The sequence below is a fragment of the Mesorhizobium ciceri biovar biserrulae genome (assembly GCF_001618845.1).
In the GTDB taxonomy this organism is placed as follows: domain Bacteria; phylum Pseudomonadota; class Alphaproteobacteria; order Rhizobiales; family Rhizobiaceae; genus Mesorhizobium; species Mesorhizobium ciceri.
Window position 1 is genome coordinate 5,096,908 of record NZ_CP015064.1, and the last position, 57,671, is coordinate 5,154,578.

50 protein-coding genes, 1 tRNA gene and 1 pseudogene (2 of these 52 only partly in view) are annotated in these 57,671 nt (G+C 62.9%); 37 read left to right on the plus strand and 15 right to left on the minus strand.

The genetic code is table 11. The annotated features are described in order from the left end of the window. From A4R29_RS23975 to A4R29_RS24030, 12 genes are all read left to right on the plus strand, one after another. Positions 1-164 carry the end of a M3 family oligoendopeptidase gene (locus tag A4R29_RS23975; RefSeq protein WP_063173037.1) on the plus strand. 1,669 nt of this gene lie to the left of the window's left edge, so the window shows 164 of its 1,833 coding nt (coding positions 1,670-1,833); its start codon lies off the left edge, out of view; it ends in the stop codon at positions 162-164. Positions 165-525: 361 nt separating this feature from the next. Beyond that, on the plus strand, positions 526-1,266 hold the full coding sequence (locus A4R29_RS23980) for a hypothetical protein (protein ID WP_063173038.1): 741 nt from the start codon (positions 526-528) through the stop codon (positions 1,264-1,266). Between the two features lie 182 nt (positions 1,267-1,448). Beyond that, positions 1,449-2,594 carry an aminodeoxychorismate synthase component I gene (locus A4R29_RS23985; protein WP_063173039.1) on the plus strand — a complete coding sequence of 382 codons (1,146 nt, stop codon included), beginning with the start codon at positions 1,449-1,451 and terminating at the stop codon, positions 2,592-2,594. After that, positions 2,543-3,205, plus strand: coding sequence for an aminotransferase class IV family protein (locus A4R29_RS23990; RefSeq protein WP_013529733.1), 663 nt, complete (start codon positions 2,543-2,545; stop codon positions 3,203-3,205). Before A4R29_RS23985 ends, A4R29_RS23990 begins: the two co-directional genes overlap by 52 nt. 3 nt (positions 3,206-3,208) lie before the next feature. Further along, the gene (locus tag A4R29_RS23995; protein ID WP_063173040.1) at positions 3,209-4,162 is read left to right on the plus strand and encodes a heme-dependent oxidative N-demethylase family protein; all 954 of its coding nucleotides are present in this window, start codon (positions 3,209-3,211) and stop codon (positions 4,160-4,162) included. 130 nt (positions 4,163-4,292) lie between these two features. Continuing rightward, on the plus strand, positions 4,293-5,738 hold the full coding sequence (locus A4R29_RS24000) for a homospermidine synthase (protein ID WP_013529731.1): 1,446 nt from the start codon (positions 4,293-4,295) through the stop codon (positions 5,736-5,738). Between the two features lie 184 nt (positions 5,739-5,922). Beyond that, entirely contained in the window at positions 5,923-6,300 is a 378-nt protein-coding gene (gene omp10, locus A4R29_RS24005) for an outer membrane lipoprotein Omp10 (RefSeq protein WP_013529730.1), read from the plus strand. Between the two features lie 187 nt (positions 6,301-6,487). Beyond that, the gene (locus tag A4R29_RS24010) at positions 6,488-8,518 is read left to right on the plus strand and encodes a bifunctional metallophosphatase/5'-nucleotidase (RefSeq protein ID WP_063173041.1); all 2,031 of its coding nucleotides are present in this window, start codon (positions 6,488-6,490) and stop codon (positions 8,516-8,518) included. Between the two features lie 228 nt (positions 8,519-8,746). Then, positions 8,747-9,811 carry a ferrochelatase gene (gene hemH, locus A4R29_RS24015; protein WP_063173042.1) on the plus strand — a complete coding sequence of 355 codons (1,065 nt, stop codon included), beginning with the start codon at positions 8,747-8,749 and terminating at the stop codon, positions 9,809-9,811. Between the two features lie 155 nt (positions 9,812-9,966). Continuing rightward, positions 9,967-11,178: an NAD(P)/FAD-dependent oxidoreductase gene (locus A4R29_RS24020; protein ID WP_063173043.1), complete on the plus strand. Its 1,212-nt coding sequence runs from the start codon at positions 9,967-9,969 to the stop codon at positions 11,176-11,178. Between the two features lie 119 nt (positions 11,179-11,297). Further along, positions 11,298-12,248 (plus strand): SPFH domain-containing protein, encoded by a 951-nt coding sequence (locus A4R29_RS24025; RefSeq protein WP_013529726.1) that lies wholly within the window; start codon positions 11,298-11,300, stop codon positions 12,246-12,248. A gap of 11 nt (positions 12,249-12,259) precedes the next feature. Next, a complete protein-coding gene (locus A4R29_RS24030; protein WP_013529725.1) occupies positions 12,260-12,724 on the plus strand; it encodes an NfeD family protein in 465 nt (154 codons plus the stop codon). Positions 12,725-12,728: 4 nt separating this feature from the next. On the opposite strand, the gene A4R29_RS24035 is transcribed toward A4R29_RS24030, so the two are convergent. Next, positions 12,729-13,730, minus strand: coding sequence for a KpsF/GutQ family sugar-phosphate isomerase (locus A4R29_RS24035; protein WP_024502733.1), 1,002 nt, complete (start codon positions 13,728-13,730; stop codon positions 12,729-12,731). Positions 13,731-13,989: 259 nt separating this feature from the next. Between A4R29_RS24035 and A4R29_RS24040 the strand changes: the two genes are divergently transcribed. Next, complete coding sequence (locus A4R29_RS24040; protein ID WP_063173044.1) at positions 13,990-15,780, plus strand: outer membrane beta-barrel protein; 1,791 nt, start codon at positions 13,990-13,992, stop codon at positions 15,778-15,780. Between the two features lie 40 nt (positions 15,781-15,820). Here A4R29_RS24040 and galU read toward each other — a convergent pair whose 3' ends face one another. After that, a complete protein-coding gene (gene galU / locus A4R29_RS24045) occupies positions 15,821-16,726 on the minus strand; it encodes a UTP--glucose-1-phosphate uridylyltransferase GalU (protein WP_013529722.1) in 906 nt (301 codons plus the stop codon). Positions 16,727-16,935: 209 nt separating this feature from the next. On the opposite strand from galU, the gene A4R29_RS24050 reads away from it, so the two are divergent. Then, entirely contained in the window at positions 16,936-18,156 is a 1,221-nt protein-coding gene (locus A4R29_RS24050) for a lytic murein transglycosylase (protein ID WP_013529721.1), read from the plus strand. Positions 18,157-18,254: 98 nt separating this feature from the next. Further along, a complete protein-coding gene (locus A4R29_RS24055) occupies positions 18,255-19,469 on the plus strand; it encodes an SGNH/GDSL hydrolase family protein (RefSeq protein WP_063173045.1) in 1,215 nt (404 codons plus the stop codon). A 27-nt stretch (positions 19,470-19,496) separates the two neighbouring features. On the opposite strand, the gene A4R29_RS24060 is transcribed toward A4R29_RS24055, so the two are convergent. Continuing rightward, positions 19,497-20,951 carry a glutamate synthase subunit beta gene (locus A4R29_RS24060; protein ID WP_013529719.1) on the minus strand — a complete coding sequence of 485 codons (1,455 nt, stop codon included), beginning with the start codon at positions 20,949-20,951 and terminating at the stop codon, positions 19,497-19,499. A 141-nt stretch (positions 20,952-21,092) separates the two neighbouring features. Continuing rightward, the gene (gltB, locus tag A4R29_RS24065) at positions 21,093-25,829 is read right to left on the minus strand and encodes a glutamate synthase large subunit (RefSeq protein ID WP_063173792.1); all 4,737 of its coding nucleotides are present in this window, start codon (positions 25,827-25,829) and stop codon (positions 21,093-21,095) included. Between the two features lie 491 nt (positions 25,830-26,320). On the opposite strand from gltB, the gene A4R29_RS24070 reads away from it, so the two are divergent. After that, on the plus strand, positions 26,321-27,370 hold the full coding sequence (locus A4R29_RS24070; protein WP_013529717.1) for a threonine aldolase family protein: 1,050 nt from the start codon (positions 26,321-26,323) through the stop codon (positions 27,368-27,370). Between the two features lie 71 nt (positions 27,371-27,441). Here A4R29_RS24070 and A4R29_RS24075 read toward each other — a convergent pair whose 3' ends face one another. Further along, positions 27,442-27,909, minus strand: a complete 468-nt coding sequence (locus tag A4R29_RS24075) for an Hsp20 family protein (protein WP_013529716.1) — start codon at positions 27,907-27,909, stop codon at positions 27,442-27,444. Positions 27,910-28,390: 481 nt separating this feature from the next. Between A4R29_RS24075 and A4R29_RS24080 the strand changes: the two genes are divergently transcribed. Beyond that, entirely contained in the window at positions 28,391-29,368 is a 978-nt protein-coding gene (locus A4R29_RS24080) for an alpha/beta fold hydrolase (RefSeq protein ID WP_063173793.1), read from the plus strand. A gap of 17 nt (positions 29,369-29,385) precedes the next feature. On the opposite strand, the gene hisN is transcribed toward A4R29_RS24080, so the two are convergent. Together hisN and A4R29_RS24090 are read right to left on the minus strand one after the other, a co-directional pair. Next, on the minus strand, positions 29,386-30,159 hold the full coding sequence (hisN, locus tag A4R29_RS24085; protein WP_063173046.1) for a histidinol-phosphatase: 774 nt from the start codon (positions 30,157-30,159) through the stop codon (positions 29,386-29,388). A 301-nt stretch (positions 30,160-30,460) separates the two neighbouring features. After that, entirely contained in the window at positions 30,461-31,402 is a 942-nt protein-coding gene (locus A4R29_RS24090) for an N-formylglutamate amidohydrolase (RefSeq protein ID WP_013529713.1), read from the minus strand. A 163-nt stretch (positions 31,403-31,565) separates the two neighbouring features. On the opposite strand from A4R29_RS24090, the gene cpdR reads away from it, so the two are divergent. Both cpdR and A4R29_RS24100 read left to right on the plus strand, forming a co-directional pair. Then, positions 31,566-31,928, plus strand: a complete 363-nt coding sequence (gene cpdR, locus A4R29_RS24095) for a cell cycle two-component system response regulator CpdR (protein ID WP_006199474.1) — start codon at positions 31,566-31,568, stop codon at positions 31,926-31,928. Between the two features lie 116 nt (positions 31,929-32,044). Then, a tRNA-Val gene (locus A4R29_RS24100) sits at positions 32,045-32,119 on the plus strand. Positions 32,120-32,393: 274 nt separating this feature from the next. Here the strand turns inward: A4R29_RS24100 and A4R29_RS24105 are convergent. Beyond that, a complete protein-coding gene (locus A4R29_RS24105) occupies positions 32,394-32,600 on the minus strand; it encodes a hypothetical protein (RefSeq protein ID WP_013529712.1) in 207 nt (68 codons plus the stop codon). 403 nt (positions 32,601-33,003) lie between these two features. On the opposite strand from A4R29_RS24105, the gene A4R29_RS24110 reads away from it, so the two are divergent. Further along, positions 33,004-33,720 (plus strand): Stf0 family sulfotransferase, encoded by a 717-nt coding sequence (locus A4R29_RS24110; RefSeq protein ID WP_244506864.1) that lies wholly within the window; start codon positions 33,004-33,006, stop codon positions 33,718-33,720. 230 nt (positions 33,721-33,950) lie between these two features. Beyond that, a complete protein-coding gene (locus A4R29_RS34515) occupies positions 33,951-34,118 on the plus strand; it encodes a hypothetical protein (protein ID WP_161491087.1) in 168 nt (55 codons plus the stop codon). Here the strand turns inward: A4R29_RS34515 and A4R29_RS35650 are convergent. The 3 genes and pseudogenes from A4R29_RS35650 to A4R29_RS24125 form a co-directional block, all read right to left on the minus strand. Further along, positions 34,091-34,191 (minus strand): annotated as a pseudogene (locus tag A4R29_RS35650) (transposase); the annotation flags it as partial. The gene A4R29_RS34515 and the pseudogene A4R29_RS35650 overlap by 28 nt on opposite strands. Positions 34,192-34,200: 9 nt before the next feature. Further along, positions 34,201-34,596, minus strand: coding sequence for a hypothetical protein (locus tag A4R29_RS24120; protein ID WP_013529710.1), 396 nt, complete (start codon positions 34,594-34,596; stop codon positions 34,201-34,203). Positions 34,597-34,610: 14 nt separating this feature from the next. Continuing rightward, positions 34,611-34,970, minus strand: coding sequence for a lysozyme inhibitor LprI family protein (locus tag A4R29_RS24125; protein ID WP_024502741.1), 360 nt, complete (start codon positions 34,968-34,970; stop codon positions 34,611-34,613). 175 nt (positions 34,971-35,145) lie between these two features. On the opposite strand from A4R29_RS24125, the gene A4R29_RS34275 reads away from it, so the two are divergent. Both A4R29_RS34275 and A4R29_RS24135 read left to right on the plus strand, forming a co-directional pair. After that, positions 35,146-35,436, plus strand: a complete 291-nt coding sequence (locus A4R29_RS34275; RefSeq protein ID WP_145923782.1) for a hypothetical protein — start codon at positions 35,146-35,148, stop codon at positions 35,434-35,436. A 129-nt stretch (positions 35,437-35,565) separates the two neighbouring features. Continuing rightward, positions 35,566-37,833 carry an alginate lyase family protein gene (locus tag A4R29_RS24135; RefSeq protein ID WP_063173049.1) on the plus strand — a complete coding sequence of 756 codons (2,268 nt, stop codon included), beginning with the start codon at positions 35,566-35,568 and terminating at the stop codon, positions 37,831-37,833. A 55-nt stretch (positions 37,834-37,888) separates the two neighbouring features. On the opposite strand, the gene A4R29_RS24140 is transcribed toward A4R29_RS24135, so the two are convergent. Further along, on the minus strand, positions 37,889-39,043 hold the full coding sequence (locus A4R29_RS24140; RefSeq protein WP_063173050.1) for a dihydrodipicolinate synthase family protein: 1,155 nt from the start codon (positions 39,041-39,043) through the stop codon (positions 37,889-37,891). 239 nt (positions 39,044-39,282) lie between these two features. On the opposite strand from A4R29_RS24140, the gene A4R29_RS24145 reads away from it, so the two are divergent. From A4R29_RS24145 to A4R29_RS24210, 14 genes are all read left to right on the plus strand, one after another. After that, positions 39,283-40,341, plus strand: coding sequence for a LacI family DNA-binding transcriptional regulator (locus A4R29_RS24145; RefSeq protein ID WP_024502745.1), 1,059 nt, complete (start codon positions 39,283-39,285; stop codon positions 40,339-40,341). Then, positions 40,338-40,517 carry a hypothetical protein gene (locus A4R29_RS24150; protein WP_063173051.1) on the plus strand — a complete coding sequence of 60 codons (180 nt, stop codon included), beginning with the start codon at positions 40,338-40,340 and terminating at the stop codon, positions 40,515-40,517. Before A4R29_RS24145 ends, A4R29_RS24150 begins: the two co-directional genes overlap by 4 nt. After that, positions 40,514-42,115: an acyl CoA:acetate/3-ketoacid CoA transferase gene (locus tag A4R29_RS24155; RefSeq protein ID WP_063173052.1), complete on the plus strand. Its 1,602-nt coding sequence runs from the start codon at positions 40,514-40,516 to the stop codon at positions 42,113-42,115. Before A4R29_RS24150 ends, A4R29_RS24155 begins: the two co-directional genes overlap by 4 nt. After that, entirely contained in the window at positions 42,108-42,884 is a 777-nt protein-coding gene (locus tag A4R29_RS24160) for an enoyl-CoA hydratase/isomerase family protein (protein ID WP_063173794.1), read from the plus strand. Before A4R29_RS24155 ends, A4R29_RS24160 begins: the two co-directional genes overlap by 8 nt. Before the next feature lie 9 nt (positions 42,885-42,893). Further along, positions 42,894-44,405: an aldehyde dehydrogenase family protein gene (locus A4R29_RS24165; RefSeq protein WP_063173053.1), complete on the plus strand. Its 1,512-nt coding sequence runs from the start codon at positions 42,894-42,896 to the stop codon at positions 44,403-44,405. A 57-nt stretch (positions 44,406-44,462) separates the two neighbouring features. Further along, a complete protein-coding gene (locus A4R29_RS24170; RefSeq protein WP_063173054.1) occupies positions 44,463-45,716 on the plus strand; it encodes an ABC transporter substrate-binding protein in 1,254 nt (417 codons plus the stop codon). A gap of 104 nt (positions 45,717-45,820) precedes the next feature. Next, positions 45,821-46,777, plus strand: a complete 957-nt coding sequence (locus tag A4R29_RS24175) for a carbohydrate ABC transporter permease (RefSeq protein ID WP_024502750.1) — start codon at positions 45,821-45,823, stop codon at positions 46,775-46,777. Next, positions 46,774-47,718 (plus strand): carbohydrate ABC transporter permease, encoded by a 945-nt coding sequence (locus A4R29_RS24180; protein ID WP_063173055.1) that lies wholly within the window; start codon positions 46,774-46,776, stop codon positions 47,716-47,718. The genes A4R29_RS24175 and A4R29_RS24180 overlap by 4 nt, the downstream gene beginning before the upstream one ends. 4 nt (positions 47,719-47,722) lie before the next feature. After that, positions 47,723-48,838, plus strand: a complete 1,116-nt coding sequence (locus tag A4R29_RS24185) for an ABC transporter ATP-binding protein (protein ID WP_063173056.1) — start codon at positions 47,723-47,725, stop codon at positions 48,836-48,838. Between the two features lie 88 nt (positions 48,839-48,926). Then, positions 48,927-50,429, plus strand: a complete 1,503-nt coding sequence (locus A4R29_RS24190; RefSeq protein WP_063173057.1) for a GMC oxidoreductase — start codon at positions 48,927-48,929, stop codon at positions 50,427-50,429. Beyond that, complete coding sequence (locus A4R29_RS24195; protein ID WP_063173058.1) at positions 50,426-51,184, plus strand: 3-ketoacyl-ACP reductase; 759 nt, start codon at positions 50,426-50,428, stop codon at positions 51,182-51,184. Before A4R29_RS24190 ends, A4R29_RS24195 begins: the two co-directional genes overlap by 4 nt. Positions 51,185-51,196: 12 nt before the next feature. Continuing rightward, positions 51,197-52,825: a GMC family oxidoreductase gene (locus A4R29_RS24200; protein ID WP_063173795.1), complete on the plus strand. Its 1,629-nt coding sequence runs from the start codon at positions 51,197-51,199 to the stop codon at positions 52,823-52,825. Between the two features lie 17 nt (positions 52,826-52,842). Then, positions 52,843-53,151 (plus strand): Dabb family protein, encoded by a 309-nt coding sequence (locus A4R29_RS24205; RefSeq protein ID WP_013529693.1) that lies wholly within the window; start codon positions 52,843-52,845, stop codon positions 53,149-53,151. A gap of 146 nt (positions 53,152-53,297) precedes the next feature. After that, positions 53,298-54,533 (plus strand): MFS transporter, encoded by a 1,236-nt coding sequence (locus A4R29_RS24210; RefSeq protein ID WP_082827588.1) that lies wholly within the window; start codon positions 53,298-53,300, stop codon positions 54,531-54,533. Between the two features lie 8 nt (positions 54,534-54,541). Here the strand turns inward: A4R29_RS24210 and A4R29_RS24215 are convergent, their stop codons facing one another. The 3 genes from A4R29_RS24215 to A4R29_RS24225 form a co-directional block, all read right to left on the minus strand. Beyond that, complete coding sequence (locus A4R29_RS24215) at positions 54,542-55,387, minus strand: EamA family transporter (protein WP_013529691.1); 846 nt, start codon at positions 55,385-55,387, stop codon at positions 54,542-54,544. Beyond that, positions 55,384-56,286, minus strand: coding sequence for an endonuclease/exonuclease/phosphatase family protein (locus A4R29_RS24220; RefSeq protein ID WP_063173059.1), 903 nt, complete (start codon positions 56,284-56,286; stop codon positions 55,384-55,386). Before A4R29_RS24220 ends, A4R29_RS24215 begins: the two co-directional genes overlap by 4 nt. Before the next feature lie 166 nt (positions 56,287-56,452). After that, positions 56,453-57,671 carry the 3' portion of a cation:proton antiporter gene (locus A4R29_RS24225; RefSeq protein ID WP_027161381.1) on the minus strand. The gene runs 332 nt beyond the window's last position, so the window shows 1,219 of its 1,551 coding nt (coding positions 333-1,551); its start codon lies beyond the right edge, outside the window; the stop codon is at positions 56,453-56,455.

Sequence of the window (57,671 nt, forward strand, 5' to 3'; positions counted from 1 at the left end):
GCTTTCAGGACAAGTATTTCGAAATGCTGCGCGCCGGCGGCACCAAACATCATTCCGAGCTTCTGGCGCCCTTCGGGCTCGACGCCACCGATCCCGCCTTCTGGCAGATCGGACTTGGCGTCATCGGTGGCCTGATCGACGAGCTGGAAGCGCTTGACACTTGAAATGCGCCCCCAGGCGTCGCTCTAACAGTTTAGCCGGAATGCATGTTGGGACAGCTCTACTATCGCCCTAAATATCTGTTCTTGAAGTACTCTCCACCGAAGTTTTCCGATAGCTTTCCACAAGCTCTATGATAGCCTTCGCTCCAAGCTCAGCCGGAGCGCATGCGGATCGGCGAGGAGAAATCTCAGCCGGCCGTGGCGCTCAGGCGAACGCGACAACGGCCGTTGGCCATGGGCAAGCAAAGCCGATCGCCGACAGCTCGAACCGAAGCCGGCTGTTCTGCTTACCGCGGAACCACCAAGAGTAGTCCTTCGCCGAAGATCATGACCCACGGCAGACGGATCTGACTGGAGAGAGACAATGGGCACTTTTTTCTACGTGGTCCTGGCGTTCCTGATAGGCGTATTGGTCGGCTGGTTCCTTTGGGGGCGCCTGCGCGGTGAACTCGACAGCTTGCGCGGCGATCTCGACCGTACACGCAGCGAACGCGACAGGCTGCGCACCGACAGCGACCGCCTGACCGGCGAACTCGATGCATGCGGCAAGACCCGCGCCGACCTTGAGCGCCGGCTGCGCGAAGCGTCGGCCGCACCTGCCGCCGGAAGCAGCGCGGCAAAACCGGCAAGCCAGGCGCCGGCGGCCCTGATGTCGACCCCCGCGACGGCCAAATCCGCCACCACAAAGCCCGCGACGGCCAAACCGGCCGCTGCGAAAGCGGTCTCTGCCAAGGCGGTCCCTGCCAAGCCGGCGGCGAAACCCGTCGCCACCAAAACCTCGGCTCCAGCCAAATCCGCAACGAGCAAGCCTGCAACAGTCAAGCCTGCAACAGCCAAGCCAGCATCCGGAAAGCCCGACAATCTGCGTCGGCTGATCGGTATCGGTCCGGTCAATGAGAAACTGCTCAAGGCACAAGGCGTCACCAGCTTCGCCCAGATCGCGTCCTGGACAGCGGCCGATATCAAACGGATCGAAGACGTCATGAATTTCGATGGCCGCATCGCGCGCGAACGCTGGATCGAGCAGGCCAAGCTGCTCGCCGCCGGCAACGAGAAGGAATTCGCCAAGCAGTTTCCAACAGCCGGAACCTCCAGCAACAGCTAATCGCCAGGCACGACCTGAAGATTGCAAGCGGCGGCGCCATATCGGCGTCGCCGTTTGCTCTTGGTTCCTGAGTTGGCCCAAAGGTCGGCTTTAAGAGGCAGCGTGCCGTTCCCTCGATTGCGCACGGGCGGCACCCCATATAGAGCGGTTGATGGCTTCATTGACCGCAGCATTCGGTGCCCATGTCCCTGCCCGCCGCAATTTTTCGCAATGACAAAAGCGCGCGCCAGCTCGTTTTCGACCGGCCGGCCGATATCATCGTGGCGCACGACGCAGGCGATTTCGGGCCGGCTCTGGAAGCAGCACAAGCCGCGCATGATGCAGGCAAATGGCTTGCCGGCTATTTCTCGTATGAGGCGGGCTACTTGCTCGAACCCAAGCTCGTTCCCCTGCTGCCGAATGGACGCCGCGCCCCACTCGTGTGCCTTGGGGTTTTCGATGCCCCGGTCGAACAGGCGGTGCCGCCGCGCAATACGGCGGCGACCAATGGCCCGATCTTCGACGCCCGTGCGACGTGGTCGCCCGAGGATTATGAAAAACGCTTCTCGCGGCTGCACCAGCACATCCGGCAAGGTGATTGCTACCAGGGCAATCTGACCTTTCCCGTGCACGCGCAATGGTCAGGCGAGCCGCTGGCCGCCTTCGATGCGTTGACTGAACGTCAGCCGGTGAAATATGGCGCGCTGATCGCGCTCGGTGAACCCATCGTGCTGTCGCGCTCGCCTGAACTGTTCTTCGAGATCGACGCCGAGGGCATGATCGAGACGCATCCGATGAAGGGAACGGCGCCGCGCGGCGCCACCAAAGCCGAGGACGAACGGCAGAAGATCTTCCTGCGCAATGACGAGAAAACCCAGGCCGAAAACCGGATGATCGTCGATCTCCTGCGCAACGATATCTCGCTGATCAGCGAGGTGGGCACGCTGGACGTGCCGGCGCTGTTCCGCATCGAGACTTACCCGACCGTGCATCAGATGGTGAGCGACGTCAGGGCCAAACTGCTGCCGGGTCTCTCTATCCGCCAGATCTTTGCGGCGCTGTTTCCTTGCGGTTCGATCACCGGCGCGCCTAAGATCCGTGCCATGGAGATCCTGCGCGACCTGGAAGGCACGCCCCGCGACGCCTATTGCGGCGCCATAGGCTGGATCGCGCCCGGCGGCCCGATGCGCTTTTCCGTGGCGATCCGCACCATCTCGCTCTTTTCGGGCGGCGAGGCCGTCTACAATGTCGGAGGCGGCGTCGTCTTCGATTCGACGGCGCAGGAGGAGTATCAGGAGTGTCTGCTGAAAGCGCGCTTCGCGACGGGAACACCGCCGACTTTCAGTTGATCGAGACCATGCGCTGGGAACCCGGCTCGGGCTTCCTGCGCTTCGATCGTCATCTTGCGCGCCTCTATGGCTCGGCGGCGGAACTCGGCTTCCGCTGTGATCCAGGCACGGTCGGCGAGGCGCTGAGCAGCGCGGTCGGCGGTTCCGGCGTTGCCACGCGCACGCGCCTCGTCCTGTCGCACGATGGCGAGGTGACGGCCTCGGCGCAGCCTTATGAACCGCTCGCCGCCGACAAAGTCTGGATGCTGCGGCTGGCGCGGACGAGGCTCGATTCGAACGACACGCTGCTGCGCCACAAGACCAGCCGGCGACAGCTTTACACGCGTGCCCGTGCCGAACACCTCATCACGCAGGCCGACGAGGTGCTTATGGCCAACGAGCGTGGCGAGATCTGTGAAGGCACGATCACCAATGTCTTTGCCGATCTCGGCGACGGCGTGCTGGCGACGCCCCGGCTCGATTGCGGCCTGCTGCCTGGCGTATTGCGCGCGCAGCTTCTGGATGAAGGCCGCGCCCGCGAAGCGATCTACAGCTTGGACGATCTGAAATCCGCCAAGTCCCTGTTCGTCGGCAATTCGCTGCGCGGACTGATCCCCGCAAGACTGACCTGAGACATGACGTCCGTGCCCACTCACACACCCCCAAAACATACGCTGCCCACCCACACGCCCTATGACGGCTCGTCGAAACTGTTCAGCATCGGGCTGAAGCCGCTCGACCCGGCGGCCTGGATCGAGGTCGATTGCCATCTGCTGCCGTATCTCGCCGAAAAGCACCGGCTCTATGCCGAAATCCCAGAGCGCGTTTTCGTCGAGGAGGACGGCACGCGCGACGCCCAGCAGGAAGTGCTCGACTTGCTCGCCGCGCATCTCCCGGAGAGGTTCCCCGAAACCCATCGGCTCGGCGGATCAGGCGTCGAGGTGGCGGGCGCGGCGAGCCGTCTGCCTGCTTCCCTCGCCGATGCGCCGCTGGCCAAAGCCTCACTGCTCGTCCAGGAAGACCTGATCCTGATGCGCAGTAGTGACAGCGGCTGGCGGCTGGTCGCCGGCTCGCTCTGCTTTCCCTCCTCCTGGTCGCTCCTGGAAAAGTTCGGCAAGCCGCTGCAGGACATCCACGCGCCGGTGCCGGGTTTCGGCCCGGGCACGCGTCCGGCGGAACTCATCAACCGGATGTTCGATGGCCTTCAGGGGCAGGCCGTCGAGCGCTACAACTGGTCGATCCAGTCCGACAACGCGCTCTACCATCCGCTCTCCGACCTGCAGCGCATCGACCGCGCCACCAACCGGCCGTCGCGCTTTCCCGATGGCGACATCGACGCCCATGCCTTCATTCGCGTCGAGCGGCAAACCCTGCGCAAACTGCCTGTTTCACGCGATATCCTGTTCACCATCCGCATCCATCTCGATCCGCTCGCCGTGCTGGCCAGGCACCCTGATCGGGCGAAGCTCGCGGTGTCTTTCGCCGCCCAGCTCGAAGCACTCGATCTCGCCCAGCTCGACTACAAGGGCCTGACATCGGACCGTGATCGGCTGATGACGGTCCTTAACCACATGGCCAATGACGACTGATCGCTGGTTGGCGCTTTTCGCTGGTTTGTGACAATGATCTGTGATGTAGCGCATGGCCGCCGGGCAAAGATGCCCGGTTTTGTGTGCGCGTTTTCCCAGTTTCCTGGGTTTTGAAGGAGTACTCGATAAAATGGCGAATGAAAACTGGCCCGTTTACGGTGAGATCAGCGGCCCTGTCGTGATGATCGGCTTCGGCTCGATCGGCCGGGGAACGCTGCCGCTGATCGAACGCCATTTCAAGTTCGACAAGTCGCGCATGACGGTTATCGATCCGCGCGACACCGACCGCAAGCTGCTCGACGAGCGCGGCATCACCTTCGTCCAGGAAGCGGTGACCGAGAAGAACTACAAGAAGCTCCTGACCCCGCTTCTGACCAATGGCGGCGGCCAGGGCTTTTGCATCAACCTGTCGGTCGATACCGGCTCGGTGGACCTGATGCGGCTCTGCCGCAAGCTCGGCGTGCTCTACATCGACACCGTCGTCGAGCCGTGGCTCGGCTTCTATTTCGACGCCAAGGCCGATAACGCCAGCCGCACCAATTACGCGCTGCGCGAGTCGCTGCTCAAGGAAAAGCACGACAAGCCCGGCGGCGCCACGGCGGTCTCCACCTGCGGCGCCAATCCAGGCATGGTCTCGTGGTTCGTCAAGCAGGCGTTGGTCAATCTCGCCACCGATCTTGGCCTGGAGTTCTCGGAGCCCGCGCAGGACGACCGCGAGGGCTGGGCCAAGCTGATGAAGAAGGCAGGCGTCAAGGGCATCCACATCGCCGAACGCGACACCCAGCGCACCAAGAAGCCGAAACCGATGGATGTGTTCTGGAACACATGGTCGGTCGAAGGCTTCATCTCCGAGGGCCTGCAGCCCGCGGAACTTGGCTGGGGCACACACGAGACATGGATGCCGAAGAACGCCAAGAAGCACAAGCACGGCTCGAAGGCAGCCATCTACCTGGAGCAGCCGGGCGCCAACACGCGCGTGCGCTCGTGGTGCCCGACGCCCGGCGCGCAATACGGCCTGCTGGTGACGCATAACGAGGCGATCTCTATCGCCGATTTCTTCACCGTGCGTTCGAAGAAGGGCAAGGTGCATTACCGCCCGACCTGCCACTATGCCTATCATCCCTGCAACGACGCGATGCTGTCGCTTGACGAGATGTTCGGCGCCGCCGGCAAGCCTCAGCCGGTGCATCATGTGCTCGACGAGAACGAGTTGATCGACGGCGTCGACGAACTCGGCGTGCTGCTCTACGGCCACGACAAGAATGCCTACTGGTACGGCTCGCAGCTGTCGCTCGCCGAGGCGCGCAAGCTGGCCCCCTACCAGAACGCCACCGGCATGCAGGTCACCTCGGCGGTGCTCTCGGGCATGGTCTGGGCGCTGGAGAATCCCGAGGCCGGCATCGTCGAAGCCGACGAGATGGACTACAGGCGGTGCCTGGAAGTGCAGTCCCAGTATCTCGGACCGGTCAAGGGCTACTACACCGACTGGACGCCGCTCGATAACCGTCCCGGCCTGTTCCCGGAAGACCTCGACCGGAACGACCCGTGGCAGTTCCGCAACATCCTTGTGCGATAGCAGCACCGCCCACCTGCCTCACTGCCTTGCAATCGCCCGGAAATCGGGCGATTGAAGGGATGCGGACCATAGCGATACGTATTCATCTGGACGCACGTCGCTCTGGAAACTTGGATGCACGCCTCGTGCTTGTCGAAAATCGATTTCCGATTTTTGGGCCGATGCGAGAGGAGAGGATTTTCACATGATCATTGCGCGCAAAATTCTTTCGATGAGCGTGGCGGGTGCCATTGCGGCGATGCTCGCCGCCTGTGCGACCAGCGGCCCCGATCAACCGCCGATGGCAGCGGCGCCGAAAGGCGTCGAGGGCTCGTGGATCGACGCCAAGGGCACCGGCCTGTCGACCTTCACCGGCGGCACCTTCACGACGGTAGCCACCGACACCGGCCAGAAGCTTGCCGACGGCAGCTACACGATGACCGGCGCCACATCGGTGCAGATCAACGGCACCTCGCTGATCCGCCAGACCGCGGTCAGCTTCAACTGCCTGATGGTGTCGACAAGCCAGCTCAACTGCACGAGCTCCAGCGGTCAGAATTTCGTGCTGACAAGGCGCGTCTGAACCAACGACCATTCGTTTTCCAAGGACGGCGGCTGGTTGGCCGCCGTCCTTTTTTGTGCCGGCAAAGGGTCCCGAATTCCGCTTGCGTCATCCGGAACGCGATGGGAACATGGCCAAAGCGCCGGCTGTTATGTTCCAGTCAAGCAAGAGCGCTAATGGCCTCTGATCAGCTTTCCGGGAGACGAAGATGAAGAAGCTTGCCGCCATTGCAGCCCTGTCAGCCTCAGCCCTCGGCCTGTCGGCCGGCGCGTCCTTTGCCGACTACACGCTGAACATCCTGCATATCAACGACTGGCACAGCCGCATCGAAGGCAACAACAAATATGAATCGACCTGCTCGGCGGACGAGGAGACCAAGGGCGAGTGCATCGGCGGCGCGGGCCGGCTGATCACCGCGATTGCCCAGGAACGCAAGAAGCTGGAAGGCCAGAACGTGCTGCTGCTCAGCGCCGGCGACAATTTCCAGGGCTCGCTGTTCTACACGACCTATAAGGGCAAGGTCGAAGGCGAATTCCTCAACGACATGAAGTTCGATGCCATGGCCCTCGGCAACCATGAATTCGACGACGGCGAGGCCGCCTTGGCGCCGTTCCTCGACATGATCAGGTTCCCCGTGCTCGGCGCCAATGTGAAGGCCAACGCGCAATCCAAGCTCGGCGACCGCGTCAAGCCATCTGTTGTCGTCGAGGTCGGCAGCCAGAAGATCGGCATCATCGGCGCGATCACCAACGACACGCCGGACCTCGCTTCGCCGGGTCCCAACGTCGCCATCGAGGACGACGTCAAGTCGATCACTGCCGAAGTCGAGAAGCTCAAAGGCGAAGGCGTCAACAAGATCATCGCCGTGACCCATATCGGCTACAAGCGCGAACGTGACGTCATCGCCAAGATCCCGGGCGTCGATGTCGTCGTCGGCGGCCACAGCCATTCCCTGCTGTCGAACACCGATCCGAAGGCGGAAGGCCCCTACCCGACGATGGTCGACAATCCGGACGGCTACAAGGTGCCGGTGGTGCAGGCGGCCTCCTATTCGAAATATCTCGGCGAGTTCAAGGTGGTGTTCGACGACAATGGCGTCGTCAAATCGGCCAGCGGCGACCCGATCTATCTCGACAAGTCGATCACCCCCGACCCGGCCGTGCTCGCCCGCATCAAGGAGCTTGGGGCGCCGATCGAGGCGTTGAAGAACAAGGAAGTGGCCGAAACCACCGACGTCATCGACGGCAGTCGCGAGAGCTGCCGCACCCGCGAATGCGCGATGGGCAATCTCGTCTCCGACGCCATCCTCGACCGCGTCAAGGGACAGGGCGTCGAGATCGTCATCTCCAATGGCGGCGGCCTGCGCGCCTCGATCGACAAGGGCACCGTCACCATGGGCGAGGTGCTGACCGTGCTGCCCTTCCAGAACACGCTGGCGACCTTCCAGATTTCGGGCAAGGATCTGGTGGCCGGCCTCGAGGGCGGTCTCAGTCAGGTCGAGGACGGCGCCGGGCGCTTCCCCCAGGTCGCCGGCCTGAAATATTCCTTCGACAAATCCGTTGCGCCCAATGCCGGCCGGGTCAAATCGGTGGAGGTCATGGAAGGCGGTGCCTGGACGCCGATCAAGCCGGACAAGGACTATCTGGTCGCCACCAACAACTATGTTCGCCAGGGCGGCGACGGCTACAAGGTCTTTGCCGACAAGGCCAGGAATGCCTACGACTACGGCCCCGGCCTCGAACAGGTGGTTGCCGACTATCTCGGCGCCCACCGGCCCTACACGCCGAAGCTCGACGGCCGCATCACCGAAATAGCCGCGACCGTCGCCGCGGCGCCTGCGGCCCCGGCAACCGATCCGGCCAAGCCAGCCGAAGCGGCACCGGCCACCCCGGCGCCCGCACCGGCTGAAGCCGCCAAGCCTGCCGAAGCGGCACCGGCAATGCCTGAATTGCCGGCCAACTCGGGCGATATCGCCAACACACCACCGGCCATATCGACGGAAGGAGCACCTCCCCCGCCAGCGCAACCAGCCGCGCCGGCACCGGCCGAGCCGGCAAAGCCTGCTGAGGCCGCGCCAGCGGAAGCCAGCCATGTCATCGTTGCCGGCGACACCTATTGGGATCTGGCCAAGAAGGCCTATGGCGACGGCGCCAGGTGGAAGGTCATTTCGGGCGCCAACAAGGGCTACGAACCCCGCCGGCTTCCTGTCGGCGCAACGCTGACCATCCCGCCGAAATAGCTCGCTTATATGCCTGAATGACACCGCCCGTCCGAAAACCGGACGGGCGTCCTGTTTTCGGGCATGTCGCCCAAAAGTGACCTCGGTTTTGGGAGAACGACATGCATAAAACAAAGACTTAAAGCGGGTCGTCTGAATCCATTCGGACAATCCGCTTTAAGGTGCGGCCAGACGCTGCATTGAATGCGCGCGCAAGATGGTTAGGTTCGCGTCTCCCGGAGAACCCTTATGACGCTTCCCACCCCTGCCGATCCCAAGGTCGCAAACGCGCTCGGCCCGTTGCCCGCTGGGCATCCACCGGTCAAGGCGGGCAAGATCGGCGTCATGCTGGTCAATCTGGGCACGCCCGATGGCACCGATTTCAAGCCAATGTGGCGGTATCTGCGTGAATTCCTGTCCGATCCGCGCGTCATCGAGCTCAACAGGGCGATCTGGTATCCGATCCTCTATGGACTTGTGCTCACCACGCGCCCCAAGAAGTCGGGCGCCAATTACGCCCGGATCTGGAACCGGGAAAAGAACGAGTCGCCGCTGCGCACCTACACCCGTGCCCAGGCCGAAAAGCTGGCCGAAGCGCTGCGCGACCTGCCTGATGTCGTCGTCGACTGGGCGATGCGCTACGGCAACCCTTCGACCGCCAGCATTGCCCAGCGTCTGGCCGACCAGGGCTGCGACCGCATTCTTTCGTTTCCGCTCTATCCGCAATATTCGGCGACGACCACGGCAACAGCCAACGACCAGCTGTTTCGCGCGCTGATGAAGATGCGCCGCGCGCCGGCCGTCCGCAGCGTGCCGCCCTACTATGACGAGCCGGTCTATATCGAGGCGCTGGCGCGTTCGATCGAACGGCATCTGGCGACGCTGGATTTCGAGCCGGAGGTGGTCATCACCTCCTATCACGGCATTCCAAAACCCTATTTCGAGAAGGGCGATCCCTATCATTGCCACTGCCAGAAGACGACGCGGCTGTTGCGCGAACGGCTCGGCTGGGATGACAGGAAACTGATCATCACCTTCCAGTCGCGCTTCGGCGCGCAGGAATGGCTGCAACCCTATACCGACAAGACGGTGGAGAAACTCGCACAGGACGGCGTCAAGTCGATCGCCGTCGTCAATCCCGGCTTTTCCGTCGACTGCATCGAGACGCTGGATGAGATCGGCCGCGAGGCGGCCGAAACCTTCCACCATGCCGGCGGCAAGAATTTCGCCCATATCCCTTGCCTCAACGACAGCGCGGAGGGGATGGCGGTGATCGAGGCGATGGTGCGGCGCGAACTGTCTGGCTGGGTCTAGGAGAAATTCCAGGAAAAGTGTGAAACGGTTTTCCCGGGAAAAGCGAATAGCGCTTTCCCTTGGGAATTTCGTCAACCGGAGTTAGAGCGGCTCGCCGCTCTAACTCCGGAACAACACAAGCTCCGGGGCGTTAAGGCGCGCCGCCGGAGAATGCGATGCCCCGCAAACTCGACCTCAGAACTGGCCAGCCCGTCTGGTCAGCCTATCGCGCGCCTGCGGTGCCGACGGACGGCCTGATCCGGGACGTCAAGGCAGATGTGCTGGTCGTCGGCATGGGCATCAGCGGCGCCATGATGGCCGAGGCGCTGACGGCCGATGGCCATCGGGTGATCTGTATCGACCGGCGCGGTCCGCTGAAGGGCTCGACGGCCGCAACCACCGCACTGGTGGCATTCGAAATAGACCAGCCTCTCTCCACGCTTTCGAAGATGATCGGCAGAGCCTCGGCGCAGCAGGCCTGGCGGCGCTCGCGGCTCGCCGTCTCCAATCTCGCCGGACGCATCGCCGAACTCGGCATCAACTGTGACCTGAGCCGGACGCCGTCGCTCTATCTGTCTGGCACGATACTTGGTCCGTCGGAACTGCGCGACGAGGCCAAGGCACGGCGGCTGGCCGGCATCGCCGCGACCTATCTGACGCCGGCGCCGCTGGCGGAGACATTCGGCATCGACCGCGAAGGCGCCATTCTCAGCCACGGCAACATCGCGCTCGACCCGCGTAAGCTGACGGCTGGGCTGCTGCTGAAATCCCTTCAGCGCAAGGCTCGCTTCTACGCCCCCGTCGAAGCGACAGTGATTGAGGATAGCGCCGAAGCTGTTGTCGTCGCGACCAGGGATGGCCCGACCATAACCGCGCGACATGTTGTTCTGGCCACCGGCTACGAACTTGTGGAGATCGTGCCGGCCGCGGCCCACCGGATCATCTCGACATGGGCGATCGCAACATGCCCGCAACCGCGAAAGCTCTGGCCGGACGCAGCGTTCATCTGGGAAGCGTCGGAGCCGTATCTGTATATGCGCACGACGATCGACCGCCGGGTCATTTGCGGCGGCGAGGACGAGGATTTTGTCGACGAAGCGCGGCGCGACGAGCTGATCGCCGACAAGAGCACACGCATCGCCGAGAAGCTCGGCCTGGTATTTCCGCATCTCGACACCAGGCCCGATTTTGCCTGGACCGGTTCGTTCGGCACCACAACCACCGGCCTGCCCTATATCGGCGCCATTCCCCGCCACCCGCGCATCCATGCGGTGATGGGCTACGGCGGCAACGGCATCACCTTCTCGCAGATCGCTTCCGAGATTGTCCCGGCTTCGATCAACGGGCTGGAGGACACGGATGCAAGATTGTTTGCCTTCAACCGCTGATCGCACCCGCAAACAATCCGTCATCACCTGATTGTAACGCATCTGAAACACACTTAAGTCTTTGGTGAAGTCGGCCGCGCGAGAATGGCTTGTGCGGCCTTCGTCTGAGGGAGAGCCAAATGGATTTCAGTGGTTTCGATATTGCGGTTGGTGCACTTGCCCTTCTGGTATTGGTGCTGCTGATCAAAGGCATCAGGACAATCCCGCAAGGCTACAACTATACGGTGGAGCGCTTTGGCCGTTACACCAAGACACTGAGCCCGGGTCTCAATTTCATTTACCCGTTCATCGACCGCATCGGCGCCAAGATGAACATGATGGAGCAGGTGCTCGACGTTCCAAGCCAGGAAATCATCACCCGCGACAACGCCATTGTCGGTGTCGACGGCATCGCCTTTTTCCAGATCCTCAACGCCGCTCAGGCCGCCTACCAGGTTTCCGGCCTGCAGAACGCCATCCTCAATTTGACGATGACCAACATCCGTACCGTCATGGGTTCGATGGATCTCGATGAACTCCTGTCGAACCGCGACGCCATCAACGAGCGCCTGCTGCGCGTCGTCGATGAAGCGGCCCACCCGTGGGGCATCAAGATCACCCGCGTCGAAATCAAGGACATCAACCCGCCGGCCAACCTTATCGAATCGATGGGCCGGCAGATGACCGCGGAACGCAACAAGCGCGCCCAGATCCTCGCCGCCGAAGGCCTCAAGCAGTCGCAGATCCTCGAGGCCGAAGGCCGCAAGGAAGCCGCCTTCCGCGATGCCGAGGCGCGCGAGCGTTCGGCCGAGGCGGAGGCCCGCGCCACCCAGGTGGTGTCGGAAGCGATCTCCAAAGGCGATGTGCAGGCGCTGAACTACTTCGTTGCCCAGAAATACACCGAAGCGTTGGGCAAGATCGGCACTGCGACCAACAGCAAGATCGTACTGATGCCCTTCGAGGCATCGTCGCTGATCGGTTCGCTCGGCGGCATTGGCGAGATCGCCAAGGAAGTCTTCCGCAGCGAAGGCACGACCGGCTCGCAGAGGCAGGCCGCGCGCCCGCCGGTCGTTCGCCCAACCGACAACTGAGGTCGAAACCAATGATCGACCGCATCGTTTCCGAACTCGGCCCGTGGAACTGGATGGTTCTCGGTTTCGTCCTGCTGGTGATGGAAATCATCGCGCCGGGTATCTTCATGCTGTGGATCGGCATCGCCGCGCTGATCATCGGCGCTGTGTCGCTGCTGATCTGGGACACCGGCTTCTGGACATGGCAGGTCCAGGTCCTCGCCTTCCTGGCGCTGTCGCTGGTCTCGGCCTATGTCGGCAAGAAGCTGGTCGGCAGCCGCAACGACCCGACCGATCAGCCGCTGCTCAACCGGCGCGGCGCGCAAATGGTCGGCAGGATGGCGACACTTGCCGAACCGATCCGTGACGGGCGCGGCCGCATCAAGCTGGGCGACACACTGTGGCGTGTCTCCGGCCCTGACCTGCCGGCCGGCACGCAAGTGCGCGTGACGGGTGCGGCCGATACGGATCTGGAACTGACCGTCGAGGCGGTCTGAACATTCAGGCGGCGCCGATACGCAGCAGATCATGCAGGTGGATGAGGCCGACTGGTTTCCGGCCCTCCACCACCATCAGGCTGGTGATGGCTGAATTGTTGATCGTCTGCAGCGCCGTTGCCACCAGCGTGTCCGGCGTCGCGGTCTTCGGACCTCTTGTCATCACCTGATCCACCGTCATCGCCAGCAGATTGCTGCCGATGTGACGGCGGATGTCGCCATCGGTGATGATGCCGACCAGCGCACCGTCGACATCGGTGATCGCGACGCAGCCAAACCCTTTGCGCGACAGTTCCAGGATCGCGTCCTGCATGCCGGTGCCCGCAACCACCAGCGGCAGCCTGTCGCCGACATGCATGATCTCGCGGATCTGCGTCAGGTTGGCGCCGAGCTGGCCGCCCGGGTGAAAGGTGCGGAAATGGTCCGGCGTGAAGCCGCGTGCTTCGAGCAGCGCGATCGCCAGCGCGTCGCCCATCACCAGTTGCAGCAGCGTCGATGTCGTTGGCGCCAGGCCGTGCGGACAGGCCTCCGGAGCGCGCGGCAAAAGCAGCACCACGTCCGCCGCCCGCGCCAGCGCCGATGTCTCTCCGGCGGTGATGGCGATCAGCGGAATGGAAAAGCGCCTGGAATAGGCGACGATGCCCATCAGTTCCTTGCTTTCGCCCGACCACGACATGGCGATGATGGCGTCGTCCCTGGCGATCATGCCGAGATCGCCGTGGTTGGCTTCGGCGGGATGGACAAAGAAAGCCGGCGTGCCGGTCGAGGCCAGCGTCGCGGCGATCTTCGAACCGATATGGCCGCTTTTGCCGACGCCGGTGACGATGAGCCGACCTTCAATCCCCGAGATCATCTCGACCGCCTGGGCGAAAGGCGCGGCCAGCCCATTCTCCAGCGCCTCGGCGAGGGCTGCGACACCAGCCTGTTCTGTCGCCACCGTCCTCAGCGCCGAAGCGATCGAGGCTTGCCTGTCCAAAGGCTTCTTATCCAGGGATCCCGCATGCATGGCTGATGCGATTAGCGCTTTGCCGGCGCGCTGTCCAACGGAAATGGCCCCAGGCATATCGCCCGAACGTGTGCGGTGGTTTAGACGACGGCAGGCGAGAAAACGCACGCAGTATGAATCCCTTTGGAAATCAGCATGAATCCCTTTGGAAATCAGCGCTTCAGGCAGCTGACGGGCCGCTGCCTCAACCCTCCGTTAACCATCCCCATTTACGGTTCGGTAAGTATGGCGCGCGTGCGCCGCGCAAGCAGTGGTGGCGATGTCCGGGGTCCAGCCAGAAAATTCGACGGGACGTGGGGGCAAGGCGGTCTGCGCCTTGCTGCTGGCAACCAGCATGTTTGCCTTGCTGCGCCCAACGGCGCTCCATGCCCAGGAAACCGAACTGCGCGGCGAAGTTTCGGAATCGGCGATCCTGTCCGACCAGCAGCGCAAGGCGAGACAGCTGGCCTTGGCAGCGCAGGGTCAACAGCCGGCCAACGCCGCGCAGGACAACGCGCCGGCCCGCACCTATCTGCCGGCCAGCGCCGGTGCCGTGCCTGACGACGCCGACACTGGCGACGCCACCGCGACCGGCAGCCTCTTCGACCCGCCGGCAGCCACTGACGACACGTCCGCCGACACTGCGGCGCCGCCCAAGCCTCGCCGCCGCTCATCGAGCGCCAGGCAGAATGCGGCTGACCAGGCCAAGGACAGGGCTGCCGACAAGTCGAAAAAGAAGAAAAAATCGACGGCCGACACCTCCGACATCACCGCTTCCACGACCGCCTCCACGACGGACGCCACCGATGCTGCAGAGACCGATGCGGACACGGCCAACCGCCGCGCACTCACCATCGACAGCGCCGACAGGCAGAAGCTCGACCCAGGAGCGGAGCGTACGGACGCCATCGAAGGCCAGAAGAAGAAGCTGGAGGATGATCCGTTTGCCGCCACCGGCGTCAAATGGGGCTCCTTCGTCATCCGGCCGACGATCGAACAGGGCCTGACCGCCACCTCGAACGGCGATTCGAGCAGTGCAGGCAAGTCGGCGCTGCTGTCCGAGACGGCGCTGCGCTTTTCCGCCGCCTCCGACTGGCGCGAGAACTCCGCTACGATCGACGGCTATGGCCTTTTTCGCGAGACCGTCTCGGGTTACCCGGTTCACGACGAGCAAGGCCGCATCGAAGGCCAGCTCAATGTCGACCTCGACAATGAATTGCGCGCCATCGCCAAGCTCGGCTACGAGGCCGTGCCGGAATCGGCATCATCGCCGGACGCCATTGCCGGCGTCAGCAAGCAGCCGCTGCGGCAGACCATCGATGGCAGCCTGGCCGTCGAAAAGCATCTCGGCAAGATGCAGTACACGTTGACCGGCGCGGTCTCACACGACTTCTACGGCGACGCCAAGCTCTCGGACGGCACCTCGCTATCGCAGAAGGATCAGGACTCGACGCTCTACACGGCGACGTTGCGCACCGGCTACGAGATCTCCCCTGCCCTGACCCCCTTCACCGAAATCGAGGTCGGCCGCCGGACCTATGATCAACGCATCGACAATGAAGGCTTCGAGCGCTCGTCGACGCGACTCGGCGCCCGCGCCGGCCTTGCACTCGACATGGGTGAGAAGCTGTCGGGCGAATTCTCGGCCGGCTGGCTCAGGGAAGCGATCGACGACAAAAACCTTGATGCGATCTCGGGTGCCACCGTCAACGCCGACCTCAAATGGTCACCCGAGCGCGGCACCATAATCGGCCTGACCGGGCGGACCACCGTCGAGCCCACGACCACATCGGGCGAGAGCGGCGACATCCTCTATTCCGGTCGCCTGACAGGCGAACGCCAGATTCGCGCCAACCTCACCGCCAACGCGGCTCTGGGTCTCGACTGGCGTGATTACATCGGCATCGACGGCCATGACAGGGTGTTGAGCGCCGAGGCCGGCCTGACCTGGTGGCTGAACCGCTACGCCGGCCTGACCACAAGAGTGAGGACCGAGAAACTGACCAGCAACCTGCCGGGCCGAGACTACACCGCCAACAGCATCTTCCTCGGCGTCAAGGTGCAGCGCTGAACGGCCGCACCAACGACATCCGGCCGCTCGCTAGGATGTTTTAAAACGCAGCGCCACGGCGCTCTGACGGCTTCAGCTCGTCGAGAAGCGTGCGGATGACGCCCGCCATGTTCTCGTTCATGTCGCTGCGCCACAGCGCGAAGGCGACATTGGCCTCGACAAAACCCTCCGGCGATCCGCAGTCGAACGTGCGGCCTCGATAGTGGTAGCCGTAGAAAGGCTGCTGCTTTTCCAGCTTCAGCATGGCGTCGGTGAGCTGGATCTCGTTGCCGGCGCCTTTTTCCTGGCCTTCTAGGATCTTGAAGATCTCCGGCTGCAGGATGTAGCGGCCGTTGATGTAGAGGTTGGACGGCGCGGTGCCGGCCTTCGGCTTTTCCACCATCTCGGTGATACGGAAGCCGTGATGCGTGTCCTCGCCGCGGCCGACGATGCCGTATTTGTGGGTTTCGGCGGGATCGCATTCCTGCACCGCGATGATGTTGTTGCCGGTCTCCTCGTAGAGCTCGACCATTGCCTTCGTGCAGCTCTTCTCCGACTGCATGATCATGTCGGGCAACAAAAGCGCGAAGGGCTCGTCGCCGACGAGCTCGCGGGCGCACCAGACGGCGTGGCCAAGTCCCATCGGCACCTGCTGGCGTGTGAAACTGGTCTGCCCCGGCGCCGGCTGCAGCCGCTGGAGGCGGGCGAGCTGGTCGTCCTTACCGCGCTGGGCCAGCGTGTCATAGAGTTCGAACTGGATGTCGAAATGGTCCTCGATGACGGCCTTGTTGCGACCGGTGACGAAGATGAAATGCTCGATGCCGGCCTCGCGCGCCTCATCCACCACATACTGGATCACCGGCCGGTCGACGACGGTCAGCATTTCCTTGGGGACAGCCTTGGTGGCCGGAAGAAACCGTGTGCCGAGACCGGCGACCGGGAAGACTGCCTTGCGAACTCTCTTCATGCTTTCAATTATCCGTTTGAGGGCCAGCTCCGCAATCCCCGTTTCAAGACATTTTCACGCCGGAATTGGGGATTACTGGGAAACTGAGGGGAACGTCCACCGGTAAAGCTTCGAAGCGTCTTTTCGTTCCCGGTGGCACCTATGGTAAACTAATTCCTAACCTGGTTCGGCGATGAATGGTCTTTCCTGAGACAGAGAAGGAGGAAAAGATGTCCGTTCGCAATGCCGCAAAAATTTTTACCAGCGTCATGGCGGCAGCCAGCCTATCGCTCGCTCTGCTGATGCCTGGCCCCGCTTTCGCCGATGCCGGCTTCCGGCAATGGGTCGCCGGCTTCCGCGCCACCGCCGTGCAGAGCGGCGTTTCCGGCGCCCTCTACGATCAGGCCTTCAGGAACATCAGGGATATCGATCCGGTGGTGCTGGAAAAGGCGCGCACGCAGCCTGAATTCACGGCCCCTGCCTGGGACTATTTCGACAACCGCGTCCATGATCAGTCCGTCGCCGTCGGCCAGCAGATGGCCAGGAAATGGAAGCCGTGGCTGGATCGGATCGAGGCCAGGTTCGGTGTCGACCGCTACATCCTGCTGGCCATCTGGTCGATGGAATCGAATTATGGCGAAATCCTCAAGCGCGACGACATCATGCGCAACGTCGTGCGCTCGCTGGCGACCTTGGCCTACGCCGATCCGAAGCGGGCGAAATTCGCCCGCACACAGCTGATCGCCGCGCTGAAGATCCTGCAGACCGGCGACATCGACGAAAGCCATCTGAGCGGATCCTGGGCCGGCGCCATGGGCCACACCCAGTTCATCCCGACCAGCTATCTGCACTATGCCGTGGACATGGACGGCAATGGCAAGCGAGACATCTGGAATTCGATCCCCGATGCGCTGGCGACATCAGCCAATTTGTTGAAGAAGAATGGCTGGCAGGCCGGCAAGACCTGGGGCTATGAGGTCGCCTTGCCAGCCGGAAAACTTCCCGGCGGTTCCAAGACGCTGTCGCAGTGGCAGGCGCTCGGCGTCGCCAGGGCCAACGGCAAGCCGTTCAAGAACGGCTCCGACAAGGCGACGCTGAAGGTGCCGGACGGCCGCAGCGGGCCGGCCTTCCTGATGATCAAGAATTTCACGGTCATCAAGGCCTACAACAACGCCGACAAATATGCGCTGGCCGTCGGCCTTCTTGCCGACGAAATCGCCGGCTCGAGCGGTCTGGTGCAGGACTGGAAGCGGCCTTTCACCAAGCTTACTTTCGAGGAAAGGCAGGAGCTGCAGAAGCGGCTTTCCCAGCATGGCCTTTACGACGGCAAGTTCGACGGCAAGATCGGCGACGGCTCGAAGACTGCCATCATGGCCTTCCAGGCCAAGGCCGGCTTGACCCAGGACGGCTATCCGAGCATGGAAGTGCTGAAGTGGCTCCGGCAGAAATAGAGCCGCCTGCGGTGCCGCGCGGCCTTCCAGGCGCGCAAAGGACACTGTAGCAATCTGGTTGGCGCGGGCCTTGCCGCGCCAAGGGACGGAGGAAACGATTGGCTTCGGCTGCGCGCATCGCAGGGCTTGTTCGTCGCATGCCGGTGCTCGTCCTGGCCGTGGTCGTGCTTGCCTCCGGCCTGGCTGGCGCCTTTTATGCGCCGGCCATGGCGCAGGAGCAGCAAAACCGCGGCTGGTCGTTGCGCGACCTTTTGTTTCCGCGCCGCAGCGAGCGCATTGAGCCGCCCCTGGATATCCAGAAGCCGAGGCCGAGGCCCAAGGCGAAAAAACCCCGCGCCCCGCGCCCGCCCGCGGAACCGGAAATCCCGGTGGTCGACAAGGCGCCGGACGCGCGCACCGTCCTGGTGGTCGGCGACTTCATGGCGGCCGGCCTCGCCGAAGGCCTCGACACCGCTTTCGCAGAGAATGCCGGCGTCAGGATCGTCGTTCGCAGCAATGGCTCGTCCGGCTTCGTGCGCGATGATTTCTACAACTGGCCCGAACAGATCAAATCGCTGATCGAGACCGAAAAACCCGCCGCCGTGATCGTCATGCTGGGCTCCAACGACCGCCAGTCGATGAAGGTGGGCGACGTGCGCGAACAGCCACGTTCCGAGAACTGGACCAAGGAATATGAACGCAGGACCGACGCGCTGGGCAAAGCCACCGCCGCGGCCAAGGTCCCCTTCCTTTGGGTCGGCATGCCGGCGTTCCGGGTGCCGAAGATGACCTCGGATATGCTTGCCTTCAACGACATCTACCATCAGGCCGCAGAAAGCCATGGCGGCGAATTCGTCGATATCTGGGACGGCTTTGTCGACGAGAACGGCGCCTTCGTCACCAGCGGCCCCGACATCAACGGCCAGCCGGTGCGGCTGCGCGCCGATGACGGCATCAATATCTCGAAGGCGGGCAAGCGCAAGCTCGCCTTCTACACCGAAAAACCGCTGCTGAAGATCCTCGGCCTGACCGCGCCGGGAAGCATGATTACACCGTCCGCTCCGGCGGGCGCCCCTGTCGAGACGCCGGCGCCGGCCGCGCCCCCCATCGTCATCGACCGCACTGCGCCGATGCTGCTCAGCGATCCGGCACTCGACGGCGGCTCGGAGCTGCTTGGCGCGGCACCGCCGGCAAAGGCCAATCCGGACCTGCCCGGTGAAAAGCTTGTGGTCGAGGGCAAGGCACCGATTGCATCGCCCGGCCGCGCCGACGACTTCTCCTGGCCACCGAAGGCCGCAGCCGCGACCGACACCACGACCGCGATCAATCGTTAGTGTCGCAGCGCGGCTCTGAGGCCGGGCTCAGCGCGGGAGAACGCTCGACCCCATCAACGCCTCGTCGATCGCGCGCGCAGCCTGGCGGCCCTCGCGGATCGCCCAGACGACCAGCGACTGGCCACGACGCACGTCGCCGGCCGCATAGAGCCTGTCGACGCTGGTCTTGTAGTCGCGGTCATTGGCCTCGACATTGCGCGAGCGGCGGCTGTCGGTGGCGATCTTCATCTCACCCTCCAATTCCCTCGCCACACCGGCCGCGGCCGGCCCGGCAAAGCCGATGGCGATGAAAGCAAGATCGGCACGAATGACGAATTCGGTACCGGCGATCGGCTTGCGCTTGTCGTCGACCTCGCAGCACTTGACGCCGGTCAGCTGGCCTTCCTCGCCGATGAATTCGAGCGTCGCCACCTGGAATTCGCGCTCGGCGCCTTCGGCCTGCGAGGACGAAGTGCGCATCTTCGTCGCCCAGTAGGGCCAGACCGAAAGCTTGTCTTCCTTCTCCGGCGGCTGTGGGCGGATGTCGAGCTGGGTGACGCGCACCGCACCCTGGCGGAAAGCGGTGCCGACGCAGTCGGACGCGGTATCGCCGCCGCCGACGACGACCACATGCTGGCCGCCGGCGATGATCGGATGCGAGGGCCACGCCACCGACTGGATCGGTTCACCGCCGACCCGCCTGTTCTGCTGCACCAGATAGGGCATCGCGTCATGCACGCCGCCGAGATCGTCGCCGGGAATGCCGGCCGCGCGCGGCGTTTCGGAACCGCCGCAATAGAGCACGGCATCATGTTCGGCGAGCAGTTCGGCAACCGGCTTGTCGACGCCGACATTGACGCCGCAATGGAAGGTCACGCCCTCGCCCTGCATCTGCTCGATGCGCCGGTCGATATAGTGCTTCTCGATCTTGAAGTCGGGAATACCGTAGCGCATCAGCCCGCCGGGCCGGCTTTCGCGCTCGTAGACATGGACGTCGTGGCCGGCGCGGCCAAGCTGCTGGGCAGCCGCCATGCCGGCCGGGCCGGAGCCGATGACGGCGACCCGCTTGCCGGTCTTCTTCTCCGGCGGATAGGGCCTGATATGGCCGGTTTCATAGGCCTTGTCGGCAATCGCCTGCTCGACCGTCTTGATGGCGACGGGAATGTCCTCGAGGTTCAGCGTGCAGGCTTCCTCGCAAGGCGCCGGGCAGATGCGGCCGGTGAACTCCGGGAAATTGTTGGTCGAATGCAGGTTGCGGATCGCGTTGTCCCAGTCGCCATTGTAGACGAGGTCGTTCCAGTCCGGAATCTGGTTGTGGATCGGGCAGCCGGTCGGCCCGTGGCAGAACGGAATGCCGCAATCCATGCAGCGCGCGGCCTGTTTCTCGACCTCCTTGTCAGACATCGGCAGCGTGAACTCGCGGAAATGCCGGATGCGGTCGGAGGCCGGCTGGTACTTGTGCACCTGCCGGTCGATTTCGAGAAAGCCTGTTACCTTGCCCATAGTCCAGTTCCTGCTGTCCAGATGGTGCGGTTTTCGCCGCACCCGTTAACCCCTTGAGGCAGCCATGGCAACCTTGCGCCGGAGGTCAAACTGTCGATGAAGATGGGCCGGGAAGCCTGGGCTCCCCGGCCATTGCAAAGCCTATTCCGCCGCAACGCCCATGCGCATGCGTTCCATCTCGATCAGGGCGCGGCGGTATTCGACCGGCATGATCTTGCGGAACTTCGGCCGGAACGTCGCCCAGTCGTCGAGAATCTCGCGACCACGTACCGACCCGGTGTAGTGCACATGGTTCGAGATCAGCTGGTAGAGCCGCTCCTCGTCATGGCTGGTCATGTCGCCGGAGACGTCGACGCGGCCCTTGTGATCGAGGTCGCCGCCATGGTGCAGCAGCCTCTCCATCAGATCGTCTTCTTCCGGAACCGGCTCCAGCTCGACCATCGCCATGTTGCAGCGCTCGGCGAAATCGCCCGCCTCGTCGAGCACGTAGGCGACGCCGCCAGACATGCCGGCGGCGAAGTTGCGGCCGGTCTTGCCGATGACGACGACGATGCCGCCAGTCATGTACTCGCAGCCATGATCGCCGACGCCTTCGACGACGGCGGCGACGCCCGAGTTGCGCACGGCGAAACGCTCGCCGGCGACGCCGGCGAAATAGGCTTCGCCCTCGGTTGCGCCATAGAGCACCGTGTTGCCGACGATGATGGACTCCGCCGCGACGATCTTGGCCTCTTCCGGCGGCCGAATGACGATGCGTCCGCCCGACAGGCCCTTGCCGACATAGTCGTTGCCGGCGCCGACAAGCTCGAACGAGATGCCGCGCGCCAGGAAGGCGCCAAAGGACTGGCCGGCAGTGCCGGTCAGCTTCACCGATATCGTATCCTCGCGCAGGCCCTTGTGCTTGAAGCGCTTGGCCACTTCGCCCGACAGCATGGCGCCTGCGGAGCGGTCGACATTGCGGATATCGACCTCGATCTTGACCGGCAGCTTGCTGTCGAGCGCCGGCTTGGCCAGCTCGATCAGCTTGCGGTCGAGCACGTCGTCGATCGGGTGCTTCTGCCGCTCGGTCCAGTGCACCGCTTCATGCGGCGCATCCGGCTTGAAGAACATCTTCGAGAAGTCGAGCCCGCGCGCCTTCCAGTGCACGATCAGGTCGCGCTTTTCCAGAAGATCGGTGTCGCCGATGATCTGGTCGAGATGGGTGTAGCCCATCTCGGCGAGCAGCTCCCTCACCTCTTCCGCGACGTAAAAGAAGAAGTTGATGACATGCTCGGGCGTGCCCTTGAAGCGCTTGCGCAACACCGGATCCTGCGTCGCGACGCCGACCGGACAGGTGTTGAGATGGCATTTGCGCATCATGATGCAGCCGGCCGCGATCAGCGGTGCGGTCGAGAAGCCGAACTCGTCGGCGCCGAGCAGCGCGCCGATGATGACGTCGCGCCCTGTGCGCAAGCCACCATCGACCTGCAGCGCAACGCGCGACCGCAAGCCGTTCAGCACCAGCGTCTGGTGTGTCTCGGCAAGGCCCATTTCCCACGGGCTGCCGGCATGCTTGAGCGAGGTCAGCGGCGAGGCACCGGTGCCGCCATCATAGCCCGAAATTGTGATGTGGTCGGCGCGCGCCTTGGCGACGCCCGCCGCAACCGTGCCGACGCCGACTTCCGACACCAGCTTGACCGACACGTCGGCTGCCGGATTGACGTTCTTCAGGTCGTAGATCAGCTGTGCCAGATCCTCGATCGAATAGATGTCGTGATGCGGCGGCGGCGAGATCAGGCCGACGCCCGGCGTCGAATGCCGGACCTTGGCGATGGTGGCGTCGACCTTGTGGCCGGGCAGCTGACCGCCCTCGCCGGGCTTGGCACCCTGCGCCACCTTGATCTGCATCATGTCGGAGTTGACGAGGTATTCGGCCGTGACGCCGAAACGTCCCGAGGCGATCTGCTTGATCGCCGAGCGTTCCGGGTTCTTGCCGCCGCCCGGCAGCGGCAGATAGCGGTCGGCCTCTTCGCCGCCCTCGCCGGTGTTCGACTTGCCGCCGATCTGGTTCATCGCGCGCGCCAGCGTCGTGTGCGCTTCGCGCGAGATCGAGCCGAACGACATCGCTCCGGTCGAGAACCGCTTGACGATGTCGGCCGCCGGCATGACGTCGTCGAGCGCCACCTTCTTGCGGCCGGTTTCCCCGGCCAGCTTGAGCTTGAACAGGCCGCGAATGGTCTGGGCGCGGGCCGTCTCGCTGTCGATCTGGGCGGAATAGTCCTTGAAGGTTTCCCACGATCCCTGGCGCACGGCGTGCTGCAAGGTGGCGACAGCATCTGGCGACCAGATATGCGCCTCGCCGCGCATGCGGAACATGTATTCGCCGCCGACCTCGAGGCTGTTGCGCAGCACGGGGTCGTTGCCGAAACCGTCATTGTGGCGGCTGAGCGTCTCGGCCGCGATCTCGTCCAGGCCGACGCCTTCGATCAGCGTCGCGGTGCCGGTGAAGTATTGCTGCACGAAATCGGTCTTCAGGCCGATGGCGTCGAAAATCTGCGCGCCGCAATAGGACTGGTAGGTCGAGATGCCCATCTTGGACATCACCTTGAGGATGCCCTTGCCGATCGACTTGATGTAGCGCGAGACGACTTCGTAGGCGTCCACTTCCTTCGGCAGTTCGCCGCGCTTGTGCATGTCGAGCAGCGTGTCGAAGGCGAGGTAGGGATTGATCGCCTCGGCGCCATAGCCGGCGAGGCAGCAGAAATGATGCACTTCGCGCGGCTCGCCGGATTCGACGACGAGGCCGACCGAGGTGCGCAGCCCCTTGCGGATCAGGTGATGATGGACCGCCGCCGTCGCCAGCAGCGCCGGGATGGCGATGCGGTCGGGCCCGACCTGGCGGTCGGACAGGATGATGATGTTGTAGCCGCCGGCAACCGCCGCCTCCGCCCGCTCGCACAACCGATCGATGGCGCCCTGCATGCCCGCGGCGCCTTCGGCGGAGCCATAGGTGATGTCGATCGTCTTGGTGTCGAAACGGTCCTCGGTGTGGCCGATGGAGCGGATCTTCTCGAGATCGCCATTGGTCAGGATCGGCTGGCGCACTTCGAGCCGCTTGCGGCGCGAATTGCCGACAAGGTCGAAGATGTTGGGCCGCGGCCCGATGAAGGACACCAGGCTCATCACCAGCTCCTCGCGGATCGGGTCGATCGGCGGGTTGGTGACCTGGGCGAAGTTCTGCTTGAAATAGGTGTAGAGCAGCTTCGACTTGTCCGACATCGCCGAGATCGGCGTGTCGGTGCCCATCGAGCCCACCGCTTCCTGGCCTGTCGTCGCCATAGGCGACATCAACAGCTTGGTGTCCTCCTGGCTGTAGCCGAATGCCTGCTGGCGATCGAGCAGGCTGACATCCTTGCGCAACGCGCGCGGTTCGACCGGCTTCAGATCTTCGAGGATCAGCTGCGTGTTGGCGAGCCAGGTCTTGTAGGGATGCTTGGTCGCGATCTCCGACTTGAGCTCCTCGTCGGAGACGATGCGCCCCTTCTCCAGGTCGATCAGCAGCATGCGGCCAGGCTGCAGCCGCCACTTCTTGACGATCTTCTCCTCCGGCACAGGCAGCACGCCGGCTTCCGAGGCCATGATGACGCGGTCATCGTCGGTGACGATGTAGCGTGCCGGGCGCAAGCCATTGCGGTCGAGCGTGGCGCCGATCTGGCGGCCATCGGTGAAGACCACCGCCGCCGGTCCGTCCCACGGCTCCATCAATGCCGCATGGTATTCGTAGAAGGCCTTGCGATCGGCATCCATGAGCTTGTTGCCGGCCCAGGCTTCTGGGATCAGCATCATCATGGCATGGCTGAGCCTGTACCCGCCCTGGAACAGGAACTCGAGCGCATTGTCGAAGCAGGCGGTGTCGGATTGGCCGTCATAGGAAATCGGCCACAGCTTCGAGATGTTGTTGCCGAACAGTTCGGAATCGACCGACGCCTGGCGCGCAGCCATCCAGTTGTTGTTGCCGCGCACGGTGTTGATCTCGCCATTGTGGGCGACCATGCGGTAGGGATGCGCCAGCTTCCATGACGGGAACGTGTTGGTCGAGAAGCGCTGGTGGACGAGGATCAGCGCGGTTTCGAAGCGCGGGTCCTTGAGGTCCTTGTAGTAGGCCCCGACCTGATAAGCCAGGAACATGCCCTTGTAGACGATGGTGCGCGCCGACAGCGACACGCAATAGGCGCCGATGTCCTTGTTGTCGTTCTCGGCATAGATGCGGCCCGAGATGACCTTGCGCAACAGATAGAGCCTGGCCTCGTATTCCTCGTCATCGGTAATGTCTGGCGTGCGGCCGATGAAGATCTGCCGATGGAACGGCTCGGATGCCACGATGTCGGGCGCCTTCGACAGCGACGAATTGTCGACGGGCACGTCACGGAAACCGATGAGCGGAAGTCCCTCGGATTGCGCCGATTCGGCAATGATGTCCTCGATATGGGCGCGAAGGGCCGCGTCCTGCGGCATGAACCAGTGTCCGACGCCGTACTGGCCCGCCGGCGGCAGCTCGATGCCCTGGGCTGCCATCTCGTCACGGAAGAACTGGTCGGGAAGCTGCACCAGCACGCCGGCGCCATCGCCGACCAGCGGATCGGCGCCGACGGCGCCGCGATGCGTCAGGTTTTCGAGCACAGCAAGCCCGTCCTCGACGATCTGATGCGACTTCACGCCCTTCATGTTGACGATGAAACCGACGCCGCAGGCGTCATGCTCGTTGCGTGGATCGTAGAGGCCCTGGGCGGAAAATCCGTTGGCGCTTCGGCCAATATTGGATCGCAAGGTGGTTTTGACGGTTGCCGCTTTCGTCTGCGCGGCCTGGCCGTTCGTCGCAGAGTGCGTCATGTCCGTCATCTCCTGTCCTCCTTCCCAGCCATTCAGGCGCTGGTTTGCCTCGGCAAGCGCTTGGCTCACCCTGATCCTTGTGGCACGTCTTGCGAAATCCTGTCGAACCAGGCGGCTTTCCGCATGGATCGCATCTGGTAATCGTACAGGCCAGAGTCTGGCTGTCCACCTGTCGCTCGCGGCAACAGCCGGAGAGGCCCAAATGATACGCCAATCCAGCTCGTTTTGTGCGACAAAATAAGACAGCACTACTGTCCTAAATTTTTATGGCAGAAATCCCGGACGCACACAAGACCGATTTGCAAAAAACTTGGGGCATTCGCGACAGAAAATGTCGTGAAGCTGAGGAAAAACGTAAGCTTCAGTCGTCGGCCTGGGCTTTGCCCGTTGGCTGGCTTTACTGTTTTTCCGGCGCCTGGCCCTTGCGATCAGCACGCGAAACCGGTCAACTTCAGTCTGATTTCCCCAACCCCCCGTTCTCCCAAGACATAGGCAGATGCATGTTCTTCGCTTCCGACAATTGGGCAGGCGCCCACCCCAACATTGCCGCCGGCCTGTCGGCCAATGCCGGCGGCTTTTCGACCGCCTACGGCGACGGAGCGCTCGACCAGGCAGTCTACCAGCGCTTCAGCGAGATTTTCGAACGCGAGGTCGCGGTGTTCTTCGTCGCCACCGGCACGGCCGCCAACTCGCTGGCGCTGACCGCTTACAACAAGCCGGGCGGCATTTCCTTTGCTCATCGCGAATCGCATGTCATCGAGGACGAATGCGGCGCGCCGGTGTATTTTTCCGGCGGCTCACGCCTGCATGAGATCGATGGCGCGCTGGGCAAGATCGATCCGCACAATCTGGAAAGGACCATCGGCCGTTTCGCACCGGAAATCGTCCATTGGGGACGGCCGATGGCCGTTTCGATCACCCAGTCGACCGAGGTCGGCACTATCTACGGCCTGGATGAGATCGAGACGATCGCGGCGATCGCCAAACGATATTCGGTGCCCTTGCACATGGACGGCGCCCGCTTTGCCAATGCGCTGGTCGCGCTCGACACGTCGCCAGCCGAAATGACCTGGAAACGCGGCGTCGACATCCTGTCCTTCGGCGGCACCAAGAATGGCTGCTGGTGCGCCGAAGCGATCGTGCTGTTCGATCTTGATCGTGCCAGGGAATTGGCGTTCCTGCGCAAGCGCGCCGCCCAGCTGTTTTCGAAATCGCGCTTCGTCGCGGCGCAGTTCGAGGCCTATTTCAAAGACGGATTGTGGCTGGACACCGCCCGCCACGCCAACGCCATGGCCGCACGCCTTGCCGCTGCGATCGAGGATTCGGCCACGGCCAAGCTGGCATGGCTGCCGCAGGCAAACGAGGTTTTCGCAGTGATCAAGAAAGCCGAAGCTGAAAAGCTGCAGGCAGCGGGTGCGGCGTTCTATGATTGGCACAAGCCGCACGGCTTTGACGGCCACATCAGCGAGGACGAGTTGCTGTATCGCTTCGTCACCAGCTTCGCGACGACGGCCGATGAGGTCGACCGTTTTGGCCAGCTGATCGCCTGATACCGAAATCCCCGATAACAAAAAAGCGGCGCCTTTCGGCGCCGCTTCCGTCTCGGGAGGAGACTTGTACTTTAGGCAGCGGTCTTGGCCTCGATCTGCTTGGCCTTGGCCGAAGATGCCGTAATCGCGATCTTGCGCGGCTTCAGCTCCTCGGGGATGTTGCGCTTGAGGTCGACGAACAGCAGGCCGTTCTTCAGCGAAGCACCGACAACTTCGACGTGGTCGGCAAGCTGGAAGCGGCGTTCGAAGGCTCTCGAGGCAATGCCGCGATAGAGCAGTTCAGAGCCTTCGCCGGTGCCCTCGTCCTTGCGCTCACCCTTCACGGTCAGCACGTTGCGATGGGCTTCGATCGAGATTTCCTCGTCAGAGAAGCCGGCAACCGCCATCGAGATCCGGTAGGAATCCTCACCGGTGCGCTCGATGTTGTAGGGCGGGTAGGTCTGCGCGCCATCCGGCTGCGCAAGCGAATCGAGCATCGTGAACAGACGATCGAAGCCGACGGTCGAGCGATAAAGCGGGGAAAAATCAACGTGACGCATGAGGTGTTCTCCTGTTGAGCAACATGGTTTGCGTATGGCCGGTGCGAAACCCTTGAGCGGCGTTTCGGGTGGGCCAGCGGCCCCTACATTGGCGACCGCACGAGACATTTGGGGAGCGCTGGAAAGCATTTCAAGATTTCACCTGGCGGCAAAAGCCACGGCGGCCGGACCCTTGATGAACGGCAGATGAACCGGCACTTCGGCGCGCGTTCAGGCAGCCGGCGCTAAAGTCCATTCCAGGATCAAGGACTGGCGGCGCCGATTGCACAACAGGCACCGCAACGAGGCCGACCGGGTGTAACGTCCCTTCCTCCCGGATCGACAGAGGCCGGAAGCACGCTTTCAAGCGGCTTCCGGCCTTCCCTGTTGCAGCCCAGTCAGTCACCGGGAATTCCTTGGCTTTTGGCGCATGGGCGTCTATCACCTTAGCGGAGCCGGCCAGCGCAGGCGGGCATGCGAGACGCCGAGCACGAAGCGCCGAATGACGGATCTTTTCACCGAAAACTCCCTTTTTCACGAAATCGAGGGCAATCCGCGACCGGAAAACGCCACCGGCGGCTTCTTCACCACGCGTGACCGCAAGAATATCCGCTACGGCCTGTTCGGCGCGGTCGCTCGCCCGATGAAGGGCACCGTGGTCCTGCTCACCGGCCGCAACGAGTGCATCGAGAAATATTTCGAAACCATCCGCAACCTTGCCGATCGTGGCTTTGGCATCGCTACGCTCGACTGGCGCGGCCAGGGCGATTCAGACCGGCTGATTCGCGATCGCCAGCGCGGCTACGTCAGCAGCTTCCGCGACTACACCGCCGACCTCGAACAGTTCTTCGAGGAGATCGTGCTGCCCGATTGCCGCGGACCCTACTACATCCTGGCCCATTCGGCAGGCGCATTGATCACCCTGCTGGCCGCGCCGTCGATGGTGAACCGCGTCCGGCGCATGGTGCTGATCGCGCCTTTCCTGACGCTGCCCGACCTTCCGGTCTCGATCTCGACGGTTCGCCGCGTCTGTTCCCTGTTCTGCGCTCTCGGCCTCGGCCGGCTCTATGCCGCCTGGGGTCCGCGGCCGAGGGTAACGGCCCCTTTCGAGACCAACAAGCTGACATCGGACCCGGAACGCTATCGGCGCAACACACGGATCTATGAAGAATACCCGCAACTGGCGCTTGGCGGGCCGACGATCCGTTGGCTGCGGGCAGCCGCGAAAGCTTCGGAAGCCGTCAGCGACCCCGACTTCATGGCCCGGATCCAGGTCCCGCTGCTGATCATCGCCGCCGGCGCCGACCAGGTTGTCTCGACCAGGGCTGTCGAAGCCTACGCCAGGCGTCTGCGGCTCGGTTCATTGCTGATGATCGACGGCTCCCGCCACGAAATCCTGCAGGAAGCCGACATCTACCGCGAGCAATTGCTCGCCGCCTTCGACGCCTTCATTCCCGGCAGCGACGACCCCACGGCCTGACGGCCGCCGGTCGCTGGTCAGCCGCGCAAGGCGGCCATGGCAGCTGCGTGGAGTTCCGGCGTTGCAGCCGCCAGGACATCGCCGCCCTTTTCCGCAGGCCCGCCATCGAATGTGGTGACCACACCGCCTGCCTTCTCGATGATCGGGATCAGCGCCACGATGTCGTATGGCTTCAAACCGGGATCGGCGACGATATCGACGCTTCCCGAAGCGATCATGGCGAAGGCATAGCAATCGGCGCCATAGCGGGCGAGTTGGATCTGACTTTCGAATGCATCGTAACGGTTGCGCGCTTCGCCTTTGAATAGCGCCGGCGTGGTGGTGAACAGCGTCGCCTGGTCCAACTTCGTCGTCTTGCGGGTCGTCAGTTTTCGCGGCCCGCCCGGCCCCTCATAGTGCGAACCTGAGGCGTTGGCGTAGAACAGCTCGCCGGTGAAGGGTTGCGCCATCATGCCGGCAACGGCGTCACCGTCGACCGTCAGCCCGACCAGCGTGCCCCACACCGGCAGGCCGGAAATAAAGGCGCGCGTGCCGTCGATCGGGTCGATCACCCAGACATGCCGGCTCGAAATGTTCTCGCTGCCATGCTCCTCGCCAAGAATGCCATGGTCGGGATACTCGGCAGAGATCAACGCCCGGATGGCGCGCTCGGCCTCGCGATCGGCCTCGGTGACCGGATCGAAACTGCCCTGTTCCTTGTTGGCGACCGCGCCTTGGGCACGAAAGCGCGGCAAGGTCTCCGCCGCCGCCACCTGCGCGATGCGGCGCATGAAATCGACACTGATGTCCAACTGATTCTCCCGCACTGCAGCATGTCCGAGCCGTGCTCTGCCGCCAATTTCGTACCAAAACAAGTGTGTTCGACGACTTCTCCGCGACGGCATCTGTTGCCCGGATGTCACATAAGCGTCGTCGAAACGCAATTTCCACATCAGAGTGAATTAAAAAAGCCTGAAGGTCGCTTGACATTTGTGCAACGCACAATACCCTTGACCTCGGACAGGGTTTCCTGTCCATGCCCTCCTTGGGCGTTTCCTCCCTAGACTTCGACCGTATCGTGCAAACGATGCGGTCTTTTTTTACGCCGCGATTTCACTCCGCGGCCAGCGGCAGGTCGATGAAATGATGGTCGGGCATCGACATCAGGTCGGCTGAGAACCGCGTCAGATCGTCGGCCAGCGCATCGAAGCCGGCGGCCTTCTCGAATGTCCGTTCGTTCATGTAGAGCCCGCGATTGACCTCGATCTGCAGCGCATGCAGATGGCGCGCCGGGCGGCCGTAATGCTCGGTGATGAAGCCGCCGGCATAGGGTTTGTTGTGGGCAACCGAATAGCCCATGGCGCTGAGCAGGCCGATCGCGGTCTCGGTCAGGGCGGCGGTTGCCGAGATGCCGAAACGGTCGCCGATGATGAAGTCGGGCCGCAGCCCGCTGTCGCCGACACGGATGCTCGCCGGCATCGAATGACAGTCGATCAGCACGGCAAAACCGAACCGCGCATGGGTCCGGGTCAAAAGCCGCTTCAGCGTCTCGTGATAGGGCTTGTAGACGGTTTCGATCCGGGCAACGGCTTCCGACAGCGGCAGGCGGCCGGAATAGATGTCGAGCCCCTCGCCGACCAGCTTCGGCACCGTGCCAAGCCCACCCGCCACCCGCGCCGAGCGGATGTTGCAGAAGGACGGCACTGGCTCGGCGAACATGCGAGGATCGAGCTCCCACGGCTCGCGATTGACGTCGAGATAGGCCCTCGGAAAATTCGCCGCCAGCAGCGGCGCGCCGAGCGCCACGGCACCGCCGAACAGCTCATCGACGTAACAGTCTTCCGACCGGCGGATGGCGTTGCGGTCCAGCCTTGCCATGGCCAGGAAGCGTTCGGGATAGTAGCGGCCGCTATGCGGCGAGTTGAAGAGGAAGGGGACGCGCTGCTCGGCGCCCGACCGGATTTCGAAGGGTGGAAAGACCGAAAAATCCTCGGCTGCCGTCTTCAATTTGAACGAACCCGAAAACACCAGTGCATCATGATGTGAAAGTGCCACCTTGCAGGCCGCGTGTCCAGCATTTCAGCGGCGGCACACCCGCGGCAAATATGGATCATCGCCGTCCGCGTTCACTTGATGTTTACCCTCACCTCCTCATATACAGGATGGTTAACGGGCTTGCCCAACGGCAATCTCGGGCGGGTGATTCGGACAGGATATCATGGCACGCATTCTTCTGGCGGAAGACGACGACGATATGCGTCGGTTCCTCGTCAAGGCGCTGGAGCGCGCCGGTTACCAGGTCAGCGATTTCGACAATGGCGCCAGCGCCTATGAGCGGCTGCGCGAAGAGCCGTTCTCGCTGCTGCTGACCGACATCGTCATGCCGGAGATGGACGGCATCGAGCTGGCGCGCCGCGCCACCGAGATCGATCCCGATCTGAAAGTCATGTTCATCACCGGTTTCGCCGCCGTTGCGTTGAACCCGGATTCCAAGGCGCCGAAAGACGCCAAGGTGCTGTCGAAGCCATTCCATCTGCGCGACCTCGTCAACGAGGTGGAGAAGATGCTGCAGGCGGCCTGAGCCGTTTTCTAGGCGAGGCGCCGCACCTCTTCGCCACTGCGGCGAGACGACGCCTTCTTTCCTTTTTCCTGCTATTGACGCGCTGGATCAAAAATGGTGTATGCGCGGCTTCGGATGGGCGTGTAGCTCAGCGGGAGAGCACTGCATTGACATTGCAGGGGTCACAGGTTCAATCCCTGTCACGCCCACCATCCAACCAGACAAATCAGACTTGGATCGACATGCTGGCCGGCTCGCCAGACAAAGCGCGTGGGCATGACGCGCGGGATGAGCAGCGTCGAGGCGGTGGCGGAAGAACTCCTCACTTGGGATAAGCTGGGCACAGCGTGGCACAGGGCCGTCCAGGGCGCGCGTTACACAGAGCTGGACGATTTCGGTGCCTCAAGGGGAGGCTGGACGTTGGCGAGCTTTCGAGCGCAACGCGCCCGTCCCAGCGCTGACCGGAACGGGCGACACGCAACCAGATCATTGCGGCGCTGGATCAGGCGTATTTCCCGGCCTGTCGCCGCCGCCCTTGCCTTCGCGGCAAGGCTCGCCGATGCCGCAGCATTTGCCGTTATAGGTGACGCCAGGCTTCAGCTTGTCGCATTCCCTGGGAGCGGTTGTCTTGCAGCCGGCCAGCACCGAAACGGCGATGGCGGCCAAAAAGACGTTTCTCGAGACAGTAAACATAAGACGTTCTCCTTGATGAACCATGTTTGGACACATCACTTGGTCGCGCCTCGGGTGAATTGGTTCACAAAAATAGTGATGGCGGCGAAAACAACCCTCACCGTTGTTCGACAGAGGGCACTCGTGGGCAGGCGCAGCAATCGCGTGGCGACGTGTCGGCGACGGCGAACACGCCCACGATGACGATGGCGGCCGATGCGGCGTCCTAGATGAATTGCGTGGTCATCTGGTCTGGAATCCAGCCAAAGCCCTGGTGATGCCGACAAGATGGCAACGAAGATCACGGCGGCAATAAGCTGAACACGGTGTTCCTGGACATGGGGCGGGAACGCAGCGCTGATTTGGATTGAAGGTAAGCGGGCCTTGCGGCATGCGTTGCGGGACAAGGTGAAGTGAGGATTTTATGCGGGGCGTTGCGATTCTTACAGAGGGAAGAAGCGGTTCGAACTGGCTGGGAAGCCTGACGAACGCAACTGGCCTGATGGGACGGTCGGAGGAATGGCTTGATCCGGCCTATCTACGCTTCGATCCCCGCACCTATGATGATCTTGAAAAAGCGGCCATCGAGAAAGCGGCGACCGACAACGGGCGGTTTGCGATCAAGTTGTTTCCGCGCCATCTGGCCTGGTGTAAGGAGAAATTCGGAAAGGATTTTCTATTCGAGATACGAAGAAAACACGGCTTGGAATTCATTTTGTTGGAACGTCGCGACCGAATTCAGCAAGCTATTTCGTTCTACCGAGCTAGGATGTCTGGAGTGTGGACGAGCCGGCACGAAGGGAAAGTCAATCCGCGCTCTGTTCCTTATAGCTTCGCCGACATCAGCCAAGCGTATTTCCAGATTGATCGAAGCTATGCGTTCTGGAGGTCCTACCTACAACTTGCGGGGCTGGATTGTCGTCAATTCGTCTACGAAGATTTGCAGCAAGACCCACGGCCCTATCTGGAAGCTGTGGCGGATTATATGGGCGTCCAGGTCCCGGAAGACACCGCCAATTCGAGATTCACTGTTCAACGGGACAGCGCTTTCGTGAGGACGCAGCGGCCAAGGGCGCCATTGAGGGCATCGGGGAGATGGCGGTGCCAAGAACGCTCGACAATATCGCCCGCTTTGCCCTGAAACGGCCCCTGATCCGAAAGCGCTTCTAGAGGCAGGTACTTTCTTCGGGGAAATTCGATGATCGTTGCAGCTGGCTCGGTTCAGCGCTCAATGCCCCGGCTCTTCCTCCAGAACACCTGGAGTAAATCGCGCCGGTCAACCGTCTGCCCGCAGTAATGATCTTCTTCCGGGATGTCCTGGCCGCCGTGCAGCTTGCTGGGAACGGCGGGCCAGGGTCAGATAGTTTCGTCATGTCGCTCGAACCTGCCATTGCGGCAAAAAGTTCCGGAACCATCCTTCAAGCTGATGGAATCGCGGATCGCGTGTGCAGGATCGGCATTTCCCGGCTGTTCGCCGAGGTAGAGCGGTTCGCATTTGGGTTGACTTCTAGCCTGCACCTGGCGCAACGCCGCATGTAGTGCTTGAAGTTGGCGAAGGGTTTCTCGATTGGGTTGAGGTCCGGACTATAGGGGGCAGGAAGGAGAGCCTCGCGGAGCCAGCCTACTGGTCATCGTCATCGTTATTGTCTGGATTGTCGACCAAGCATCCCGCGCCGTGACACCCTTGGTAATTGCCTTGAGTGTCGAAATTCGGATTGCCGTCCTTGTCGTAACTCGGCCTTGGATCGATGTAGCTGTCGTCCTTTCGACGCGCTTCCTTGCGATCCTTGTCTCTCTGTTCTTGCGCGGCCATGCGATCCAATGAGCGCTGCTCATCTTCTGAACGTTGTGAGGTCTGTTGCATCATGCAGTCGGCAAACCTGTTGGTTCCTGGCCTGTAGCCGTAAGACGCGCACTGTTGCTGATCCATTGCGCGCTGATCCTCAGCGCTGACGCAACCGGCAACCGCCAACGGCACAAGCGCGATCAGCACATATCTCATCTTGAAATTCGGCATTTTGTCACTCCAGATTATTCTGATGGCACCGGGCAAGAGAGGTCACCCTCCTGGCAGTTCAGGTAGGCCTTCAACTGCCTGGTGCGAGCCTTGGTCAGGTCAGCCTGACAAGCAGCGGCAACCATCGGCGCCGCGGAGCCACCATCGTCACCGCTGGATTGAAACGTGCATTCGGCGTTGCGGAACGCAATCCACGCTCTCTGCGCTTTCACGAACCGTGCCTTGCCGTCGGAATCATCCGTAAGCCGCTTCTGGATTTGCTTGAAGGTCTGGTTCAATGCCTGATCGGCTCTTTTGAAATCCGAAGCTGGATCAGCCAGAGCCGCGGTGGCGGCGAACGACAGCATGGCGACCGCAGCAAGTAGAAAACGCATGATTGTATCCCCCTCGTGAAAACAACCACAAGTAAGCACGCATAGGAGCAGCCGGCAAGGCCTGGAAAACCATATAGTAAGCAAAGGGTTGTCGGGTTCAACAATGCAGGACGGACGAGGCTAGGGCCGTGAGGTGATATGCGGGGAGTGGCAGATAACTCATGCATTCGATGCAATGGCGGTCGAATGCGGCCGCCACAAGCTGACCATGTTTGGACACATCGCTTGGTCGCGCGCCGGGAGGATTGGTTCCAAGAAAATTGCGATCACCGGCGCATCTTTTGCGAGCTTGCCTTTGCGTGAAGGCGAATCGCCGATGCCGGGGCATTTGCCATGCTATGTGGTTTTCGGATTTGATTTATCGCATTGTCCTGTCGGCGTTGCCTGGCAACCTGCCGTCACTTATGCAGCAGAACATAACAGGACATTCGCAACGTTACATGCGAGAGACGTTTTCCATGATTGATCGTGTCGCACAATTCAGGGCTTGGTCGCCTCACGCTCAGAAATGGTCCAGAGTCGAAGTCGGAATGATTGGCGAAACCGCGCGCATCCCCGAGGCGGTGATCGGGATCCGGTCTCCCTGCGTGCCGTCATGAGCTCACAGCCCGGTAGGACAAAACTATCGTCCTGGCCGAAGATATATCGCGAACTGAACCGTGTGCGCACGCAATTGCGGTCGCCGTGGTCGACATTGGGCAACGCGCTCATTTCCGCAAAGCAGAATGCTGAATACCGGCGCGAACTCGGCAAGCGGATCGAGGCCGCCCGCGAGACTTACACGGCGTCGCCGATCTCGCAGATTGCCGACAGCTTCATGCTCGTCCGGATCATCGGCAATGATCTGGAACCCCGACACCGCAAGGGCCAGTCATTCGACAACGTGCTGTTCATTCTGGACAACGAACCGGTCTTCGACGCCTGCGAAAAATTCTGGATCGTCAATCGAATAGTCGACACCGACGAGGAAGCCCGGATCATCGGCCTGCTCGAAAGCCGCCGCCAGAATTTTCATACAATCCCCTTCGAACTCGATCAGTACCGGAAGATATCCTGGGACGTCGACCAGCTTGTTGCCGGCGACCTCCGATTCTCAGAGAAGGGCCGGGCGAGCGGACAGTCCGCGCGTTACGAAACGCACATCCGCCGCAGCAAGAACCTCTATGTGATGAACAACAATGGTGCTCGCAACGCCGCGCTCGCGATTGCCCGCGACAGGGCAAAATGGCTGATGCCCTGGGACGGGAACTGCTACCTGACAGACTCTGCGTTCCAGCGGATACGGTCCGCGATCGAGAAAAACCCGCACCTTCCCTACGCTGTGGTGCCCATGGCGCGCATTGTCGACAATGCGCTTCTGCTGGACCAGAGCTTCCAGCCGCCGGCCGAGGAGGAGCCGCAGATCATATTTCGAGCCGATACCACGCAACTGTTCGACGAAAACTATGGTTACGGAAGGCGGCCAAAAATCGAGATGCTGTGGCGGTTGGCAGTTCCCGGCCCCTGGGACCGCTACCGCGACGATGCCTGGGATTTTCCACGCCCGGTCCGGGCAGCGGATGCCGGGCTGCTCCAGAAAGCGGGCTGGGTGGCGCGCCTGGATTCAGGGCGTTCGCATCTGGAGATCGGCAAGGCCGGCTTCGTCGCGCGTCTGGTCAGCCGCGATCAGGCGATCGTCGATATGGTCGATCAATGTGACGCCAAGCTAGTCGCCGCTCGGCTTGATGCCTCCCGCCTGGCCTTTTATGACGAAGACGCCCTGGCCCACGCGGTGAAGGACGGGCCCATCCTGCACCATCTCGAAACCGCGGCCGGACAGGCACTCGCCCGCGGTCCGGTCAGCGTGCTCGACAAGACTGGCCTAGCCCCCAGCGGGGATCCCCAGGACTATTTTCACCCCGCGCCTTACTGGTGGCCCGACCCCGACAGACCCGACGGCCTGCCCTATATCCGGCGCGATGGCGAACGCGTGCCCGGCACGGCATTGTATGCAGCAGGAAGCGAAACCTACGATCGCACACGCTTGCAGCGCGTCTTCGACGACACAACCGTGCTTGCGCTCGCCGCAACCGTGCTTGATGGGCATCATTATGCCGTCCACGCCGCCAGGCTCATTCGCGCATGGTTTATCGATCCCAGGACAAGAATGAACCCGCATTTGCGCTATGCGCAGGTGCGGTCGGGCCACGACAACAATGAAGGGTCCGGCCACGGCATCATCGAGCTGAAGGATTTCTATTTCTTCCTGGATGCCGTACGCCTGCTCGAGCGAACAGGAGTACTGGGCGACGAGGATCGCGATGCGTTCAGAGCCTGGCTCGGTTCCTACTGCGAATGGCTGGACACCGCGCCGGCAGCCGCGACGGCCTTCTGCAGCAGCAGCAACCAGGGAACATATTACGATTTGCAGCGGGCATCGATCGCCACGTTTCTTGGCGACAGCGCCACCCTGGCCAAGATCAGCCTCTATGCTCGGGAGAGACTAGCAACCCAGATCGCAGCCGATGGCTCCTTGCCCAGGGAACTGTCCCGCACGCGCCCCAGGCACTACGCCATGTTTACCTTGCAAGGCTGGACGTCGCTGGCCCGTGTCCTGTCTTCGGTCGGTGACAATCTCTGGCAACACAAGACAGCCGAGGGACTGGGACTGGTCCAGGCGCTGCACTGGCTTGTTGCGCACGAGAACAAGCCACACACCATGTCGGCCGAAACTGTCGATCCGGATCGGCTTGGGCCGCTGCTTCTCGACCTGACGCACCATGATCCCGCAGGAATGCCACCTGCCGATCTGGGAAGGGCGACCAAGCCCATTTTTCATCCAGACGAGGCAATCGCGCCTTTTTGGCTGTGGCGGAGACGTTAGCGACGCCCGGCATTCCTGGCCTGTTACGTCGATGATGAGAACCACTTTGCGCGCTTCAAACGCCCGCGACGGTGCAAAGGCTCTTCATCCTGGTCACCGCCAGTTCCGGATCGGCCAGCAATCCGGCCTGGTCGGCAAGGCGGAACACGTCGGCATAGTGACGGATGCCGCGCGCCGACTGCATACCGCCGACCATCGCAAAATGATCCTGATGGCCATTCAGCCAGGCCATGAAGACGATGCCGGCCTTGTAATACTCGGTCGGCGCCTCGAAGATCTTTCGCGACAGCGGCACGGTTGGTGCCATCAACGCGTCAAAGCCGGCGCGGTCGCCTTCCGCCAGTTTCGCCAGCGCCGCGTTGGCGACCGGCGCGATGGCGTCGAAAATACCCAGCAATGCGTGCGAGTGCCTTTTCTCGTCGCCGGCGATCAGTTCGGGATAATTGAAATCGTCGCCGGTGAACATGACGACGCCGTCCGGCAGACGGTTTCTCAGCGCGACCTCCTTGCCGGCATCGAGCAGTGAGATTTTTATCCCCTCCACCTTGCCAACGTGGCATTCGATGATGGCAACGACTGTATCGAGAGCGACCTCGAAATTCTCGCTGCCCCAATACCCCCTGAGCGCCGGATCGAACATGTCGCCCAGCCAGTGCAGGATGACCTTGCCGGAGGACTGTGACAGGATGCGGTCGTAGACCCTGACATAGTCGTCCGGCCCTTTGGCAACTGCCGCCAACGCCCGGCTGGCCATCATGATCGCCTTGCCGCCGAGCCCTTCGATAAAAGCGAACTGCTCTTCATAGGCCTTGATGACGTCATCGATTGTTTTGGCGGCGGCGGGCGCCAGATGGTCGGTGCCGGCGCCCGAGGCGAGATCGGCGCCATCGACCGTGCGCGCCTCGGCGATCGAGCGGCGGATCAATTCCTGCGCGTTTGCCCAGTCGAAGCCCATGCCACGCTGCGACGTGTCCATCGCTTCGGCGATGCGGAAGCCCAGCCGCCACAGATGGTGACGGAACGCCATCGTCCCCTCCCAGTCGATCACCGGTCTGGACCACGGATCGGTCATGGCGAGCGGATCGGCAACGACGTGCGCGGCGGCATAGGCGATACGCGAAAATCGCGCGCCGATGTCAGGCTGCACGGGCTCGCCAACCAGCGTATACCGGGTGCTGCCGACACCCTCACCAGGCAAGGAAATGTCCATCCATCTCTCCCTTCGCAACGCTACTAAATGGAACGTTCCAATAAATCAAGGACCTTTAAGATTCGAACTCCCTGCAGGATGAAATGCTGCATTGCAACAAGAAAGCCTTACGGAGCATGCCATTTGAGTACGCACAATCGATGTTGGAGGCGCGGGAAAAATCCCGATTGACTCACGAGCGGAGCAGAGATTAGAACGTTCCAATAGTTTTGAGCCTGCAGTCGGGAGGATGCATCTGGATGGCCAACCGGGCCAAGGCGACGATATTCGACATCGCCCGCGAAGCGGGCGTGTCCAAATCGACGGTATCGCTCGTGCTCCAGGGCAGCGGACTGATCCGGCCCGAAACAGCGAGCAAGGTGCGCAAGGCGATCGAGGATGTCGGTTACGTCTACAACCGCGGCGCCGCCAATCTGCGCAAGGCGCACTCCAACGTCATCGGCATGGTCATCAACGATCTCACCAATCCTTTCTTCGCGGAGCTGGCGGTTGGCATGGAGCGGGTCTTCCAGTCGGCCGGCATCGTGCCGTTCATCGCCAACACGGCGGAAAATCCGGTGCGCCAGGAAGAAGTGCTGAAGTCGCTGATGGAGCAAGGCGTCGCCGGCCTCATCGTGTCGCCGGCTCGCGGCACGACTCCGGGCGCCTTCAGGCGGATCGAGACGGCAGGTCTGCCGGTGGTCTTCGCCATGCGCCGGCTTCCCGAGAGCCGCATTCCGGTCATCGCGCCCGACAATCATCGCGGCGCCTATCTCGCCACCGCTCATCTGATCGGCAAGGGACATCGCCGGCTGGTCTTCTTCGGCGGCTCGTCCGATCTCGTCGTCTATCACGAGCGGCTTGGCGGATTTCGCGAAGCCTGCGAGACGCAGGGCATCTCTGACCGCGACGCATTGGTCGTCGAGGGAGAGACCAGCCGCAGAGGTGGTATCGCATGCCTCGAAACTGCTCTCGCAATGGCTGAACCGCCGACCGCGGCACTCTGCTTCAACGACGCCGTCGCCTTTGGCGCCATGCTGGCGCTGCGCAAGCGCGGGCTTGAGCCGGGAGTTGATTTCGCCATCGTCGGCTTCGACGATGTGGCCGAGGCCGAGCACTACATGCCGGCTCTGACCAGCGTCGCGGTGGACTCGGCGGGCCTCGGCGAACGCGCCGCCCATGTCATGTTGAAAATGATCCAGTCACGCACCACACGGGCCGAAGACCATATCGGCGCGGTCAATCTGGTGGTCAGGGAAAGCTGCGGCCCGGATCGCCGCATTCGAAACAGGGCGGCCGGTTCGGGAGGCGCTGCATGAGCGTCAAATGGAGCTTGATCGGCGCCAGCACGATCGTCAGGCAGTTCATGATCAACGCCATCCGCGCGCAAGGCGAGGACAGCATCTGGTCATCGGCGTCAACCGAAGCAGCATTGCAAACCGCGAAATCAGGCAAGGCGGTCGCAATCGACCCTGAATTCGGGAGTATGAATTGAGCAAGGTGGTCTCCGCGGCGCAGGCAGCCGGCCTGGTCAAGGACGGCATGGTCGTGTCGGTGTCCTCGTCGAGCGGCCTCGGCTGCCCCGATGCGGTGCTCGCCGCGATCGGCGAACGCTTCGACGCAGAAGGCCATCCGAAGAACATCACCACGCTGCACCCGATCGCAGCCGGCGACATGTATGGCATCAAAGGCATCGACCATCTGGCCAAGCCGGGACTGCTGAAGCGTACCTTGTGCGGCTCCTACCCGTCCGGCCCCTCCTCTTCCGAACCGCCGCAGATCTGGAAGATGATCGGCGACAATTCGGTCGCCGCCTACAACGTGCCGTCCGGCATCCTGTTCGATATGCACCGCGAAGCCGCGGCCAAGCGGCCGGGCGTGCTGACCAAAGTCGGTCTCGACACCTTCGCCGACCCGCGCCACCAGGGCTGCGCCATGAACGACGCCGCCAGCGAGCCGATCGTTTCGGTGCAGCAGTTCGACGGCGAGGAATGGCTCTATTTCCGCTCTATCGTGCCGCAGGTGTCGATCATCCGCGCCACGTCGGCCGACGAGCGCGGCAACCTCACCTACGAGCATGAGGGCGCCTATCTCGGCGGACTGGAACAGGCGCTCGCCGCCCGCAACAATGGCGGCATCGTCATCGCGCAGGTCAAGCGCGTCGTCGAGAACGGCACGCTGAAACCGCATGACGTGCGCGTGCCCGGCGTTCTGGTCGACCATATCGTCGTCGCGCCCGACCAATTGCAGACGACGCTGACACCCTACGACCCGGCGATCTCCGGAGAAATCTTCCGGCCGCTGTCGAGCTTCCGCACGCCGGAGATGAACGTGCAGAAGGTGATCGCGCGCCGCGTCGCCATGGAGTTGCGCGACGGCATGGCCGTCAACATCGGGTTCGGCATTTCCGCCAATGTGCCGCGCATCCTTCTCGAGGAAGGCCAGCACGGCAAAATTACCTGGGTGATCGAACAGGGCGCGGTCGGCGGCGTGCCGCTGCTCGACTTCAAATTCGGCTGCTCATCGAACGCCGACGCCTTCATGCCCTCGCCGCACCAGTTCATCTATTTCCAGGCCGGCGGCTTCGACGCCTCGCTGCTGTCCTTCCTGCAGATCGATCGACACGGCTCTGTGAATGTTTCGAAGCTTTCGGCGCGGCCGCATGTCACCGCCGGCGCCGGCGGCTTTGTCGACATCACCGCACGGGCGAAGAAGATCGTCTTCTCCGGCTTCTTCAATGCCGGCGCCAAACTGTCTCTGGCCGATGGCGGCATCCGCATCGACCACGAGGGCAAGGTCAAGAAGGTGGTCAACGAAGTCGAGCACATCTCGTTTTCGGGCAAGCGCGCGGTGGCGCAGGGACAGGACATCACCTATGTCACCGAACGCTGCGTGATGAAGCTAACGCCGGAGGGCTTGGTCGTCACAGAACTCGCACCCGGCATCGATCTGCAGCGGGATGTGCTGGCCCAGTCGGAAATTCCGTTGGGCGTTGCCAGGGACCTCAAGACGACACCGGCAGCCCTCTATCAGGAGCAACCGATAGGCCTGTCGCTGAATGGCGGCGCCTCGGTCGGAGGCGCGCGTGGCTGAGCCTCTCGTCACCTTCGAGCAGGATGGCGCCATCGGTACCATCACGCTGCGCCGGCCGGAGAAATTCAACGCACTGGACATTCCGATGCTGCGGGCGCTAGAGACGGCGCTCGACGCGGCCGAGATGGCCGAGGGCGTCCGCGTCGTGCTGCTGCGCGGCGAAGGCAAGGGCTTTTGCGCCGGTGGCGATGTCGAAGCCTGGGCGCAGATGAGTGCCGCCGATTTCCAGGTGCAGTGGGTGCGCTACGGCCACCGCGTCTTCGACCGCTTGGCGCGGCTGCGGCAGCCGACAATCGCCGTCCTGTCCGGCCATGCGCTGGGCGGCGGCCTGGAACTGGCTGCGGCTTGCGACTTGCGCGTGGCGGAAACACAAGTGAAATTAGGCTTCCCGGAAACCTCGATTGGCGTCGTGCCCGGCTGGTCCGGTACGCAGCGCGCCGTGCGCCGCTTCGGCGCGCAGACGGTGCGCCGCATGGCGCTGGGCGGCGAGATCTTTCTCGCCCCCGAGGCACTCGCCCTGGGCATCGTCGACCGGGTGGTCGCAACTGGCAACGCACACGACGAAGCAAAGGCGTGGGCGGAAAAGATCGCCGAGCGCGGCCCGCTGGCGACGGAAGCCGCCAAGCTGATGATCGCGGTCGCCGAAGGCGAGGAAAGTGCCGCCGCCACCGAAGCGCTGGCCAGCGGCTTCATCGCCCTGACCGGCGATCTGAAGGCCGGCGTCGATGCCTTCAAGGCCAAGCAGAAGCCGGCCTTTTCGAGATCCTAGAGCAAACATATGAACGCACCCCTGAAGATCGCCATGCCGGCCGAGGCGGCCGAAGCCCCGAAAGGCTACAAGCTGCTGATCGACGGCAAGCATGTCGATGCCCGCGACGGCCGCACGATTGCTCGAAACAGCCCCGGCCACGGCTTCACCGTCTCGCACTATGCGCAGGCCGGTGAGGCCGAAGTGGAAGCCGCTGTGCTTGCCGCCCACAGGGCTTTCGAAACGGGTCCATGGCCGCGCATGAAGGCGGCCGAACGTGCCGCGATCCTGCTCAAGGCAGCTGATCTGATCGAGGGCCGGCTGGAAGACATCGCCCGGCTCGACGCACTGGAATCGGGCAAACCGATCGCCCAGGCACGCGGCGAGATCGGCGGCGCCGTCGACATCTGGCGCTATGCCGCCTCGCTTGCCCGTACGCTGCATGGTGAAACCTACGCCAATCTCGGCGACGCCATGCTGGGTGTCGTCCTGCGCGAACCGATCGGCGTCGTCTCGATCATCACCCCGTGGAATTTCCCGTTCCTGATCGTCAGCCAGAAACTGCCCTTCGCGCTCGCCGCCGGCTGCACGGCGGTGGTCAAGCCGAGCGAAATGACCTCGGCCTCGACCTTCGTGCTCGGCGACATCCTGATGCAGGCCGGCCTGCCCGCCGGCGCCGTCAATATCCTGGCCGGACTTGGCGCCGATGTCGGTGCGCCGATGGTCAGCCATCCGCTGGTCGAAATGGTCTCGTTCACCGGCTCCACCCGCGTCGGCAAGATGACGATGGCATCCGCCGCGCAGTCGCTGAAGAAAGTCTCGATGGAGCTCGGCGGCAAGAACGGCCAGATCGTCTTCCAGGACGCCGACCTCGAAGCGGCCGCCGATGCGGCGGTGTTCGGCGGCTTCTTCAATGCCGGCGAGTGCTGCAATGCCGGCAGCCGGCTGATCGTGCACGAGGCGATCGCCGACGATTTTCTCAGCGCCGTCAAGGCGCTTACCGCCAGGGTCACGGTCGGCGATCCGCTCGATGACCAAACCAAAGTCGGCGCGATGATCTCGTCCGACCATTTGGCCAAGGTGGCCGGTTACGTTGCGGCAGCCGCGACCGAGGGCAGCAGCATCTACAGCGGAGGCAAGCAATTGGCCTCCAATATCGGTCAATACCTCGATCCCACCATCATCCGCGGCGTCACCGAGGACATGGCCATAGCGCGCGAGGAAGTGTTCGGCCCGGTGCTCTCGGTGCTGACTTTTGAATCGATTGAAAAGGCGTTGCACATCGCCAACAACACGCCCTATGGTTTGTCGGCAGGCGTGTGGAGCGCCAGCATCGACACTTGCATGTCGGTCGCGCGCGGCGTGCGTTCGGGAACCGTTTGGGTGAACACGTTCATGGAAGGTTATCCCGAGCTGCCTTTCGGAGGCTACAAGCAGTCCGGTCTCGGACGCGAACTCGGCAAACGCGCCGTCGAGGATTATACCGAGGAAAAGACAATCCAGTTTCATCGCGGCCAGCGCACCGGGTGGTGGGTCGGCTGAGTTGAGAAGAACCCGGCGGCATCCGCCGGTCGTGTAATGCAACAAGGGAGGAAGTACATGTTGCGCAAACTGCTTATCGGAACGGCTCTCGCGTCGGGCCTGGCTTTCGCGGCCCACGCCGAGGACGTCAAGGAAGTCCAGATGCTGCATTGGTGGACCTCGGGCGGCGAAGCGGCTGCTCTCAACGTCCTCAAGGGTGATCTGGCCAAGGAAGGCTATGCCTGGAAGGACGTGCCGGTGGCCGGCGGCGGCGGCGATGCCGCCATGACCGCGCTGAAGGCGATGGTCGCAGCCGGCAATTATCCGACCGCCTCGCAGATGCTCGGCTACACCGTGCTCGACTATGCAGCCGCCGGCGTCATGGGCGACCTGACCGAAACGGCGAAGAAGGAAGGCTGGGACAAGTCCGTTCCGGCAGCCCTGCAGAAGTTTTCGGTCTATGACGGCAAGTGGGTCGCGGCGCCGGTCAACGTTCACTCGGTCAACTGGCTGTGGATCAACAAGGCCGTCCTGGACAAGATCGGCGGCACCGAGCCGAAGACCTTCGACGACTTCGTTGCCCTGCTCGACAAGGCCAAGGCGGCAGGCGTGATCCCGCTCGCTCTCGGCGGCCAGAACTGGCAGGAAGCCACCATGTTCGACTCCGTCGTGCTGTCGACCGGCGGACCCGAGTTCTACAAGAAGGCCTTCAACGACCTCGATGACGAGTCCCTGAAGTCCGACACGATGAAGAAGTCGTTCGACAATTTGGCCAAGCTCGTCACCTATGTCGACCCGAACTTCTCGGGCCGCGACTGGAACCTTGCCACCGCCATGGTCATCAAGGGCGATGCCCTGGTGCAGGTCATGGGCGACTGGGCCAAGGGCGAGTTCCACGCCGCCAAGAAGACCCCGGGCACGGACTTCCTGTGCTATCGCTTCCCGGGCACCGACGGCTCGGTGATCTACAACTCCGACATGTTCGGCATGTTCAATGTTCCCGACGACCGCAAGGCCGCCCAGGTCGCACTGGCCACCGCCACCCTGTCGAAGAGCTTCCAGTCGGCCTTCAACGTCGTCAAGGGTTCGGTTCCGGCCCGTACCGACGTTCCGGACACCGACTTCGACGCTTGCGGCAAGAAGGGCATCGCCGACCTGAAGGCAGCCAATGAAGGCGGCACGCTGTTCGGCTCGCTGGCCCAGGGCTATGGCGCGCCTCCGGCGGTCGCCAATGCCTATAAGGATGTCGTCTCCAAATTCGTCCATGGTCAGATCAAGACCTCGGACGAAGCCGTGACCGAGCTGGTCAAGGCGATCGACGACGCCAAGTAAGCGCCACGCGCCAAAAACGCCTTCCCCGCTCCGGCGGGGAAGGCCCAGATCCGCGAACACAGATCCGCGAAGCTGGTTGGCCGCGAGTCGACGGGAGGAGCCCCATGAGCACGGTAGCGACAAGCCAGATCAAGCTGACGCCGGAGCATGCGCGGCCACGCGCCTCGGTGCGCTCGCGCCTGCAGGACGCATTGCCGAAGATCGTGCTGGCGCCGAGCTTCGCCATCACCATCGTCTTCGTCTATGGCTTCATCCTGTGGACGATTTATCTGTCCTTCACCAATTCCAAGACCTTCCCATCCTATGTCCTAACCGGCTCGCGCGCCTATCAGCGGCTGTGGGGCTGGACCTTCGACACCGACCCGCCGTCGAGCTGGTACACGTCGATCACCAATATGGGTATTTTCGGTTTCCTCTACATCGCAATCTGCCTGGCGCTCGGCCTGTTCCTGGCCATCCTGCTCGACCAGAAGATCCGCGGCGAAGGCGTGTTGAGGCCGATCTATCTCTACCCGATGGCGCTGTCCTTCATCGTCACCGGCGTCGCCTGGAAATGGTTCCTGGATCCCGGCCTAGGTCTCGAGCAGACCTTGCATCAGTGGGGCTGGACGAGCTTCCATTTCGACTGGATCAAGAACAAGGATTTCGTCATCTACACGGTGGTCATTGCCGGCGTCTGGCAGGCCTCCGGCTTCATCATGGCGATGTTCCTGGCCGGCCTGCGCGGCATCGACGGCGAGATCATGAAGGCCGCGCAGATCGACGGCGCCACCACCTTCCAGCTCTATCGCCGCATCGTCATCCCGCTGCTGCGGCCGATCTTCCTGTCGGCCTTCATCGTGCTCGCGCACCTCGCCATCAAGTCCTACGATCTCGTGGTCGCACTGACCAGCGGCGGGCCCGGCGGCTCGGCGTGGCTGCCGTCCAACTTCATGTATGAGTACACGTTCAAGCGCAACGAAATGGCCGTCGGCTCGGCCAGTGCGGTGATCATGCTGATGACCATCGTCGCCATCATCGTGCCCTATCTCTATTCGGAACTGCGGGAGAAGCCGCGATGAGCGCCGTCACCACTCCCGCCCGCCAGGCCTCCGGCGGCGTCAACGTCAAGACCCTCAACCGCATCGTCATCTACGGGCTGCTGGCGCTGTTTGCGCTGTTTTACCTGATGCCGCTGTTCGTCATGCTGGTGACTTCGTTCAAGACCATGGACGAGATCCAGAACGGCAACATGCTGGCGCTGCCCAAGGCGCCGACCTTCGACCCGTGGCTGAAGGCGTGGGGCGAGACCTGCGTCGGCCTCACCTGCGCCGGCATCAAGGGCTATTTCTGGAACTCCATCAAGATGGTGGTTCCGGCCGTTCTGATCTCGACCATGCTGGGCGCGCTGAACGGCTACGTGCTGACGAAATGGCGTTTCCGCGGCGCAACGCTGGTGTTCGGGCTGATGCTGTTTGCCTGCTTCATTCCGTTCCAGTCGGTGCTGTTGCCGATGGCGACCATCCTCGGCAGCCTCGGCCGCTTCGGCGTCACACTGCAGAACTCCGTCGGAACGAGCTTCGGTCTCGGCAACCCGACGGTCAACCTGGTCTTCGTCCACGTCGTCTACGGCATCGGCTTCACCACGCTGTTCTTCCGCAACTACTACGAGGCGTTTCCGACCGAACTGGTCAAGGCGGCACAGGTCGACGGCGCCTCCTTCTTCCGGATATTCCGCCGCATCATGCTGCCGAACTCGATGCCGATTTTCGTCGTCACCGTCATCTACCAGTTCACCAACATCTGGAACGACTTCCTGTTCGCCTCGGCTTACGCCGGCACCGGCGACGCGATGCCGATGACGGTGGCGCTCAACAACGTCGTCAACACCTCGACCGGCGTCGTCGAATACAACGTCAACATGGCCGCCGCGATGATCGCGGCACTGCCCACCCTTCTCGTCTATGTGCTCGCCGGCCGCTATTTCGTGCGCGGTCTCATGGCTGGCGCCGTCAAAGGATGATCTGATGGCTTTTCTGGAAATTGATGGTCTGAGAAAGCGCTTCGGCCAGGTCGAGATCCTGAAAGGGATCGATGTCGAACTGGAGAAAGGCGGCTTCCTGGTGCTGGTCGGCCCTTCCGGCTGCGGCAAGTCCACTTTGCTCAACACCATCGCCGGCCTGGAGACGATCACCTCGGGCGAAATCCGTGTCGACGGCCGCGCCATCAACGATCTGCACCCCTCCAAGCGCGACATCGCCATGGTGTTCCAGAGCTATGCGCTCTACCCGAACATGACGGTGGCCGGAAACATCTCCTTCGGCATGGAGATGCGCGGCGTGCCGGCGGCGGAGCGCCAGAAGGCGATCGACAAGGTGGCCAAGGTGCTGCAGATCGGCCACCTCTTGCAGCGCAAGCCGAGCCAGCTTTCGGGCGGCCAGCGCCAGCGCGTCGCCATGGGCCGGGCGCTGGTGCGCGACCCCAAACTGTTCCTTTTCGACGAGCCTTTGTCCAACCTCGACGCCAAGCTGCGCGTCGACATGCGCATCGAGATCAAGCGCCTGCATGCCACCACCGGCACCACCATCGTCTACGTCACCCACGACCAGATCGAGGCGATGACGCTGGCGACCAAGATCGCCGTGATGCGCGACGGCGAGGTGCAGCAGTTCGGCACGCCGGCCGAAATCTACAACAACCCGAGCAATCTCTTCGTCGCCGACTTCATGGGCTCGCCGGCGATGAACCTGATCCCGGCGACGATCGGTACGTCAGGCAATGAGTTGTCCGTCGTGCTGCAGCGCGAGGCGCGCGAGCCGATCAACCTGCCGATGGCCAATGCGCCGGCGGGCCTGTCGGCATTCCAGGGCAAGCCGATCATCTTCGGTGTCCGTCCCGAAGCCCTGACCGATCCGGAAGGTGCCGAGCGCAACGCCTCGCACATCGCAACCGCGGACTGTCACATCGAGGTCGTCGAGCCGGCAGGTTCGGACACCTTCGCCGTCACCAATCTCGGCGGCAAGGGCGTGGTGGCGCGGCTGCGCGCCGACGCCAACATTCAGCCGGGCACCAACACGCCGCTCGCCTTCAACCTGACAAAGGCGGTGTTCTTCGATCCGGCGACCGAGACCCGTATTCGCTGATGTATGTCGCCCAAAAGTGGATCCGGTTTTGGGGCAACGACATGCATCAAAACAAAAAACTAAAGCGCGTCGGGACGCGATTTAGGCCATGAGAAATCCGGACATCGTCATCATCGGCTCCGGCATCGGCGGCGCCACGATCGCTTCCGGCCTTGCCGGCAGCGGCGCCTCGATCTTGATGCTCGAGCGCGGCGAGCCGTTGCCGGCGACGCCGCACGCGCGCGACACGCGCTCGATCTTCGTCGACGGCCATTATAGGCCGAAGGAGATGTGGCGTGAGGCCGGCGGCGCCGCCTTCAACCCCGGCAATTATTATTATGTCGGCGGCAATTCGAAGTTCTATGGCGCGGTGCTGATCCGCTACCGCAAGGAAGATTTCGCCGCCATGGAGCACTTTGGCGGGGTCTCGCCGGCATGGCCGTTCTCCTATGAGGAATTCGAGCCCTGGTATTCGAAAGCCGAACAGCTGTTTCGCGTGCGCGGTGCACTGGGCGGGGATCCGACCGAGCCGTTCCATTCGATCCCCTACGCCTACAAGCCGGTGCCCGACGAGGCGCCGATCGCCCGCGCCCGCGCCGAGCTGAAAAACCTCGGCCTGCATCCGGCCTCGCTGCCGCTCGGCGTCGACATCGACACCTGGCTGAAAGAGGGCAAGACCGGCTGGGACGCGTTTCCCAACACAGGCCAGGGCAAGGTCGACGCGCAGACAGGACCGCTGACGGCGGCCCTGAAGGACACCAACATCCGGCTCGAGACCGGCTGTTATGTCGAGTACCTGGAGGCATCGACCGACGGCAAAACCATTGCTGCCATCCACTATCGGCAGAATGGTGAGCTGAAAAAGGTCGCGCCGAAACTGGTCATCCTCTCCGCTGGCGCGGTCAATTCCGCCGTCATCCTGCTGCGATCACCGTCTCCTGATGGCAAGGGCCTTGCCAACCGCTCCGATCAGGTCGGGCGCAATTTCATGAACCACAATTCCAGCGCCATGCTGGCGATCGATCCGCGCCGCCGCAACGATGCCGTCTACCAGAAGACGCTGATGCTCAACGACTACTATCTGTCCGACGGCAAGGGCGGTAAGCCGCTGGGGAACGTCCAACTGCTCGGCAAGATCGACGGCAACATGCTGCGGGCCAATGTCAAGTACACGCCGGGATTCGCGCTCGACTTCATGGCCGGCCACGCCGTCGACTGGTACCTTATGTGCGAAGACCTGCCCGACCCGGAAAGCCGCATCATGGTCGACGGCAAGGACATCGTCATGCAGTGGCGGCGCTCCAACATGCAGTCGCTCGACGGGCTGAACAAGGTAATGCGCGAAAACTTCCGCGCCTGCGGCTATCCCATCGTGCTGTCGCGCCCCTTCGACAAGCGCACGCCGTCGCATCAATGCGGCACGATCAAGATGGGCGACGATCCGGCGACGGCGGCGCTCGACCCCTACTGCCGCTCCTTCGACCACCGGAACCTGTTCGTCGTCGACGCCGGTTTCCTGCCGAACTCGGCGGCGGTCAACCCAGCGCTGTCGATTGCAGCCCAAGCGCTGCGCGTTGGTGACCACATCCGCAAGACGGACCTCGCCGCATGACCCGCCCCGCCGCCATCGTCACCGGCGGCGCGCGCGGCATCGGCCTCGCCTGCGCCCAGGCACTGGCGGATGCCGGCTTCGATATTCTGGTCGCCGACCTTGCCGAAACAGCCGCTGACGGACTTGCCCCCGACATCGCCAAGCGTGGCGCAAAATTCGCCTATGTCAGGTGCGACATCGCGGACCTCGACACCCATACAGCACTTGTCGATGCCGCGATGCGCGCCTTCGGCCGCATCGACTGCCTGGTCAACAATGCCGGCGTCGGCGCCGTGATGCGCGGCGACCTCTTGGACCTCAAGCCGGAGAATTTCGATCGCACGCTGGGCATCAACCTGCGCGGCACCGTCTTCCTCAGCCAGGCTGTCGCCAAGGCGATGCTGGCTGCGCCAGGCGATCAGAGATCCATCATCACCATCACCTCGGTCAGTGCTGAAATGGCGTCGCCGGAACGGCCGGACTACTGCATCTCGAAGGCCGGGCTTTCGATGTGGGTGAAGAACCTGGCGTTGCGGCTTGCGCCTGAAAACATCGGCGTCTTCGAAGTCCGGCCCGGCATCATCCGCACCGACATGACCTCAGGCGTGACCGCCAAATATGACGCCCTTATCGACGGCGGCCTGGTTCCGGCCAAACGCTGGGGCGAAGCATCGGACATCGGCGCGGTGGTGGCGACGCTCGCCGGCGGCAAGCTCGGCTTTTCGACCGGCTCGATCATCAATGTCGACGGCGCGCTCTCGGTGCCACGGCTATGAATGGATCAGGAAATGACTGACTATATCATCGTGGGCGCCGGTCCTGCCGGCTGCGTTATGGCCAACCGGCTGAGCGAAGATCCCAGCAATTCGGTCCTGCTGCTGGAAGCCGGCGGCAAGGACTGGCACCCCTACATCCACATGCCGGCGGGCTTCGCCAAGATGACCAAAGGCATTGCTTCCTGGGGTTGGTCGACCGTGCCGCAAAAGCACATGAAGGACCGCGTCTTCTGGTACACGCAGGCCAAGGTGGTCGGCGGCGGCTCGTCCATCAACGCGCAGATCTACACGCGCGGCAATGCCCGCGACTACGACGCCTGGGAGAAGGAAGAAGGCCTCGCCGGCTGGGGCTATCGCGACGTGCTGCCCTATTTCAAGCGCGCCGAAAACAACCAGCGCTACGCCAACGACTTTCATGGCGACCAGGGCCCGCTCGGCGTGTCCAACCCGATTGCGCCGCTGCCTATCTGCGAGGCCTATTTCCGTGCCGGCCAGGAGATGGGCATCCCCTTCAACCCGGACTTCAACGGCGCTGCCCAGGAAGGCGTCGGCTACTACCAGCTGACCCAGAAGGATGCCCGACGCTCCTCCGCCTCGGTCGCTTATTTGAAGCCGATCCGCAGCCGCAAGAACCTGACCCTCCGAACCGATGTGCTGGTGACGCGCATCGTCGTCGAGAACGGTCGCGCTATCGGCGTCGAGGTGGTCGACAGGCCGGGCGGCGAGAAGAAAATCCTGCGCGCCGAACGCGAGGTGATCGTCTCGTCCGGCGCCATCGGCTCGCCGAAACTCCTGATGCAGTCGGGGATCGGCCCCGCAGACCATCTGAAGTCGGTCGGCGTGACGCCGGTGCATGACCTGCCCGGCGTCGGCTCCAACATGCAGGACCATCTCGATTTGTTCGTCATCGCCGAATGCACCGGCGATCACACCTATGACAACTACGCCAAGCTGCACCGCACGGCCTGGGCCGGTCTGCAATATCTGCTGCTGAAGAAAGGCCCGGTGGCCTCCAGCCTGTTCGAGACCGGCGGCTTCTGGTACGCCGACCCGACGGCCGCCTCGCCCGACATTCAGTTCCATCTCGGCTTGGGATCCGGCATCGAGGCCGGCGTCGAGAAGCTGAACAATCCGGGTGTCACCCTGAACTCGGCCTTCCTGCGGCCGCGCTCACGCGGCACGGTGCGGCTGAAGAGTGCCGACCCGTCCGACCACCCGCTGATCGATCCGAACTACTGGTCCGATCCCTATGACCGCGCCATGTCGATCAAGGGGCTGCGACTGGCGCGCCAGATCATGCGACAGAAGGCGCTTGCCCCTTACGTGCTGCGCGAAGTGCTGCCCGGGCCGTCGCTCGCCAGCGACGACGAGCTGTTCGACTATGCCTGCCGTACCTCCAAAACCGACCATCACCCGGTTGGCACCTGCCGCATGGGCCATGACGACATGGCCGTGGTGACACCGGATCTGCGGTTGCGCGGCATCGAGGGCCTGCGCGTTTGCGACGCCTCGGTGATGCCGCGCGTGCCTTCATCCAACACCAATGCGCCGACAATAATGGTCGGTGAAAAAGGAGCCGATCTGGTCCTCGGCCGCGAGCCGCTGCCGCCGGCGGTGTTTTCCGGAAACCGGGCTGCTTAGCCGCTGAGGAGCAAGACATGATCAGGCACTGTGTTTTCGCTAGGTTTCGCAATGATGTCGCCGCTACCGAGCGCACGGCGGTCCATGCCGATCTCGAGGCGCTGCGACAGCTGATCGACGGCATGGACGCCGTAAAATTCAGCGCCAATGTCAGCCCGGAGCCGTTCGCACGCGGCTTCACCCATGGCTTCACCATCGACTTCCGCGATGCTGCCGCGCGCGATGCCTATCTTGTGCATGAAGCGCACCAGCGCGCCGGCGCACGCCTGGTCGCTGCCCTGGAAGGCGGCACGGACGGGCTGATGGTGTTTGATCTCGAAATCTAGACTCACCGTCAAGCCACGATCGAGTTCATCGACAGATGGCACCGGTCGCTCCTCATTGCACCTCAGCGGGCGTTCGATCAAATGAGCCGCGCGAAAAAGTGACCACCGGTCTTCCCTGAACTGGCTGATAATTCCTCACATCGATGATGGTGGAGGAGGAAGATTTGCCCCTTAATTCGCAGCAGAAGAAGACCGTCCTCGCCTCGTTCTTGGGCTGGACGCTCGATGCTTTCGATTTCTTCCTTCTGACATTCCTGCTCACCGATATCGCGACCGAATTCCACGCCGACGTGCCCGCGGCCTCCAAGGCGCTGTTCCTGACCTTGGCCACACGCTTCATCGGCGCGTTCTTCTTCGGCATGCTTGCCGACAAATACGGGCGCAAGCCGATCCTCATGCTCAACATCGTGAGCTATTCGGTGATCGGCGCGCTGGCCGCCTTCTCGCCCAATCTCGGCATCTTCCTCGCCCTGCGTGCGCTGTTCGGCATCGCCATGGGCGGCGAATGGGGGCTTGGCAGTTCGCTGGCCATGGAATCCATTCCGCCGAGCGCACGCGGCATGATCTCCGGCATCCTGCAATGCGGCTATCCGGCCGGCTATCTGCTGGCGGCGGTGGTCTATGGCCTGCTCTATGAGCAGACGATCGGCGGCTACACGATCGGCTGGCGCGCCATGTTCCTGCTCAGCTTCGTGCCGGCGCTGATTGTGCTCTTCATCCGCTCGCATGTACCGGAATCGCCGGCCTTCGTCGAAGCGCAGAAGACGGCTCGACCGGGCATGTGGGAAACCCTGCAGAAACACTGGGGTGTCGCGCTCTATGCCGTCGTGCTGATGATGTTCTTCAATTTCTTCAGTCATGGCACGCAGGACCTCTACCCGACCTTCCTGAAGAAGCAGCACGGCTTCGATCCGCATACGGTGAGCTGGATCACCATCGTCGCCAATATCGGCGCCATCGTCGGCGGCCTGGCGTTCGGCGCGCTGTCCGAAAAGATCGGCCGCGTCAACGCCATCACGCTGGCCTGCCTGATCGCCTTGCCGTCGATCCCGCTATGGGCCTACTCGACCACGCCGTTCATGCTCGCCATCGGCGCCTTCGTCATGCAGGTCGCGGTCCAGGGCGCCTGGGGCGTCATCCCCGTGCACCTCAACGAGCTTTCGCCCGGGGCGGTGCGGGCGACCTTGCCCGGCTTTATCTATCAGGCGGGCAATCTCGCCGCGTCCTATGGCGGCCCCTATCAGGCAGGAATCGCGGAAAGCGCCGGAGGCAGCTATGGCTATGCCCTGGCGCTGTTCGCAGGCGTGGTCGCCATCTGCATCATCGTCGTCATACGTTTCAGTCCGGAACGACGTGGCCAGTTGATGACCGTACTCAATTAGGGTCGAAATCAGCCGAGCCTGAGCGCAACGACACCGGCGACGATGCTGAGCGCGGCGGCACCGCGCCAGCCGGTCATTTTTTCGCCGAGAGCGAAGACCGAGATCATCATGGCAAACAGGATCGAGGTTTCGCGCAGCGAGGCCACGGAGGCGATCGGCGCCTTGGTCATCGCCCACATGACGATCCAGTAGGCGGCGCCGCTGAGCACGCCCGTGAACAGCCCTGCCTTCCAGTCGCGCGCCAACACCGGCAGCGCCTTCGGCCCGCGGAAGATGAGGCACAGCACCAAGGCGCCAAAAGCATCGCAGATGAACAGCCAGGCTGCATAGCTCTGCGCGGTTGCCGCCAGCCGTGCGCCGCTGCCGTCGGACAGCGTGTAACTGGCAATGAAGATGGAAGTGCCCAGTGCAAAACCGACCGCGCGCAGATTGAGTTTTTCCAGATGTGCGCCGCCACGAAACGACATCACCAGCGTGCCGGCCGACAACAGGAAGATGCCGAGCATGGCGAACGGGCCGGGAATCTCGGCAACGACGAACATGCCGCCAAAGGCCGAGAGCAGAGGTGCGGTGCCCCGCGCCAGCGGATAGGTCTGGGCGAAATCGCCGGCCTTGTAGGCGCCGATCAGGAAGGTGCGGTAGCCCATGTGGAAAATGACGGAGGCGATGATGTAGGGCCACACCTCCGCCTTCGGCACTTCGACGAAGGGCAGCACCACGAGTGCCGCCGCGCCCATGCCGAGCGTCATCAGCGTGATCGACAGGAAGCGGTCGAGATGAACCTTGACCAGCGCATTCCAGATCGCGTGCATGGCAGCGGCGGCAAGCACTGCGAAAAAGACGAAAAGCGTCATGTGGCAATGCCGGGCGTTTCCAGGTCGATGTCGACCCGCAACGGAAAATGATCCGACGCAACCTCGCCGATATCGGCACCGATCGAACGCACCCGCCCGGCGAACATGCCGCCGACGAAGCAATGGTCGAGCCGGCGCTTTGCCAATCTGCCGTCGATGGTCTTCACATGGGTATGGAAGTCCGGAACCGGCTCCCCGGCAACGGCGGCGGCATCGACGAAACCGCTGAGATAGGCGGCACCCCGATGGTAGGGCGTGCTGCCGACGATGTGGCGATATTCGGCGCTGCCCGGCTCCATGTTGAAATCGCCCATCCAGATCGCCGCCAGCGGGTTTTCCGGCTCCGCTTCGCCGCTGGTCCAGTTGCGCGTGGGCTCGTCGTCGACGCCGCTCCACGGCCCGCCGTCGGACGGTGCCCGGCGATGCTCGGCCAGGAGATAGTCGATCTGCTCCAGCCGCTCCTCGACCGCGATATGGGCGAGATGCAGCGACAACACCCGCACCGGCCCTGCCGGCGTGCGGATCATGCATTCAAGTGCTGCATTGCGGGTGTTGAGCGGCCGCTGCGTGCGGCGCATCGGCAGCGCATGCAGCCGCGACCAGACGATCGGCAGTTTCGACAGCACCATGGTGCCGAACTGGCGGCGCCGGTTGACCAGACGGCCGTCATGCCGCTCGCTGGCGTCCATGTCGAAGGCCGGGCCATAGACCCAGTGATAGTCGGGCAGCAGGCTGGAAAGCAGTTCCGGCTGATCGTCGAAATTGCTGCGCTGCCAGTGACGCTCGACTTCCTGCAGTGCAATGACGTCGGCGCCGGCAACGATGCGCGCGGCGCGCGAAAGATCGTAGCGCCCGTCGCTGCCGAACCCGTACTGGATGTTGTAGCTGACCAGCTTCATTGCTTATCCGGCTCAATTTCGTGTTGGCAGTAGCGGTTCGATGCCACGGTTGCAATGTGCAGGAGAATGGACGTGGCTTGGACCAGCCTTGCCCCTGACCGGGATCATGCACCGATCCCGAAGCACTTCGGTATTTTCCGTGCGCCGGAAAACGGCGTGCGATGCCTCAAGTATTCAGCGGCTGGAACCGGCCGGGTGGCGACGCGGCCAGTTCGGTCCAATCGATCTCTTCCTCAAGGCGATGATAGGCTTCGTCGCCAATCGTCCCGTTGCGGCGCAATTCCTCCAGCGCGTCGCGCTGGCTCTTGATCGCATAAAGACGCAAGCGGTCATATTCGGTCGCCGCCTGGGCATCGTCGGGGTTTTTGGCGATCTTGCGTTGAGCGGCATATTGCTCGCGCACCGCGGCCGCAGCGTCCGATGTCTTGCCGCTCAATATGTCGAGCGCCGCCTGCATGACCACAACGCGCGCCTGCGCAACCTCGCGATCGACCGTTTCGTCAGGATTGAGATTCAAAAGGCGCAGCAGCGGCTTCAGGCTCATGCCTTGCAGCACCAGCGTGCCGAGGACGACCGTGAAGGCAGCGAGCACGATCGGGTCGCGGGCCGGGAATTCAGCCGGCAGGGCGAATGCCGCCGCAAGCGTCACCAAACCGCGCATCCCGCACCAGCCGATCAGCACGCCGCCACGAAACGACGGAGCGTCACGCTGACGATCAGCCACGCCGAAACGGTCAAACCACCTGATGATCGCGCCGCACCCCAGAACCCAGACGAAGCGTGAGACGATGACGATGGCGAGCACTGTCCCGGCCAGGACGAACGCATCGGTCTGCCCCTGCCCGGCAAGCCGGCCGACGATCGTACGCGCCTGCAGGCCCATCAGCACGAAAGCCAGAACATTGAGCACGAAGACCGCCGTTTCCCAGACGGAATAAGAGCTGATGCGGTTTCTGGCCGGCATGCGGCGCGGCGCGGTGCGGGCGATCGTCATGGCATAGACGACTATGGTGATGATGGCCGACAGTCCGATCCTGTCGGCCAGGATCCAGACCCCGAACGTGCCGGCAAATTGCACCACAGTGCCGCTCGCCGGGTCCTCGATCCGGCCCAGCGTCATCAGAGACAACCGGCCAAGCAGATAGCCGGCCGCAAGACTGCCGAGCGTGGACAGCAGGATCATCGGAACGGCGCTGCTCAGCAGAATGGAGCCTGCTGCCGCAGAAATCGCCATTCGGTAAATCAGCAGCGCGGTGGCGTCGTTAAGCAGGCTCTCGCCTTGCAGAATGGCAGTGATGCGATGCGGCACCTTGAACTGGCCAAGCACGGCCGATGCCGCAACCGCATCGGGCGGCGCCACGATGGCGCCAAGCGCTATGGCCGCG

Coding starts and splice junctions, on each gene's coding strand:
- A4R29_RS23980 (WP_063173038.1), top strand. CDS start 526: ATGGGCACTTTTTTCTACGTGGTCCTGGCGTTCCTGATAGGCGTATTG.
- A4R29_RS23985 (WP_063173039.1), top strand. CDS start 1,449: ATGTCCCTGCCCGCCGCAATTTTTCGCAATGACAAAAGCGCGCGCCAG.
- A4R29_RS23995 (WP_063173040.1), top strand. CDS start 3,209: ATGACGTCCGTGCCCACTCACACACCCCCAAAACATACGCTGCCCACC.
- A4R29_RS24000 (WP_013529731.1), top strand. CDS start 4,293: ATGGCGAATGAAAACTGGCCCGTTTACGGTGAGATCAGCGGCCCTGTC.
- omp10 (WP_013529730.1), top strand. CDS start 5,923: ATGATCATTGCGCGCAAAATTCTTTCGATGAGCGTGGCGGGTGCCATT.
- A4R29_RS24010 (WP_063173041.1), top strand. CDS start 6,488: ATGAAGAAGCTTGCCGCCATTGCAGCCCTGTCAGCCTCAGCCCTCGGC.
- hemH (WP_063173042.1), top strand. CDS start 8,747: ATGACGCTTCCCACCCCTGCCGATCCCAAGGTCGCAAACGCGCTCGGC.
- A4R29_RS24020 (WP_063173043.1), top strand. CDS start 9,967: ATGCCCCGCAAACTCGACCTCAGAACTGGCCAGCCCGTCTGGTCAGCC.
- A4R29_RS24025 (WP_013529726.1), top strand. CDS start 11,298: ATGGATTTCAGTGGTTTCGATATTGCGGTTGGTGCACTTGCCCTTCTG.
- A4R29_RS24030 (WP_013529725.1), top strand. CDS start 12,260: ATGATCGACCGCATCGTTTCCGAACTCGGCCCGTGGAACTGGATGGTT.
- A4R29_RS24035 (WP_024502733.1), bottom strand. CDS start 13,730: ATGCATGCGGGATCCCTGGATAAGAAGCCTTTGGACAGGCAAGCCTCG.
- A4R29_RS24040 (WP_063173044.1), top strand. CDS start 13,990: ATGTCCGGGGTCCAGCCAGAAAATTCGACGGGACGTGGGGGCAAGGCG.
- galU (WP_013529722.1), bottom strand. CDS start 16,726: ATGAAGAGAGTTCGCAAGGCAGTCTTCCCGGTCGCCGGTCTCGGCACA.
- A4R29_RS24050 (WP_013529721.1), top strand. CDS start 16,936: ATGTCCGTTCGCAATGCCGCAAAAATTTTTACCAGCGTCATGGCGGCA.
- A4R29_RS24060 (WP_013529719.1), bottom strand. CDS start 20,951: ATGGGCAAGGTAACAGGCTTTCTCGAAATCGACCGGCAGGTGCACAAG.
- gltB (WP_063173792.1), bottom strand. CDS start 25,829: ATGACGGACATGACGCACTCTGCGACGAACGGCCAGGCCGCGCAGACG.
- A4R29_RS24070 (WP_013529717.1), top strand. CDS start 26,321: ATGTTCTTCGCTTCCGACAATTGGGCAGGCGCCCACCCCAACATTGCC.
- A4R29_RS24075 (WP_013529716.1), bottom strand. CDS start 27,909: ATGCGTCACGTTGATTTTTCCCCGCTTTATCGCTCGACCGTCGGCTTC.
- A4R29_RS24080 (WP_063173793.1), top strand. CDS start 28,391: ATGACGGATCTTTTCACCGAAAACTCCCTTTTTCACGAAATCGAGGGC.
- cpdR (WP_006199474.1), top strand. CDS start 31,566: ATGGCACGCATTCTTCTGGCGGAAGACGACGACGATATGCGTCGGTTC.
- A4R29_RS24105 (WP_013529712.1), bottom strand. CDS start 32,600: ATGTTTACTGTCTCGAGAAACGTCTTTTTGGCCGCCATCGCCGTTTCG.
- A4R29_RS24110 (WP_244506864.1), top strand. CDS start 33,004: ATGCGGGGCGTTGCGATTCTTACAGAGGGAAGAAGCGGTTCGAACTGG.
- A4R29_RS34515 (WP_161491087.1), top strand. CDS start 33,951: ATGTCGCTCGAACCTGCCATTGCGGCAAAAAGTTCCGGAACCATCCTT.
- A4R29_RS24120 (WP_013529710.1), bottom strand. CDS start 34,596: ATGCCGAATTTCAAGATGAGATATGTGCTGATCGCGCTTGTGCCGTTG.
- A4R29_RS24125 (WP_024502741.1), bottom strand. CDS start 34,970: ATGCGTTTTCTACTTGCTGCGGTCGCCATGCTGTCGTTCGCCGCCACC.
- A4R29_RS34275 (WP_145923782.1), top strand. CDS start 35,146: ATGGCGGTCGAATGCGGCCGCCACAAGCTGACCATGTTTGGACACATC.
- A4R29_RS24135 (WP_063173049.1), top strand. CDS start 35,566: ATGAGCTCACAGCCCGGTAGGACAAAACTATCGTCCTGGCCGAAGATA.
- A4R29_RS24140 (WP_063173050.1), bottom strand. CDS start 39,043: ATGGACATTTCCTTGCCTGGTGAGGGTGTCGGCAGCACCCGGTATACG.
- A4R29_RS24145 (WP_024502745.1), top strand. CDS start 39,283: ATGGCCAACCGGGCCAAGGCGACGATATTCGACATCGCCCGCGAAGCG.
- A4R29_RS24150 (WP_063173051.1), top strand. CDS start 40,338: ATGAGCGTCAAATGGAGCTTGATCGGCGCCAGCACGATCGTCAGGCAG.
- A4R29_RS24165 (WP_063173053.1), top strand. CDS start 42,894: ATGAACGCACCCCTGAAGATCGCCATGCCGGCCGAGGCGGCCGAAGCC.
- A4R29_RS24170 (WP_063173054.1), top strand. CDS start 44,463: ATGTTGCGCAAACTGCTTATCGGAACGGCTCTCGCGTCGGGCCTGGCT.
- A4R29_RS24175 (WP_024502750.1), top strand. CDS start 45,821: ATGAGCACGGTAGCGACAAGCCAGATCAAGCTGACGCCGGAGCATGCG.
- A4R29_RS24180 (WP_063173055.1), top strand. CDS start 46,774: ATGAGCGCCGTCACCACTCCCGCCCGCCAGGCCTCCGGCGGCGTCAAC.
- A4R29_RS24185 (WP_063173056.1), top strand. CDS start 47,723: ATGGCTTTTCTGGAAATTGATGGTCTGAGAAAGCGCTTCGGCCAGGTC.
- A4R29_RS24190 (WP_063173057.1), top strand. CDS start 48,927: ATGAGAAATCCGGACATCGTCATCATCGGCTCCGGCATCGGCGGCGCC.
- A4R29_RS24195 (WP_063173058.1), top strand. CDS start 50,426: ATGACCCGCCCCGCCGCCATCGTCACCGGCGGCGCGCGCGGCATCGGC.
- A4R29_RS24200 (WP_063173795.1), top strand. CDS start 51,197: ATGACTGACTATATCATCGTGGGCGCCGGTCCTGCCGGCTGCGTTATG.
- A4R29_RS24205 (WP_013529693.1), top strand. CDS start 52,843: ATGATCAGGCACTGTGTTTTCGCTAGGTTTCGCAATGATGTCGCCGCT.
- A4R29_RS24210 (WP_082827588.1), top strand. CDS start 53,298: ATGGTGGAGGAGGAAGATTTGCCCCTTAATTCGCAGCAGAAGAAGACC.
- A4R29_RS24215 (WP_013529691.1), bottom strand. CDS start 55,387: ATGACGCTTTTCGTCTTTTTCGCAGTGCTTGCCGCCGCTGCCATGCAC.
- A4R29_RS24220 (WP_063173059.1), bottom strand. CDS start 56,286: ATGAAGCTGGTCAGCTACAACATCCAGTACGGGTTCGGCAGCGACGGG.